General features: G+C 41.6%; 64 protein-coding genes and 3 tRNA genes (2 of these 67 running past the window's edge). 31 read left to right on the top strand and 36 right to left on the bottom strand.

All coding sequences use genetic code 11. The features are described from left to right. The 4 genes from petA to zapE form a co-directional block, all read right to left on the bottom strand. Positions 1–97 carry the 5' portion of a ubiquinol-cytochrome c reductase iron-sulfur subunit gene (gene petA, locus AAEU28_RS17405; protein WP_421965246.1) on the bottom strand. It extends 491 nt beyond the left edge of the window, so 97 of the gene's 588 nt are visible here — the first part of the coding sequence; its start codon is at positions 95–97; its stop codon lies off the left edge, out of view. A gap of 499 nt (positions 98–596) precedes the next feature. Next, complete coding sequence (gene rpsI, locus AAEU28_RS17400) at positions 597–986, bottom strand: 30S ribosomal protein S9 (protein WP_404393018.1); 390 nt, start codon at positions 984–986, stop codon at positions 597–599. An 11-nt stretch (positions 987–997) separates the two neighbouring features. Next, complete coding sequence (gene rplM / locus AAEU28_RS17395; RefSeq protein ID WP_421965245.1) at positions 998–1,426, bottom strand: 50S ribosomal protein L13; 429 nt, start codon at positions 1,424–1,426, stop codon at positions 998–1,000. Positions 1,427–1,729: 303 nt separating this feature from the next. Beyond that, positions 1,730–2,818 carry a cell division protein ZapE gene (gene zapE, locus AAEU28_RS17390; RefSeq protein WP_421965314.1) on the bottom strand — a complete coding sequence of 363 codons (1,089 nt, stop codon included), beginning with the start codon at positions 2,816–2,818 and terminating at the stop codon, positions 1,730–1,732. Between the two features lie 154 nt (positions 2,819–2,972). On the opposite strand from zapE, the gene AAEU28_RS17385 reads away from it, so the two are divergent. From AAEU28_RS17385 to AAEU28_RS17375, 3 genes are all read left to right on the top strand, one after another. Further along, positions 2,973–3,431, top strand: a complete 459-nt coding sequence (locus AAEU28_RS17385; RefSeq protein WP_421965244.1) for a YhcB family protein — start codon at positions 2,973–2,975, stop codon at positions 3,429–3,431. Between the two features lie 162 nt (positions 3,432–3,593). Continuing rightward, positions 3,594–4,946 carry a Do family serine endopeptidase gene (locus AAEU28_RS17380; RefSeq protein WP_421965243.1) on the top strand — a complete coding sequence of 451 codons (1,353 nt, stop codon included), beginning with the start codon at positions 3,594–3,596 and terminating at the stop codon, positions 4,944–4,946. Positions 4,947–5,080: 134 nt separating this feature from the next. After that, entirely contained in the window at positions 5,081–6,166 is a 1,086-nt protein-coding gene (locus tag AAEU28_RS17375; RefSeq protein WP_421965242.1) for a trypsin-like peptidase domain-containing protein, read from the top strand. Positions 6,167–6,263: 97 nt separating this feature from the next. Here AAEU28_RS17375 and murA read toward each other — a convergent pair whose 3' ends face one another. Genes murA through AAEU28_RS17340 form a run of 7 tightly spaced genes read right to left on the bottom strand, consistent with a single transcriptional unit; the run spans position 6,264 to position 10,903 of the window. After that, the gene (murA, locus tag AAEU28_RS17370; protein ID WP_421965241.1) at positions 6,264–7,523 is read right to left on the bottom strand and encodes a UDP-N-acetylglucosamine 1-carboxyvinyltransferase; all 1,260 of its coding nucleotides are present in this window, start codon (positions 7,521–7,523) and stop codon (positions 6,264–6,266) included. A gap of 10 nt (positions 7,524–7,533) precedes the next feature. Then, a complete protein-coding gene (gene ibaG, locus AAEU28_RS17365; protein ID WP_058028609.1) occupies positions 7,534–7,791 on the bottom strand; it encodes a BolA family iron metabolism protein IbaG in 258 nt (85 codons plus the stop codon). 5 nt (positions 7,792–7,796) lie between these two features. Further along, positions 7,797–8,096, bottom strand: a complete 300-nt coding sequence (locus AAEU28_RS17360; RefSeq protein ID WP_138481540.1) for an STAS domain-containing protein — start codon at positions 8,094–8,096, stop codon at positions 7,797–7,799. Further along, positions 8,083–8,757, bottom strand: a complete 675-nt coding sequence (locus AAEU28_RS17355; RefSeq protein ID WP_421965240.1) for an MlaC/ttg2D family ABC transporter substrate-binding protein — start codon at positions 8,755–8,757, stop codon at positions 8,083–8,085. The genes AAEU28_RS17360 and AAEU28_RS17355 overlap by 14 nt, the downstream gene beginning before the upstream one ends. A 2-nt stretch (positions 8,758–8,759) precedes the next feature. After that, a complete protein-coding gene (gene mlaD, locus AAEU28_RS17350) occupies positions 8,760–9,305 on the bottom strand; it encodes an outer membrane lipid asymmetry maintenance protein MlaD (RefSeq protein WP_138481544.1) in 546 nt (181 codons plus the stop codon). A gap of 15 nt (positions 9,306–9,320) precedes the next feature. Further along, positions 9,321–10,100: a lipid asymmetry maintenance ABC transporter permease subunit MlaE gene (mlaE, locus tag AAEU28_RS17345; protein ID WP_130255578.1), complete on the bottom strand. Its 780-nt coding sequence runs from the start codon at positions 10,098–10,100 to the stop codon at positions 9,321–9,323. After that, on the bottom strand, positions 10,097–10,903 hold the full coding sequence (locus AAEU28_RS17340; RefSeq protein WP_421965239.1) for an ATP-binding cassette domain-containing protein: 807 nt from the start codon (positions 10,901–10,903) through the stop codon (positions 10,097–10,099). Before AAEU28_RS17340 ends, mlaE begins: the two co-directional genes overlap by 4 nt. Positions 10,904–11,128: 225 nt before the next feature. Here AAEU28_RS17340 and AAEU28_RS17335 point away from each other — a divergent pair, with 225 nt between their 5' ends. From AAEU28_RS17335 to mgtE, 12 genes are all read left to right on the top strand, one after another. Continuing rightward, positions 11,129–12,088: a calcium/sodium antiporter gene (locus AAEU28_RS17335; RefSeq protein WP_138481546.1), complete on the top strand. Its 960-nt coding sequence runs from the start codon at positions 11,129–11,131 to the stop codon at positions 12,086–12,088. Between the two features lie 14 nt (positions 12,089–12,102). Next, positions 12,103–13,074 (top strand): KpsF/GutQ family sugar-phosphate isomerase, encoded by a 972-nt coding sequence (locus tag AAEU28_RS17330; protein ID WP_421965238.1) that lies wholly within the window; start codon positions 12,103–12,105, stop codon positions 13,072–13,074. Further along, on the top strand, positions 13,075–13,626 hold the full coding sequence (gene kdsC, locus AAEU28_RS17325) for a 3-deoxy-manno-octulosonate-8-phosphatase KdsC (protein ID WP_421965237.1): 552 nt from the start codon (positions 13,075–13,077) through the stop codon (positions 13,624–13,626). After that, the gene (gene lptC, locus AAEU28_RS17320; RefSeq protein WP_421965236.1) at positions 13,623–14,177 is read left to right on the top strand and encodes an LPS export ABC transporter periplasmic protein LptC; all 555 of its coding nucleotides are present in this window, start codon (positions 13,623–13,625) and stop codon (positions 14,175–14,177) included. The genes kdsC and lptC overlap by 4 nt, the downstream gene beginning before the upstream one ends. Further along, the gene (gene lptA, locus AAEU28_RS17315) at positions 14,167–14,691 is read left to right on the top strand and encodes a lipopolysaccharide transport periplasmic protein LptA (protein WP_421965235.1); all 525 of its coding nucleotides are present in this window, start codon (positions 14,167–14,169) and stop codon (positions 14,689–14,691) included. The genes lptC and lptA overlap by 11 nt, the downstream gene beginning before the upstream one ends. A 2-nt stretch (positions 14,692–14,693) precedes the next feature. Next, positions 14,694–15,419, top strand: a complete 726-nt coding sequence (gene lptB / locus AAEU28_RS17310; RefSeq protein ID WP_421965234.1) for an LPS export ABC transporter ATP-binding protein — start codon at positions 14,694–14,696, stop codon at positions 15,417–15,419. A 47-nt stretch (positions 15,420–15,466) separates the two neighbouring features. Further along, positions 15,467–16,987, top strand: a complete 1,521-nt coding sequence (locus AAEU28_RS17305) for an RNA polymerase factor sigma-54 (protein ID WP_421965233.1) — start codon at positions 15,467–15,469, stop codon at positions 16,985–16,987. Between the two features lie 28 nt (positions 16,988–17,015). After that, positions 17,016–17,303 (top strand): ribosome hibernation promoting factor, encoded by a 288-nt coding sequence (gene hpf / locus AAEU28_RS17300; protein WP_130255587.1) that lies wholly within the window; start codon positions 17,016–17,018, stop codon positions 17,301–17,303. 2 nt (positions 17,304–17,305) lie between these two features. Then, positions 17,306–17,758: a PTS IIA-like nitrogen regulatory protein PtsN gene (gene ptsN / locus AAEU28_RS17295; RefSeq protein ID WP_421965232.1), complete on the top strand. Its 453-nt coding sequence runs from the start codon at positions 17,306–17,308 to the stop codon at positions 17,756–17,758. 17 nt (positions 17,759–17,775) lie between these two features. After that, positions 17,776–18,624, top strand: a complete 849-nt coding sequence (gene rapZ / locus AAEU28_RS17290) for an RNase adapter RapZ (RefSeq protein WP_058028594.1) — start codon at positions 17,776–17,778, stop codon at positions 18,622–18,624. A gap of 3 nt (positions 18,625–18,627) precedes the next feature. Next, the gene (locus AAEU28_RS17285; protein WP_421965231.1) at positions 18,628–18,903 is read left to right on the top strand and encodes an HPr family phosphocarrier protein; all 276 of its coding nucleotides are present in this window, start codon (positions 18,628–18,630) and stop codon (positions 18,901–18,903) included. A 118-nt stretch (positions 18,904–19,021) separates the two neighbouring features. Continuing rightward, positions 19,022–20,380: a magnesium transporter gene (gene mgtE / locus AAEU28_RS17280; RefSeq protein ID WP_421965230.1), complete on the top strand. Its 1,359-nt coding sequence runs from the start codon at positions 19,022–19,024 to the stop codon at positions 20,378–20,380. Positions 20,381–20,445: 65 nt separating this feature from the next. Here the strand turns inward: mgtE and pmbA are convergent, their stop codons facing one another. Further along, complete coding sequence (gene pmbA / locus AAEU28_RS17275) at positions 20,446–21,795, bottom strand: metalloprotease PmbA (protein ID WP_421965229.1); 1,350 nt, start codon at positions 21,793–21,795, stop codon at positions 20,446–20,448. Between the two features lie 130 nt (positions 21,796–21,925). Here pmbA and yjgA point away from each other — a divergent pair, with 130 nt between their 5' ends. The 3 genes from yjgA to AAEU28_RS17260 all read left to right on the top strand — a co-directional run bounded on the left by yjgA (position 21,926) and on the right by AAEU28_RS17260 (position 24,379). Continuing rightward, positions 21,926–22,447, top strand: coding sequence for a ribosome biogenesis factor YjgA (gene yjgA, locus AAEU28_RS17270; RefSeq protein ID WP_349284762.1), 522 nt, complete (start codon positions 21,926–21,928; stop codon positions 22,445–22,447). 330 nt (positions 22,448–22,777) lie between these two features. Continuing rightward, positions 22,778–22,854 (top strand) — tRNA-Ile (locus AAEU28_RS17265). A gap of 244 nt (positions 22,855–23,098) precedes the next feature. Further along, positions 23,099–24,379, top strand: a complete 1,281-nt coding sequence (locus AAEU28_RS17260; RefSeq protein ID WP_421965228.1) for a hypothetical protein — start codon at positions 23,099–23,101, stop codon at positions 24,377–24,379. Between the two features lie 6 nt (positions 24,380–24,385). Here AAEU28_RS17260 and AAEU28_RS17255 read toward each other — a convergent pair whose 3' ends face one another. Beyond that, positions 24,386–26,116, bottom strand: coding sequence for a site-specific integrase (locus tag AAEU28_RS17255; RefSeq protein WP_421965227.1), 1,731 nt, complete (start codon positions 26,114–26,116; stop codon positions 24,386–24,388). A 344-nt stretch (positions 26,117–26,460) separates the two neighbouring features. Between AAEU28_RS17255 and AAEU28_RS17250 the strand changes: the two genes are divergently transcribed. Next, positions 26,461–26,853 carry a hypothetical protein gene (locus tag AAEU28_RS17250; protein ID WP_421965226.1) on the top strand — a complete coding sequence of 131 codons (393 nt, stop codon included), beginning with the start codon at positions 26,461–26,463 and terminating at the stop codon, positions 26,851–26,853. A gap of 235 nt (positions 26,854–27,088) precedes the next feature. Here the strand turns inward: AAEU28_RS17250 and AAEU28_RS17245 are convergent, their stop codons facing one another. Continuing rightward, the gene (locus tag AAEU28_RS17245) at positions 27,089–27,856 is read right to left on the bottom strand and encodes a hypothetical protein (protein ID WP_421965225.1); all 768 of its coding nucleotides are present in this window, start codon (positions 27,854–27,856) and stop codon (positions 27,089–27,091) included. 606 nt (positions 27,857–28,462) lie between these two features. Between AAEU28_RS17245 and AAEU28_RS17240 the strand changes: the two genes are divergently transcribed. Both AAEU28_RS17240 and AAEU28_RS17235 read left to right on the top strand, forming a co-directional pair. Continuing rightward, positions 28,463–28,894, top strand: a complete 432-nt coding sequence (locus AAEU28_RS17240; protein ID WP_421965224.1) for an AAA family ATPase — start codon at positions 28,463–28,465, stop codon at positions 28,892–28,894. 141 nt (positions 28,895–29,035) lie between these two features. Then, positions 29,036–29,275 (top strand): hypothetical protein, encoded by a 240-nt coding sequence (locus AAEU28_RS17235; RefSeq protein ID WP_421965223.1) that lies wholly within the window; start codon positions 29,036–29,038, stop codon positions 29,273–29,275. Between the two features lie 27 nt (positions 29,276–29,302). On the opposite strand, the gene AAEU28_RS17230 is transcribed toward AAEU28_RS17235, so the two are convergent. Together AAEU28_RS17230 and AAEU28_RS17225 are read right to left on the bottom strand one after the other, a co-directional pair. Next, positions 29,303–33,883 (bottom strand): choice-of-anchor U domain-containing protein, encoded by a 4,581-nt coding sequence (locus tag AAEU28_RS17230; protein WP_421965222.1) that lies wholly within the window; start codon positions 33,881–33,883, stop codon positions 29,303–29,305. A 99-nt stretch (positions 33,884–33,982) separates the two neighbouring features. Beyond that, positions 33,983–35,179, bottom strand: a complete 1,197-nt coding sequence (locus AAEU28_RS17225; RefSeq protein ID WP_421965221.1) for a tyrosine-type recombinase/integrase — start codon at positions 35,177–35,179, stop codon at positions 33,983–33,985. 319 nt (positions 35,180–35,498) lie between these two features. Here AAEU28_RS17225 and AAEU28_RS17220 point away from each other — a divergent pair, with 319 nt between their 5' ends. The 5 genes from AAEU28_RS17220 (at position 35,499) to AAEU28_RS17200 (ending at position 38,242) form a co-directional block, all read left to right on the top strand. After that, on the top strand, positions 35,499–36,170 hold the full coding sequence (locus AAEU28_RS17220; RefSeq protein WP_421965220.1) for an OmpA family protein: 672 nt from the start codon (positions 35,499–35,501) through the stop codon (positions 36,168–36,170). A gap of 164 nt (positions 36,171–36,334) precedes the next feature. Next, positions 36,335–36,706: a rhodanese-like domain-containing protein gene (locus AAEU28_RS17215; RefSeq protein WP_421965219.1), complete on the top strand. Its 372-nt coding sequence runs from the start codon at positions 36,335–36,337 to the stop codon at positions 36,704–36,706. A gap of 139 nt (positions 36,707–36,845) precedes the next feature. Continuing rightward, entirely contained in the window at positions 36,846–37,280 is a 435-nt protein-coding gene (locus tag AAEU28_RS17210; RefSeq protein ID WP_058028574.1) for a transcriptional repressor, read from the top strand. A 69-nt stretch (positions 37,281–37,349) separates the two neighbouring features. Next, a complete protein-coding gene (locus AAEU28_RS17205; protein ID WP_138481578.1) occupies positions 37,350–37,817 on the top strand; it encodes a chemotaxis protein CheX in 468 nt (155 codons plus the stop codon). Further along, positions 37,814–38,242 carry a secondary thiamine-phosphate synthase enzyme YjbQ gene (locus AAEU28_RS17200; protein ID WP_421965218.1) on the top strand — a complete coding sequence of 143 codons (429 nt, stop codon included), beginning with the start codon at positions 37,814–37,816 and terminating at the stop codon, positions 38,240–38,242. The genes AAEU28_RS17205 and AAEU28_RS17200 overlap by 4 nt, the downstream gene beginning before the upstream one ends. A 34-nt stretch (positions 38,243–38,276) precedes the next feature. Here the strand turns inward: AAEU28_RS17200 and alr are convergent, their stop codons facing one another. From alr to orn, 17 genes are all read right to left on the bottom strand, one after another. Further along, positions 38,277–39,365 (bottom strand): alanine racemase, encoded by a 1,089-nt coding sequence (alr, locus tag AAEU28_RS17195; protein WP_421965217.1) that lies wholly within the window; start codon positions 39,363–39,365, stop codon positions 38,277–38,279. A gap of 45 nt (positions 39,366–39,410) precedes the next feature. Then, positions 39,411–40,790: a replicative DNA helicase gene (dnaB, locus tag AAEU28_RS17190; RefSeq protein ID WP_421965216.1), complete on the bottom strand. Its 1,380-nt coding sequence runs from the start codon at positions 40,788–40,790 to the stop codon at positions 39,411–39,413. 147 nt (positions 40,791–40,937) lie between these two features. Further along, positions 40,938–41,876 carry a DUF4097 family beta strand repeat-containing protein gene (locus AAEU28_RS17185; RefSeq protein ID WP_421965215.1) on the bottom strand — a complete coding sequence of 313 codons (939 nt, stop codon included), beginning with the start codon at positions 41,874–41,876 and terminating at the stop codon, positions 40,938–40,940. Positions 41,877–41,886: 10 nt separating this feature from the next. Further along, a complete protein-coding gene (locus AAEU28_RS17180) occupies positions 41,887–42,363 on the bottom strand; it encodes a hypothetical protein (protein WP_421965214.1) in 477 nt (158 codons plus the stop codon). Next, positions 42,356–42,919 (bottom strand): RNA polymerase sigma factor, encoded by a 564-nt coding sequence (locus AAEU28_RS17175; RefSeq protein WP_421965213.1) that lies wholly within the window; start codon positions 42,917–42,919, stop codon positions 42,356–42,358. Before AAEU28_RS17175 ends, AAEU28_RS17180 begins: the two co-directional genes overlap by 8 nt. Positions 42,920–43,093: 174 nt before the next feature. Next, the gene (locus AAEU28_RS17170) at positions 43,094–44,926 is read right to left on the bottom strand and encodes a DUF7305 domain-containing protein (RefSeq protein WP_421965212.1); all 1,833 of its coding nucleotides are present in this window, start codon (positions 44,924–44,926) and stop codon (positions 43,094–43,096) included. Next, complete coding sequence (locus AAEU28_RS17165; protein ID WP_421965211.1) at positions 44,923–45,459, bottom strand: PilW family protein; 537 nt, start codon at positions 45,457–45,459, stop codon at positions 44,923–44,925. Before AAEU28_RS17165 ends, AAEU28_RS17170 begins: the two co-directional genes overlap by 4 nt. After that, positions 45,443–45,868, bottom strand: a complete 426-nt coding sequence (locus AAEU28_RS17160; RefSeq protein ID WP_421965210.1) for a type IV pilus modification PilV family protein — start codon at positions 45,866–45,868, stop codon at positions 45,443–45,445. Before AAEU28_RS17160 ends, AAEU28_RS17165 begins: the two co-directional genes overlap by 17 nt. Beyond that, complete coding sequence (locus tag AAEU28_RS17155; RefSeq protein WP_421965209.1) at positions 45,859–46,323, bottom strand: GspH/FimT family pseudopilin; 465 nt, start codon at positions 46,321–46,323, stop codon at positions 45,859–45,861. The genes AAEU28_RS17160 and AAEU28_RS17155 overlap by 10 nt, the downstream gene beginning before the upstream one ends. After that, positions 46,307–46,732, bottom strand: coding sequence for a type IV pilin protein (locus tag AAEU28_RS17150; protein ID WP_421965208.1), 426 nt, complete (start codon positions 46,730–46,732; stop codon positions 46,307–46,309). Before AAEU28_RS17150 ends, AAEU28_RS17155 begins: the two co-directional genes overlap by 17 nt. 266 nt (positions 46,733–46,998) lie before the next feature. Then, positions 46,999–47,451, bottom strand: a complete 453-nt coding sequence (rplI, locus tag AAEU28_RS17145; RefSeq protein WP_138481601.1) for a 50S ribosomal protein L9 — start codon at positions 47,449–47,451, stop codon at positions 46,999–47,001. Positions 47,452–47,487: 36 nt separating this feature from the next. Further along, entirely contained in the window at positions 47,488–47,715 is a 228-nt protein-coding gene (rpsR, locus tag AAEU28_RS17140) for a 30S ribosomal protein S18 (RefSeq protein WP_010386263.1), read from the bottom strand. A gap of 11 nt (positions 47,716–47,726) precedes the next feature. Continuing rightward, positions 47,727–48,050: a primosomal replication protein N gene (priB, locus tag AAEU28_RS17135; protein ID WP_421965207.1), complete on the bottom strand. Its 324-nt coding sequence runs from the start codon at positions 48,048–48,050 to the stop codon at positions 47,727–47,729. A 29-nt stretch (positions 48,051–48,079) separates the two neighbouring features. After that, the gene (rpsF, locus tag AAEU28_RS17130) at positions 48,080–48,421 is read right to left on the bottom strand and encodes a 30S ribosomal protein S6 (protein WP_058028561.1); all 342 of its coding nucleotides are present in this window, start codon (positions 48,419–48,421) and stop codon (positions 48,080–48,082) included. Positions 48,422–48,611: 190 nt separating this feature from the next. Beyond that, positions 48,612–48,687: transfer RNA gene (locus AAEU28_RS17125), tRNA-Gly, on the bottom strand. 256 nt (positions 48,688–48,943) lie between these two features. Next, positions 48,944–49,019, bottom strand: a tRNA-Gly gene (locus AAEU28_RS17120). Positions 49,020–49,288: 269 nt separating this feature from the next. Next, positions 49,289–49,834, bottom strand: a complete 546-nt coding sequence (gene orn, locus AAEU28_RS17115; protein ID WP_421965206.1) for an oligoribonuclease — start codon at positions 49,832–49,834, stop codon at positions 49,289–49,291. 202 nt (positions 49,835–50,036) lie between these two features. Here orn and rsgA point away from each other — a divergent pair, with 202 nt between their 5' ends. Both rsgA and asd read left to right on the top strand, forming a co-directional pair. Then, entirely contained in the window at positions 50,037–51,095 is a 1,059-nt protein-coding gene (gene rsgA / locus AAEU28_RS17110; RefSeq protein ID WP_421965205.1) for a small ribosomal subunit biogenesis GTPase RsgA, read from the top strand. A gap of 60 nt (positions 51,096–51,155) precedes the next feature. Beyond that, positions 51,156–52,013, top strand: coding sequence for an archaetidylserine decarboxylase (gene asd / locus AAEU28_RS17105; protein ID WP_421965204.1), 858 nt, complete (start codon positions 51,156–51,158; stop codon positions 52,011–52,013). A 297-nt stretch (positions 52,014–52,310) separates the two neighbouring features. Here asd and rpmG read toward each other — a convergent pair whose 3' ends face one another. The 3 genes from rpmG to radC all read right to left on the bottom strand — a co-directional run bounded on the left by rpmG (position 52,311) and on the right by radC (position 53,661). Continuing rightward, positions 52,311–52,466, bottom strand: a complete 156-nt coding sequence (rpmG, locus tag AAEU28_RS17100; RefSeq protein ID WP_005493124.1) for a 50S ribosomal protein L33 — start codon at positions 52,464–52,466, stop codon at positions 52,311–52,313. An 11-nt stretch (positions 52,467–52,477) separates the two neighbouring features. Next, positions 52,478–52,714: a 50S ribosomal protein L28 gene (gene rpmB / locus AAEU28_RS17095; RefSeq protein WP_058028557.1), complete on the bottom strand. Its 237-nt coding sequence runs from the start codon at positions 52,712–52,714 to the stop codon at positions 52,478–52,480. A 272-nt stretch (positions 52,715–52,986) separates the two neighbouring features. Continuing rightward, on the bottom strand, positions 52,987–53,661 hold the full coding sequence (radC, locus tag AAEU28_RS17090) for a RadC family protein (RefSeq protein WP_421965203.1): 675 nt from the start codon (positions 53,659–53,661) through the stop codon (positions 52,987–52,989). 132 nt (positions 53,662–53,793) lie between these two features. Here radC and coaBC point away from each other — a divergent pair, with 132 nt between their 5' ends. The 3 genes from coaBC to AAEU28_RS17075 form a co-directional block, all read left to right on the top strand. Further along, complete coding sequence (gene coaBC, locus AAEU28_RS17085) at positions 53,794–54,981, top strand: bifunctional phosphopantothenoylcysteine decarboxylase/phosphopantothenate--cysteine ligase CoaBC (protein WP_421965202.1); 1,188 nt, start codon at positions 53,794–53,796, stop codon at positions 54,979–54,981. Positions 54,982–55,187: 206 nt separating this feature from the next. Beyond that, positions 55,188–55,778, top strand: a complete 591-nt coding sequence (gene slmA / locus AAEU28_RS17080) for a nucleoid occlusion factor SlmA (RefSeq protein WP_058028554.1) — start codon at positions 55,188–55,190, stop codon at positions 55,776–55,778. A 155-nt stretch (positions 55,779–55,933) separates the two neighbouring features. Beyond that, positions 55,934–56,304, top strand: partial view of a prolyl oligopeptidase family serine peptidase gene (locus AAEU28_RS17075; protein ID WP_421965201.1) — the beginning only. 2,386 nt of this gene lie beyond the right edge of the window; only the first 371 of its 2,757 coding nucleotides appear in the window; it begins with the start codon at positions 55,934–55,936; its stop codon lies off the right edge, out of view.

Below are 56,304 nucleotides of genomic sequence, written 5' to 3'. Positions count from 1 at the left end.
AAGGAACAGCAGCTCCAGCCGCACCAACACCACCTACAACAGAGGTAGCTATGGTCAAAAAGCGACGTCGGCTGTTGTCTACAGGCGCATTGCTCATCCACTTATCTCCACTATGATCCTCAACACTTGCTATATTGAGAACATCAGTTACAGCAGGTTAAATTAAGAAACTACAAAATAGACGCGATCATAAATAATTACCTTGATGAAAACAAGGTTATTACCCGTATCAAGACTAATAAAGCATGGATTTTACTACCCATTTTAGTCGTAGTCTCGAAAGCTAGTTAGTTATGATAACGTTTTTATAACCACAATATACTGACCAAGATCAACCCCATCTATGAGGAGACGAGGGTACCCAAAAGGGCATCAAACCTTACTCACTTTACTTGCCCCGCAATTGTAGCAAAAAAAAGCGCTGATTTATCGTCAGATCTTCACTAATTACAATAAATATTGAAAATATTAGGTAAACAATAAGTCGAACACAGATTGTTTGACGTGGGTTGGGAGCGGAAATGAAAAATATTTGGACTTTTAAAACAAAAAACCCAGCATAAGCTGGGTTTTTGAATTCTTGTAAACGTAAAAAATTAACGCTTCGAGAATTGAGTGTTCTTACGTGCTTTCTTAAGACCCACTTTCTTACGCTCAACTTTACGAGCGTCGCGAGTAACAAAGCCAGCTTTACGTAGAGAAGGACGTAATGACTCGTCAAACTCCATAAGCGCACGAGTGATACCGTGACGGATAGCACCAGCTTGACCAGTTGAACCACCACCTTGAACAGTGATGTAAAGGTCAAACTTTTCAGTCATTTCAACTAGCTCTAGAGGCTGACGAACAACCATGCGAGAAGTTTCACGACCGAAGTATTCTTCGATAGAACGTTGATTAATTACGATGTTGCCAGTACCTGGGCGTAAGAATACGCGAGCACTTGAACTTTTACGACGACCTGTACCGTAGTATTGATTTGCCATGAGTTAGCTCCTTAAATGTCCAGTACTTGAGGCTGTTGAGCTACGTGAGCGTGCTCAGAACCTGCGTATACTTTTAGTTTACGGTACATTTCACGACCTAGAGGGCCTTTTGGTAACATACCTTTAACTGCTTTTTCGATAATCATTTCAGGCTTTTTAGCTTGAAGCTTTTCGAAGTTAATAGACTTTAAGCCACCTGGGAAGCCAGTGTGAGCGTAGTACATTTTGTCCTGAGTCTTGTTACCAGTAACAGTAACTTTTTCAGCGTTGATTACGATGATGTAATCACCAGTGTCAACATGAGGTGTGTACTCAGCTTTATGCTTACCGCGTAGGCGACGAGCGATTTCAGTAGCGATGCGACCTAAAGTTTTACCTTCAGCGTCAACTACGTACCAGTCACGTTTTACAGTTTCTGGTTTAGCAACAAACGTTTTCATTAAATAAAATCCAATGTTTCAAATTAAAACCACAGGTAACAAGAAGTTACCGCTTTACTATGAGTGCTTGAACCCCTTCGAGTTTAAGACTTTAATGCCGCTCAAATCGGTGGCTAAGCCGACGAGGGCTATAGAACGCAACGTGGCAGGCCGCGGATTATAGCAACACAGAAGAGGCTTTTCCAGTGTGCGACTGTTTTTTCTACAAAAAAAATAGTCGCAATGATTTGAGCGAGAATTTGTATCAATCAGCGGAAATTAATAGCGCATTTTAATGCAAAGTGACTGCTGATTAGTATTAACTTAGGCGAGATGTTCTCTTGCGAGGTATTCGTGCGACTGCATCTCTTGCAAACGGCTGATACAGCGCCTAAATTCAAAATTAAGTGTGCCATCGGTATATAGTTCTGTGATCGGCGCTGCGGCTGAGATAATAAGCGTTACATTACGCTCATAGAATTCATCAACTAAAGCGATAAAACGTCTAGCGGCATCATCATTCTGCTGCCCCATCTGTTTTACGTTAGAAAGGATCACAGTGTTGTATATACGACTGATCTCCATATAGTCTACTTGCGAACGCGCCGTTTCACAAATTTGTGTGAAATCGAACATCACAATACTATCGGCAACTTTTCGGGTGTTGATCAAACGCCCTTCGATTTCGATGGCTTCATCAAGTTTACCCGGTTCAGGTGACAGCTTATCGAAATACTCAAACAGGTTTTTATCTGCTTGTGCATCAAGCGGGCTGTGGAAAATCTCGGCCTGCTCTAACGTTCTCAAGCGATAATCAATGCCAGAATCGACGTTGACGACTTCGGTGTTTTCTTTCACTAGGGCGATGGCTGGTAAGAAACGAGCACGCTGCAAACCATTTCTATATAACTCATCAGGAACAATATTAGAGGTAGCGACTAAAATAATATCACGAGCAAACAACGCCTGCATCAAGCCACCCAGCAACATGGCATCGGTAATATCTTGTACAAAAAACTCATCAAAACAAATAATGTCGGTTTCTTTTTTGAAAATATCGGCCACAGTCTCAAGTGGATCTTTGACTTCTTTTAGCTTTTTAAGCTCATCGTGAACACGGTGCATGAAACGGTGGAAGTGCACTCGCATTTTTCTATCTGTCGGTAAAGCCTCATAAAAAGTATCAACCAAATAGGTTTTACCGCGTCCTACACCGCCCCAAAAATAAAGGCCGGTAATTTTTTGCTTTGGCTGTCGATTAAATAAGCGAGAAAAGAATCCTTGGGGCTGCTCAGGTTGATTCACGATATCATCGTACAAACGCTGCAAATGCTTTACTGCGTTTTCTTGTGCCGCATCATATTGAAAGTCATCTCGTTGTAGGTCTTGTTGATATTTTTCCCAAGGTGTCATCATTTTTCACAAACTAAGCGTTTTTATTTGAGGCATATATTAACACGCATCAAAACTCCGCGTATATTTAGCTGATAGTTTGAATTACATTTTTTATTACGTAGCCGAATAATTGCCTACACTTATAGAGCGCGTATTTTTAAGGAGACTCTCTATGACAACATTTGCTTGGTTAGGATTAATTGTGGTAGTTGCTATTGCTGCATTTTTCTTAGGTTCAATGATCACCAAGAAACAACTTAAGCACGACGATTTAGAGCAACAAGTACAATCTGCAAAGCACGAACTAGAGCAATATCGCCAGGAAGTGGCCGACCACCTTGCAAGCACTAAGAAGTTAATGACTAAAATGCAAGACAGTTACTCTCAGCTTTTGAGCCATGTAGAAGAAACAGACAAAGCATTACTTACAGTTAAACCAGCTATGCCTGATGAGCCTTTCTTCTCAAAAGAAACCACAGAGCAACTACAAGCTTCGCTACAAAGCCGCCCAGAGCGCCGTCGCGAAGCGAAAAACGGTACATTGTCAGCGCAACCTAGCGATTATGCCGAAGGTGAAACGGGTATTTTCTCTGGTGAAAGCTCAGAAGTTGAGCAATCAAAAGCCTCTTGATGAACTTTTTTTAGCCCCCATAGTCAGTAAGTACAGTTACCAAAAATGACGAACCGGTAAGTAAGCCGAAAATTTACTTACCTATCATCAATGATATATGCCCGCTTTTTTTAATGATTAATAGAAAATGGGCGTTATTACTTTTCGGAGTACTTATTGACTATGAAACTAAAACTATCGTTATTATCTGCTGCTATTTTTTCAACTGCCCTTTTCCTTTCTCCTACAGCAGTTGAAGCCAAACTCCCTGTCGCGGTCGATGGCCAGTCTTTACCTACCCTTGCGCCAATGCTAGAACGCGTTACACCTGGGGTTGTGAGTATTCGTGTATCAGGCGCAAAAGAGGTTCGCCGTCGTGTCGACCCTTTTGACTACTTCTTTGGTAACCCTCAACCTCGTAACCAAAAGCGCCCTTTTAGTGGGTTAGGTTCTGGTGTCATTATTGATGCCAATGAAGGGTACGTAGTAACAAACAGCCATGTTATCGACGAAGCCGACAAAATTATCGTTACTTTGAAAGATGGACGAGAATTTGATGCCAAACTGGTTGGTCGCGATAAAGAATCTGATATCGCATTGCTAGAAATCGACGCGGACAACCTCACAGAGGTGAAACTGGCTAATTCTGACAAACTACGAGTCGGAGACTTCTCAGTTGCCATTGGAAACCCGTTCGGCCTGAGCCACACTGTAACATCAGGTATTGTCAGTGCGCTGGGCCGAAGCGGCCTGAATATCGAAGGCTATGAAGACTTCATTCAAACCGACGCGGCTATTAACCAAGGTAACTCAGGTGGCGCTTTGGTAAACTTAAACGGTGAGCTTATCGGCATTAATACTGCCATTCTTGGCGCTTCGGGCGGTAATGTTGGTATCGGTTTTGCCATCCCTTCTAATATGATGAAGAACCTCGTTGATCAAATTATCGAATTTGGTCAAGTACGCCGAGGCTCTTTAGGTATTATTGGCCGTACACTAGATGCTGGCCTAGCCAAAGCGCAAGATTTAGAAGTTCAGCAAGGTGCCTTTGTTATGCAAGTCGTAAAAGACTCCGCAGCAAGCGAGGCCGGTATTAAAGCCAACGACGTTATCGTGAGCTTAAACGATGATGACATACAAAGCTTCGAAGAGCTTAGAGGCAAAATCGCCACTATAGGTGAAGGTAGAACTATTGAGCTAGGTGTATTCCGCGATGGTAGAAAACGTACCATTGAAGTGACACTTAAAGGCCAAGGCGAGCTGCAAGCTCAAGCAGATAAAGTACACCCAATGCTACGCGGTGCTGTGCTTGAGAGTGGCGAACGTAACGGTAACCAAGGTGTCATTGTCTCTAGCATAGAAGAGCGCTCACCAGCTGCGCGAGTTGGCCTTGAAGAAGGTGATGTGATCATGCAAGTAAACCGTCAACGCGTTAAGAACATTCGCGATATGAGCAACTTAATCGAAGACATTCAAGGTAACATCGTATTGGGTATTAAGCGCGGGCGAGACTCTGTGTTTATTCTAATTCAATAACTTGTTTTAAATTTTAGCTAATAAAATGCAGCGTCTTATTGTCGCTGCATTTTTATTTGTGCCATCATTACTATTCTGCTTTCAGTAAGATAAAATAACTGGTTGTTGTGTAATGAATAAAAATGAGCGATGGCGTGCTAAAACTTTTTAAATTTATTCTTCCCCCTCTGTTTGTCGGCCTTGGGATCGCATTTTTAGTGATTTGGTTCTCACCCAATCTAAAGGGCGCTGTTTTGCCAAAGCTCGCCATGCCAAGCCATTACACCAGCAACCATATGAGCTTTGCCGACTCAGTCGCGAAAGCCTCACCTGCCGTGGTAACGATTTTTTCTGAAAGTATTTCATCCGTGCCTCGATACCAAAGACGTAACACCACACAAGAACTCGGGTCTGGTGTGATTATGTCGAGCGATGGCTATATTCTGACAAACTACCATGTGGTTAATGACGCTGACCAAATCATGGTCATCTTGACTGACGGTAGACGCTTCTATGATGTACAAGTTATCGGTTTTGATACCATCACCGATCTCGCTTTACTAAAAATCCCAGGCCAGCACCTACCCGTTATCCCAACCGATGATGAGTTTATTCCCCGCGTTGGCGATGTGGTTTTGGCGATTGGTAACCCGCTTAATTTAGGTCAAACCATTACCCAAGGCGTGATCAGTGCCACAGGTAAGCAAACACTCACTGATAGTCAATATAACAATTTGCTGCAAATGGATGCTGCTGTGAATGTGGGCAATTCAGGGGGAGCTTTAGTTAACTCAAACGGTATTCTCGTTGGCATTACCTCTGCACAATTTAGAACGCGTCTGAATATAGACATACAAGGGATCTCTTTCGCTGTACCTTATCAGTTAGCTAAGCAAGTCATGCAACGACTCATCGCGGATGGCCGAGTAGTTCGCGGCTACTTAGGCTTTAGAGGCACAGCCGTTGATAGCTCAGGAAATGAAGTAACCGACTTATATACTCCGATTGTTGGCTTGTTGATCAGTGAGCTGGATCCATTAGGCCCTGCGTGGCAAGCGGGTATGCAAGATAGAGATATTATTGTTAAAGTTGCAGGTCAATCGATTTCTAACCCACAAAAAACATTACAGTTCATTGGTAATACTAAGCCAGGCACTGAACTTGAGTTTGAGGTGCTCAGAAATGGTGAACATCGAACTATTACTTTGACTGTTGCTGAGCTAGAAATTAACACCAATTAATTCATATAACTCACTCTGCGCGCTCAAGCCATAACATATACAAAAAAGCGACCTTGCTAACTAGGTCGCTTTTTAAATTCATAATAGATAAGCTGAATTAGTTGTGACGACGTTTAATATTCGCCCCCAACTTACTTAACTTATCTTCGATGCGTTGATAGCCTCTATCAACATGATAGATGCGATCAACCACAGTCTCGCCTTGTGCAACAATACCCGTCAAAATTAAGCTCGCTGACGCACGTAAATCAGTCGCCATGACTTGTGCGCCCGATAACTTTTCAGTATCGCCACAAATCGCTGTATTACCTTCTAAACGAATATTGGCACCCATACGCTGTAATTCAGGCACGTGCATAAAACGATTCTCAAAAATCGTTTCTGTGATTGTTGCACTGCCATTTGCTACCACATTCATCGCCGTAAACTGCGCCTGCATATCGGTCGGAAAGCCGGGGTGAGGCATGGTTTTAATGTTCACAGCCTTTAACTCGCGCTGACGCATATCGATGTAGATACTGTCTTGTTGCACTTCAACTAAGGCATTAGCGTCTCGCAGCTTTTCAAGCACTGGCTCTAAACTGTGGTAATCTGTGTTCTTACATAACACCTCACCTTTCGCCATTGCTGCAGCCACCAAGAAAGTACCTGTTTCAATACGGTCTGGTAAGATTTTATGCTCGCACCCAGATAGCTGCTCAACCCCTTCTATCTCAATGCGATGCGTACCTGCACCTGAAATTTTTGCCCCCATTGCCACTAGGCACTCAGCAAGGTTTACAATTTCTGGTTCGCGTGCAGCATTTTCTAATACCGTTTTACCATCAGCAAGCGTTGCCGCCATCAGTAAGTTTTCGGTCGCACCTACACTCACGGTTTCCATGTAGATGTCAGCCCCCTGCAACCGACCCGAAGACGTCGCATTGATATAGCCGTTTTCTACATTAATGGTTGCGCCCATTTTCTCAAGGCCGCGAATGTGTAAATCGACTGGGCGAGCGCCAATGGCACAACCACCCGGCAGAGAAACTTGAGCTTGACCAAAGCGGGCTAATAAAGGCCCCAATGCCAATACAGATGCACGCATCTGCTTTACAAGTTCATATGGCGCTAGCACTTTATCAACGGTACTTCCGTCGACTTCAAGATTATCACCATGCCATTTAACTTCTGCGCCAAGCGTCTTTAGAAGCGCTTCAGTTGTGCCTATGTCACGAAGTTGAGGTACATTCGAGAAAATACTCTTGCCATTACCAAGTAAGGCTGCAAAAAGAATTGGAAGGGCGGCATTTTTAGCGCCCGAAATTGTGACTTCACCAGCTAGGGTGGTGCCACCTTGGATAACAAACTGATCCATTGTGGCTCCGTTATTGAGGAAGGATGAATTTACGTTCTCTCTGCCACTCTGTTGGCGTGAAGGCTTTAATGCTTAAAGCGTGAATGGTGCCGTCTTTGATCACATCCATCAAAGGCCCGTAAACTAGCTGTTGCTTCTTAACTCGACTCGCCCCGTCAAAACATTCACCAACTGCAATCACCTCATAGTGACTACCATTGGCTTTAACTATGACTTCTTCTAGTGACAATGCTTCTTGTAATACCGCTTCGACTTGGTTTGTTTCCATTAGATTCACTCAAATAAGTTAGATACCTGACCTAACTCCATCAATTTATGCAGTTGCTCAGGTATATTTTTCAGCTCAAGGCGCTTACCTTGGCGTTGCAAAAGACCTAAAGAGTGAATTAACCAAGCTAAGCCCGCCGTGTCAACCCTAGAAACCTCAGAAAGGTCAAAATATAGGACTGACTGCGTACTTTGTAGCTGTTGGTTAAGAAGGCGTTCATCTATTAAGCTATTTCGGGTTAATTCTCCCTTAATCGCTACCACACCTTCTTGTTGTGGTGAAAACTGCAAATTAGTTGCCATCATCACCTCTGAATTGAACTGGTAAACGGCTCTTTTTATCTAGAAGGTCGATAACATGTTCGATACCTTGTTGACGAAGCACACCATGCAATTCAGTTTGTTTCGCATCAAGCAATGAAATACCCTCTGCCATCATGTCATATGCACGCCACTCATTGTCTTTCCCTTTGCGTACCTTGAAGTCAATCTTGATATCAGGTTTACCAGGCTCAACAATGCGAGTTTTTACAACTGCAACATCATCGCCATCAAAACTGCGGGCTTCTCCAAACTCCACCTTTTGGTTTTTATACTGGGTAAATACGCCAGCATAAGTTGCCACTAAGTAGCGCTGGAATACATCAATGAATGTTTTAATATGCTCAACAGCCTGCTTTTTCTCAGCGGGATCTGTCATGGTCCGTACTTTTTGAATATAGCTACCAAGCACACGATAAGCCGCATACTTGTAATCTACATATGGCATAAGCTCTTGTTCAACAATAACGCGCAAGTGCTCTTTGTCAGTCGAGATAATGCCTTGATCTTTAGCTACACGTTTAAATGTGTTGTCAGCAACCTGCTCAACCATTTTATACGGATCGGTTAAATCCACCTGTGGTGCGGCGAGCACCTGAGCAGACATCACTAAACCTGCAGCAACCATTAAAAACTTCTTAAACATGATTATTCTCCACCTTGGTTAAACAGGAATTGACCAATTAGCTCTTCAAGTACCAATGCCGATTTAGTATCAGTCAGCATGTCACCATTTTTAAGCGCGACACTTTCAACACCGAATAGGTCATCTAATTCAGAACCAGCATTACTTGTTACTTCATTTCCTAAACAGCTTTGCTTCGCTGATTCAGCAGCGATAACTGGAGAAAGGCCAAGGTACTGCTCACCTAAAATACCTGATGTTAAAATAGAGACCGAGGTTGTATCAGAAAACTGACACTCGTAGCTCGCATCAATACTCATATTCACAACTGGTAAAAACTCTTGTGGGTGAATGTAAATACTTTCAACGCGACCGATCACGACACCGCCCACTTTAATCGGCGCACGTGTTTTTAAAGAACCAATATTTTCAAATTTAGCGCTCAGCGTGTATGTATCACCATTACCACTGATCCCTGAGTTTGCGACTTTAAGCGCTAAAATAGCAAACGCTGCCACGCCCAGTGCGACAAATAAGCCAACTAAAATTTCTATTTTCCGTGTATTCATAATTTCTCAAAACCCTTAACTTGAAAACATCACCGCTGTTAATAAAAAGTCGAAACCTAAAACGGCCAGCGACGAATGAACAACTGTTTCTGTGGTCGCTTTACTGATCCCTTCCGATGTAGGAACACAGTCGTATCCTTTGTAAAGCGCAATCCATGTCACGATCAGTGCAAAAACGAAGCTCTTGATCATGCCATTTAAAATATCTTGCTGGAACGACACCTGAGACTGCATGATTGACCAGAAACTGCCTGAATCGACACCTAACCAATCAACGCCTACCAAGTGCGCACCAATAATTGCAACGGCTGAAAATATCAGTGCCAACAGTGGCATACTGATAAAGCCCGCCCAAAAACGCGGCGCTACGACCCTTTTAAGTGGGTCAATTGCCATCATTTCTAGGCTTGATAACTGCTCGGTTGCTTTCATCAAACCAATTTCGGCGGTTAATGCACTGCCCGCTCGACCGGCAAATAATAATGCAGTTACAACCGGACCCAACTCTCGCAATAGACTCAGTGCAACCAATGGACCTAAACTGTCTTCAGCGCCGTACCCCACCAAAACGGTATAACCTTGTAAAGCCAGTACCATACCGATGAATAAGCCCGAAACCATGATAATCAATAATGATTGATGACCTACCATGTAAAGCTGCTTAATTAACAGCGGCGTGCCTTTTTTAAAATTAGGCATGCTGAGTAGGGCGCCCAATAACATACGTGTTGCACGCCCTAATGAGGCAAAACGGCTCAGTGTTTTATGGCCTAGTGCTTGTAAAAAATCCATTATTGCTGGGCTCCTAGTAACAATTCATCTTCGTAAGGGGCAGCTTTAAAGTGGAAAGGCACTGGACCGTCTGATAACCCTTTTAAGAATTGCTGCACCAGTGGCGAACTATGTTGCAACATCTGTTCTGGCGTACCCGTGCCAATCACGCCTTGCTCAGCAATAATCACCACATGATCAGCAATACTCAGTACTTCTGTTACATCATGCGTTACGATTAAAGAAGACAAACCTAACACTTGATTAAGCGACTTGATCAGGCGTACTAACACGCCCATTGAAATTGGGTCTTGTCCAGCAAACGGTTCATCGTACATGATGAGCTCAGGATCTAAGGCTATTGAGCGTGCTAGTGCTGCACGCCTTGCCATACCACCAGATAATTCTGACGGCATTAAATCTCTGGCACCACGAAGGCCAACAGCTTGAAGCTTCATAAGTACAACAAGGCGAATTAGCTCTTCACTTAACTGCGTATGTTCTCTAAGAGGAAAAGCGATATTGTCGAATACTGACATATCAGTGAAAAGCGCGCCGCTTTGAAAAAGCATGCTCATTTTCGTACGGGCTTCGTAAAGCTCAGCACGGGTCATACCCGGTACACTTTGCCCTTCAAATGTAATATCGCCATTATCTGGCTTTAATTGACCGCCAATAAGGCGCAACATAGTGGTTTTACCAATACCACTCGGGCCCATAATTGCGGTTATCTTCCCCTTTGGTACCGAGAAACTCATGTTCTTATAGATGGTCCTATCACCTCTGGAGAAAGTTACATCCTTGATTTCGATAATTGATTGCGACAAGTCGCGCTCCACATTCTGGTTCACCAATTTGCATATCATACTTTTTTTTGGTTTTAGTGTGAAAAGAGAATTCGTAAAATTTTGTAAGCGATAGATACAGCTCTGCTTTAGTAATAGCTCACTTCTATGAATAAAGCTTTTTACCTAGCGTTTTGTTTATACTTTTTTTTATGCTTTTGATACTATTTGCCGCAATTTTGTTTTCGTTGTTGGCATATTCTTTTTATGATTTTATCTTTCATCATTTTGATACTTGGTTTTGCCGCGTTAGTTTGGAGTGCGGACCGATTTGTCTTTGGCGCGGCAGCATTGGCAAGAAATTTCGGTGTACCGACATTAATCGTAGGTTTAACTATAGTAGCAATGGGCTCATCGGCTCCGGAAATGATGGTTGCAGCGCAAGCTGCTTTTGCAGATAAAACAGATACCGCAGTGGGTAATGCGGTGGGCTCGAACATCGCCAATATATTACTGGTATTAGGTATTACCGCACTATTGCGCCCACTTTCTGTTGGCTCTGGTATCTTAAAACGCGAAATGCCATTACTTGTAATTGTGTCTTTAGGTGCTTGGTTCATCGTCAGTGACAATCACTTTAGTCGCACTGAAGGCCTTGTTTTATTTGCTGGCTTTATCACTTTTCTCGCAACCTTACTCATTTTAACCAAACGCTCAGGCAACCAAGACGATGATCCTTTAGTTGCTGAAGCATGTGATGAAGTACCAAATGATGTACCAACCAACAAAGCTATTTTATGGTTAGTCGTGGGTATGATCATGCTTCCTATTAGCTCAGGTTACCTTATTGATGCTGCCGTTGATATTGCCAAATATTTTGGTATGAGTGACTTATTAATCGGCCTGACAATCATTGCGGTTGGTACCAGTCTTCCTGAACTCGCAGCCTGTATTGCTGGCGTACTTAAAAACGAAGACGACCTAGCAATGGGTAACATCATTGGCTCAAATATTTTTAATATTCTCGCAGTGCTTTCTATAGCGGGGATCTTAAACCCAGCAGATATCGATGCAAACATCGCACAACGCGACATTTACATTATGCTAGGCGCGACGTTCATCTTAATCGCGATGAGCCTAAGCCTCAAAGGCACTCGCCGCATCAACCGCGTTGAAGGGGGCCTACTTCTTGCCGCGTTCATCGGGTACATGTATTACATTATTTAGTTGTTGGAGTGCACATGACTGCTGAACAATTTACTAAAACAGCTTTAAATGTCATCGATATTGAAAAACAAGCCATCGATGAAATTGCAAAATATATTGATGCAAGCTTTGTTGAAGCATGCCAAGCTGTTTTTGACTGTCAGGGCAGAACCATCGTCATTGGTATGGGTAAATCTGGACACATAGGTAACAAAATAGCTGCAACGCTGGCCAGTACAGGCACTCCCGCTTTTTTTGTTCACCCAGGTGAAGCAAGCCATGGTGACCTGGGTATGATCACCAAAGACGATGTGGTTTTATTGATCTCAAACTCAGGAGAGACCAGCGAAGTCGTTAATATTATTCCTGTTATAAAGCGCATTGGTGCAAAAACCATTGCCATGACTGGCAACCCTAATTCTTCAATGGCTAACCTTTCTGATATTCATTTATGTATCGCGGTCTCGAAAGAAGCCTGCCCATTGGGATTAGCACCAACAGCGAGTACGACGGCCACACTGGTCATGGGTGATGCACTTGCCGTTGCTCTACTAGAAGCACGTGGCTTTACTGCCGATGATTTTGCACTTTCCCACCCTGGCGGTTCACTCGGTCGACGTTTATTGCTGACCTTAGATGACATCATGCATCAAGGTGAGCAAATGCCAATCATTGAAACAGGCAAACTTATTAAAGATGCGTTATTCGAAATCTCGAGCAAAGGCTTAGGCATGACTGCGATCGTCGATGAGCAAGGAATTTTGGCCGGCATTTTTACCGACGGTGACTTACGTCGTATTATTGAACAAAAACTCGATTTGCACAGTGCAAAAATTGATGATGCAATGACAGTCAAATGTACAACAGCAAATGCTGATATGCTCGCAGCTGAGGCGTTAAACATCATGGAAAACAAACGCATTAATGGTTTAATTGTGGTTGATGAAACTAATCGCCCAATTGGCGCTCTGAACATGCAAGACTTATTAAAAGCAGGAGTCATTTAAATGCAATTTGCCGACTTATATCAGCCAATCAGCGAAGATGTAGTGTCTAGAGCGAAGCAAATTAAGTTGCTTATTTGTGATATTGACGGCGTATTCTCTGACGGCCGTATTTACCTTGGCAATAATGGCGAAGAATTAAAGGCCTTCAACACCAAAGATGGCTTTGGCATAAAAGCACTTATCAATGCTGGAGTTGAAGTTGCCGTGATCACCGGTCGCCATTCACAGATTGTTCAGCAACGTATGACTAGCTTAACAGTAAAGCATATTTACCAAGGGCAAGAAGACAAGTTGCAAGCCTACGAAGCGCTAAAAGCTAACCTGAACCTGACAGATGTCGAGATTGCTTATATTGGTGACGATGGTCCCGATTTGCCTGTCATGGAGCAAGTAGGCTTTGCAGTGGCCGTAAATGATGCTCACCCTATCATTCGCAACCTTTCACACTACACGACTTTACTGCCCGGTGGATTTGGCGCTGTAAGAGAATTAACTGACTTACTCATGCTGTGCCAGGGTCATACACTCGGCACATCAGGAACAAGCGCATGACGGTCAACCGCGTCATATTATTAATTATTTTTGCACTGACCATGTATTGGATATGGTCACCGTATTTTGATCAGCCTAAAAAGCAAAGTGCCAGCGAAGAAGAGAGCATCGCCACCCCAGATTATGTTGCTACAGATCTAAAGCAAACCAAATATTCTGAAGCCGGCATACGAAATTACCTAGTTGAAGCGAATAAAATGGAGCTCTATCAGCAACTCGGGTTTAGCCATTTTACCTCGCCGACATTCACCCTGTTTAATGGCCCACAAAATTGGCAACTTTCGGCCAATGAAGCCACTTTATATGAAAATAATATGCTGATTTTAGAGGGAGATGTTAAAGCCCTAAATCTAACTGAAGGTGCTATGATAAGCCAAATCAGCGCAGACCATATTCAAGTAGATATTATTCAGCGCAGCATGCGCTCAGATCTACCCGTAGAAATTGTGGGCCCTCATTTAAATATAAAAGGGCAAGGCCTCAATGCCGACCTCAATACTGAAATTATTGAGCTCATTAACCATACGCGAACCATTTATTATGACCAATAAACTACTTCTTTCACTGCTACTACTCGGCTTTTCTAACTTTGCTTTGGCTGAAACAGCACCTATGTCACAAGTATCAATTAAAGCAGGTAAGCAGCAAGCACAATTAAAGACAAACATTGGTATCTTTGAAGAAAATGTTGAAATCATTCATGGCAACCGTGAAATTTATGCAGACAGATTGGAAGTACATCAGCGTGAAGAGCTCGGTGAGAACAAGCAGCTTTTAGTCGCAACAGGCAAACCAGCTCGCTTTATCGAAAAGCAGCCTGATGGCTCAGTATTAAGTGCCAGCGCAGAAGAAGTCAGGTATGACGTTGCAAATCGACTGCTTACCATCAAAGGCAAAGCAGAAATCAATCAAGCAGGTCAAGTTATCAAGGCTGAAGCAATTATTTATGACATCGAGAAGCAACTGATCAGTGCCGAGCAAAATGAACAAAACAAACAACGTGTACACACGATTTTAGTGCCAGAGAAAAAGGCATCAAAGTCTAACCCTGAACAAGGTCAATGAGCATGAGTGTGTTAACTGCCACAGCCTTAGCAAAAAGCTATAAAGGCCGCCAAGTCGTAAAAAATGTCAGTTTGAGTGTGGAAGCTGGGAGCATTGTTGGTCTTCTCGGTCCAAATGGCGCAGGTAAAACCACCAGTTTTTACATGATCGTTGGTCTTGTGCCTAGCGATAAAGGTAAAGTCACCATAGATGATAAAGATATCACTTTGCTACCTATGCACAGTAGAGCACGCATGGGCATTGGTTATCTGCCTCAAGAGTCTTCCATCTTCAGAAAGTTAACTGTTTATCAAAACTTAATGGCAATTTTAGAGACGCGCAAAGACCTCAATAAAGTACAAAGAGAGCAAACTTTAGACGACTTACTGGATGAGTTTAATATTCAACATATTCGGGACAGTCAGGGCATGGCTTTATCAGGTGGTGAGCGTCGCCGAGTTGAAATTGCTCGCGCTTTAGCCGCAAACCCTAAATTTATTCTTTTAGATGAGCCTTTTGCTGGCGTTGATCCGATTTCGGTGTTAGATATAAAGAAAATTGTTGAGCATTTAAAAAACCGCGGCATTGGTGTTCTCATTACAGATCATAACGTAAGAGAAACCCTTGATGTTTGTGAGAAAGCTTATATTGTTTCACATGGTGAATTAATCGCGTCAGGTACGCCTGAATCAGTTTTAGCTGATCAAACCGTGAGAGACGTCTACCTAGGTGAACAATTCCGTCTATAGTTAAAGCAAGACATAATCCAAATAACAAAAAGGATTGTTAGAAATACATGAGGCAATCGCTACAGCTGCGCATGGGGCAGCAACTAACCATGACACCACAATTGCAACAAGCAATTCGCTTGCTGCAATTGAGCACACTAGATCTACAGCAAGAGATCCAAGAAGCGCTGGATAGCAACCCTTTACTCGAAGTAGATGAATCGGAATTAGAGCCAAATACTGATGGCAATGATTCAGACAAAGCGACCAAAGACACTGATGCTAGCGAGCAACTCTCTAATTCTGCTGATGATGGTCACGGTGATGAACCGACCAGCGATTACGAACTCGATAGCGATGCCGCACTGAGTAAAGACACGGTCAGTGACGATCTCGCTATGGATGTGACATGGGACGAGTACATGAGTGCAGCACCGAGCACCAGTAGCGGCCCAATGCCTGAAGACGAAACTGTTTATCAGGGTGAGACCACTGAAACATTACACGAATATTTAATGTGGCAATTAGAACTCACGCCATTCAGTCCAACCGATAAAGCCATTGCCGTTGCCATTGTTGAAGCCGTTGATGATGCAGGCTTACTTACTGTTAGTACCGAAGAACTCCTAGAAAGTATTAATGAAGGCAATGACGAAGAGTTAATTGAACTCGATGAAGTAGAAGCTGTATTAAAGCGTATTCAACTCTTTGACCCTGTTGGTATTGCAGCTCGCTCATTACAAGAATGCTTATGCATTCAACTCAATCAGTTTGATGCAGACACGCCTTTTATAGCTGAAACAAAAATGGTGTTAAGCGAGCATATTGATCTATTGGCCAGCCGTGATTACCGCACCATCATGAAAAAGACCAAGCTCAAAGAGCCTGAGTTAAAAGAAGTGATGACTCTCATTCACAGCCTTAACCCTAAACCTGCCGCCAGCATTATTCGTGAAGAATCTGAGTATGTTATTCCTGATGTGTCGGTGAAAAAAGTAAAAGGTCGCTGGGTTGTTGAGCTAAACCCTGAATGTATGCCTAAAATTAGGGTTAATGATCATTATGCGGCAATGTCACGCTCAGTAAAATCAAGCACTGACAGCCAATTCATTCGCTCTCACCTACAAGAAGCAAAATGGTTTATTAAGAGCTTAGAAAGCCGTAATGACACTTTAATGAAAGTTACCAATTGCATTGTGCAACAACAACAGGCATTCTTTGAACATGGACCTGAGGCAATGAAGCCTATGGTTTTGAATGATGTTGCTGAGATGGTCGAGATGCACGAGTCTACCATTTCTCGTGTCACCACTCAGAAGTACATGCATACACCCCGTGGCATTTTTGAGTTGAAGTACTTCTTCTCAAGCCACGTAAGCACTGAAAACGGAGGTGAATGCTCATCGACTGCGATTAGAGCATTGATCAAAAAGCTAATTGCTGCAGAAAATACCGCTAAGCCATTGAGCGACAGCAAAATTGCAGATATATTGGCAGAACAGGGAATCAAAGTGGCACGTCGTACAATTGCAAAATACCGCGAGTCACTCTCTATTCCACCGTCAAATCAGCGTAAGAGCTTGATTTAAGACGTAAACCAAGAGAAGGAAAATGCTTATGCAACTAAATTTAACTGGTCGTCACGTAGAAATTACAGATTCATTAAGAGACTATGTAAACACGAAGTTTGCAAAGCTAGAAAGGCATTTTGATCACATTAATAACGTTCACGTGATCTTAGATGTTGAGAAGCTGGTACAAAAAGCCGAAGCTACCGTTCATTTAAATGGCGGTGAAATTTTCGCTTCAGATGAACACTCTGATATGTACGCAGCCATTGATAAACTCGTTGATAAACTCGATCGCCAAGTTATCAAACACAAAGAGAAATTAACTCGACACTAACCATGAAACTTAGCTCGATTATCAACAAGGACTGCAGTAAAGCTGCGGTCCTTTTTAATAGCAAAAAACGTGCGCTTGAGTACATCAGTGAATTAGCGAGCCAACACCTTCCAGAACATAACGCCCACGAAATATTAGATGCATTCCTAACGCGAGAAAAGTTAGGCAGTACAGGCATAGGCAAAGGTATTGCTATTCCTCATGGCCGCCTAGCAGGCATTGATACTATTTTTGCTATTTTAGTGACCAATCAAAGCGGTATTGATTTTGACGCAATAGACAACCGACCTGTCGATATTCTCTTGGCAATGCTTGTACCTGAAGGTAATAATGCAGAACATCTAAAGACCTTAGCTGCAATTGCTGATAAACTAAACAACAAAGAGTTTTGTAAGCAGCTTCGTCATGCAAAAGACGATGACGCACTCTATCAACTTATTGCACTTCAAGATTAATTAACAGAGAGGAATCCATGGAACTGATCATCATTAGTGGTCGCTCAGGGTCGGGCAAGTCCGTTGCCTTAAGGGTATTGGAAGACCTTGGTTATTATTGTGTTGATAATATTCCAGTAAATCTCCTACCATCTTTGGTCAGAAGTGTTTCTGATAACTATGACAAGATAGCCGTCAGTATCGACGTTCGTAACCTGCCAAAAGAGCAACAAGAATTTAATGATATTCTTGAATACTTACCAGGCTTTGCAAATCCCACGCTGTTCTATTTAGACAGTGATGACCAAGCACTGATCAAACGCTTTTCAGAAACGCGCCGATTACATCCGCTTTCTTTAAATAACCTGCCGCTTGATTTAGCAATTAAAGAAGAAAAGAAGTTACTCGATGTATTAATCACACGAGCTGATGTTTTGCTCGATACGACAGATTTAAGTGTGCATCAGCTAGCAGAAACCATTCGAGAGCAGATCCTTGGCAAAAAAGATAAGCAACTTATTATTACTTTCTTATCTTTTGGTTTTAAACATGGTATCCCTAAGCAAGCCGATTATGTATTTGATGCGCGCTTTTTACCAAACCCGCATTGGGAACCAGAACTAAAACCGCTTACTGGGTTAGATCAACCAGTTAAAGATTATTTAGCAAGCCACAGCATAGTGCAGAAGTTTACGTGGCAGATCCAAACCTTTGTCCAGACTTGGTTGCCTCACCTAGAGCGCAATAATCGCAGCTATTTAACCATTGCAATTGGTTGTACTGGCGGACAACACCGCTCTGTTTACCTTGCACAAACTATTGGTGAAAGCTTTGCTAAAACTCATAACAATGTGCAAATACGTCACCGCGAACAAGACGCAGACTAGAACATGGTCAAGGTAGAAGATACTTTTCTAATCCAAAATAAGTGTGGTCTGCATGCACGTGCAGCCACAGTGCTTGCGCAATTAGCCCAACAATTTGATGCGCAGATCACCCTTTATCAAGATGACAAGGAAGCGCCTGGTGACAGTGTACTCGCTTTGCTCATGCTTGAAAGCAGTCATGGCAAGCAGCTTCGAGTTTGCTGTGAAGGCCCAGATGCCGAGCCCGCACTATCCGCCATTGGCGAATTAATTGCACAAAAATTTCATGAAGATGAGTAACCAAGCACTTGGTAACTCTGCAAAAATTACGTTAAACTTAAGGCACTCTTTTTAGGCGCTCACAGTAACTGCCTAAACCTTTATTCTCGGTGCACACCACCTAATAAATGGATTGCCTATGCCAGAAGCCTTAGAACAAGACTATACGTTGCAACAATTACAACAAGTAACGCACGCAATAAACAATGGTCAGTTTGTTCAGGTTAGGCGTATTCTGGCTGAAACTCCCCCCTGCGACACCGCATTACTCCTTGAATCTTCTCCGCACAAAGTGCGTACTCAGCTATGGCAATTAGTTGACCCTGATATTCAAGGTGATGTACTCGAAGAGCTATCTGAAGACGTTCGTATTGGCATTATCAACCAAATGGATCCAGAACTCATTGCAGCCGCAACTGAGGATATGGATGACGATGACTTAGGTGAAGTTCTAAGAAGCTTACCTGAAGACGTCTACCAAGACGTTGTCGGCGCAATGGACGCTCAAGATAGAGCAAGGGCAACCCAGGCGCTTTCTTATCAAGAACGCTCTGCAGGTGCACTAATGAGCACCGATACAGTCACCATTAGGCCTGATGTGACGCTCGACGTGGTATTACGTTATTTACGTCTGCGAGGAGAGTTACCCGATGGTACCGATGATTTATATGTCGTCGATAAAGAAAATCAGTTTATCGGAGCGCTGCCTGTCGCAACCCTTTTAACGAACTCACCCGATAAAGTGGTTGCAGAACTCATGGATGATGAGAAAGAGACCATCCCCGTTTCTATGGATGAAAGTGACGTGGCGCAACTATTCGAACGTCATAACTGGATTTCAGCAGCGGTTGTTGATGATAACTTGCAACTGCTTGGTCGTATCACCATCGATGACATCGTAGACGTTATTCGTGAAGATGCCGAACACAGCATGTTAAGCATGGCGGGTCTAGATGACGAAGAAGATACCTTCGCACCGGTTTTGAAAAGTAGCCAGCGACGATCTATCTGGCTTGGCATTAACCTTCTAACGGCTTTGCTTGCCGCCTTTGTCGCCAGCTTTTTCGAAAGTACCCTAGATATACTGCCTATTTTAGCGGTGCTTAATGGCATTGTACCGAGTATGGGTGGGGTGGCTGGCAGCCAAACCCTAACACTCGTTATTCGTGGTATTGCCCTTGGCCATATCAACAACACCAACCAGAAGTTCTTGCTTGGTAAAGAGCTTGCCATCGGAGCATTAAACGGTGTGCTTTGGTCTATTCTAATCGCCGGTGTTGTTGCCATATGGCAATGGGATTTCGTACTCGGTGGCGTGATCGCCTTTGCTATGTTCATGAACTTACTTGCAGCCGGCATTGCCGGTGCCAGTATCCCAATTATCTTAAAGCGTATGAACATAGATCCTGCCCTTGCGGGCAGTGTGGTACTCACCACAGTCACAGATATTGTTGGTATCTTTGCTTTCTTAGGGACAGCGACCTGGTTCTTAGTTTAGCCCACTTCAGACACAAAAAAGCCCGCTCAGTTTCGCGGGCTTTTACTTTAATAAAAGCTAATAGGCTATTCGCCAGCAACCTGCATTGACTCAATTAATATCGAGCCCGTTTGCACACTGCCACGCGCTTCAATATCTCCACCAATGGCCTGTATTTCCATAAACATATCTTTTAGATTGCCCGCAATGGTGATCTCACTTACTGGATATTGGATCTCGCCCTGCTCAACCCAAAAACCTGCTGCGCCTCGAGAGTAATCTCCCGTTACTGTATTCACACCTTGCCCCATTAGCTCAGTGACTAATAAGCCAGTCCCCATTTCTTTAAGAACAGCCTTTAGATCATCGTGCGTCTGCTGTACTAACCAATTATGAATACCGCCAGCATGGCCTGTGGCTGTCATACCCATTTTTCTTGCTGCGTAACTTGCAAGTAAATAGGTTTGCAACTCGCCACCATGAATGATTTCACGATCCAGCGTTTTTACCCCTTCACTATCAAATGGGCTAGACGCTAACCCTTTCAATAAATGTGGGCGCTCTGACACATTTACTCTGCCATTAAAAATTTGCTTTCCCAAAGAATCTAGCAAGAAACTCGACTTACGATATAACGCTCCACCACCAATTGCTGAAACCAAATGCCCAAACAAACTATTCGCAACATCCGCTCGAAACACCACAGGTGTCTTCATGGTGGCAATTTTTCTACTATTCAAACGAGCAATGGTTGACTCAGCCGCTTCAAGACCGACAGACTCTGCAGATTTTAAACCTGATTGCTCACGACTGAGGGTATAAGCATGATCGCGCTGCATTTGCTCGCCATCTTGACCAATCACCATGGTACTTAAACTGTGACGTGTTCTCGGGAAGCCCGCTAAAAAACCGTGGGTATTACCATAAACTCGTAAGCCTTCATGACTAGAGAAACTCGCACCATCTGAGTTAACAATACGCTCATCAAACTCTAATGCTGCTTTTTCAGCTTCAATACACATATCAACACCCTGCTCTGGTGTTACCTCCCAAGGGTGATACAAGTCTAAATCTGGCGGAGACATCTCAAGCAGCGCTTTATCAGCCACCCCATTACAAGGGTCGTCCGAAGTAAACTTCGCAATATCAATGGCTTTTTCAACCACAGAGCGAAGCGCTTTAGGGCTCAGGTCAGCGGTTGATGCAGAGCCTTTATGATTACCCACATAAACACTGATCCCCAAGCCGCCATCTTGGTTAAACTCAATGGTCTCTACCTCACCCATGCGCGTACTCACAGACAAGCCTGAAGTGCTCGACATTGCGGCTTCTGCTGCTGTTGCACCAAGTTTTGTTGCGTGGGACAACGCCTCTGATACGGCCTGTTTGACTTCATCTATTTGAGTAAAAATCGCACTTTGCTGCTCAGATTTCATAGTTATGCTCTCTAAAAACACCTTTAATATCTAAATGCTAACACACATATTCGACTTCGCCTTATCAAGGCACAGCATTTATGACGTATAATTGTTATAATCCGCAAAATTTTTATAGAAACTCCGCACCATGGCTAAGAAAAAGAAACCCGTTATTGAAGAAGAAATTATTTACGTTTCAAAAAGCGAGCTAAAACGTGACGCACAGCAGTACCAACAACTAGCTATCGATTTAGCAGCTATGAGTAAAAAGCAGCGTGATAAGTTACCGCTAAGCGATGACCTTATAGAAGCCATGGTTGTTGCTGACAAGATCAGAGCGAAATCTGAAGCGTATCGCCGCCACATTAACTACATCAGTAAAACACTCCGCCTTACAGACAATGTCGCCGACATTGAGGCTGCTATTGAGTTAATGCTGAACAAAAACAATCAAGCCGATGTTTTACTTAACAAGATTGAATCAACCAGAACTGAGTTAATCAATAATGGTGACAGCTTAATTAACGAGCTTTTAGAACAGTATCCGTCGCTGGAAAGACAAAAACTTCGCCAATTAGTTCGCCAAGCAGCGAAAGAAGCCAAAGCCGAAAAGCCAGCAAAAGGCCACAAAGATCTATTTCAGTATCTTAAAGAAGTCATGATGCCTTAATCTCTGAGTGTGCTTGCTGCGGTTGAACAGTTAGCCGCAGTTTCTCCCCTCTTTAAAAAATGATTCTTTATTAAGCAATTGAACAAGATAAGTAGATTTTTTCGACTTTAAGTGGTGACAAGCCCTATAAAAATTTTTATACTGCCTGCGCTTTTTACGATTCCATTCGATTTCAAGCACCTCTAAATGGCCCTATAGCTCAGTTGGGTTTTCTTTTGAAAAAAGAAAACGTCGAGGAAGCGAAGGGATATTAGCGAAGCGACCCTAAGCGTTGATTCCGAGACCGGAAAACAGCTTCAGGACGAAATACAAAAAGCAAAAACTTCAAATGGCCCTATAGCTCAGTTGGTTAGAGCACACGACTCATAATCGTTAGGTCCCTGGTTCGAGTCCAGGTGGGGCCACCATTTACTCCCAAAGAAAACATCAAAATCAACAACTTAAACTAAATCAGTACGTTTCTGTTCCACTTTTGTTCCACCTTTAAGTTTATTTGTTCCACCTTTTTTGTCAATTACTCGCAACTACACACTTTTCATCTATCGCACCAAAGAAAGTACATGAAGAACATTTTTAGTCTCATACTGGTCACACCTCATTCTATTGTTTAAAATATCTTATTGATTCTATTAATATAAGTAAGGAAAGAAATTGAAGTACATAATAATAATAATATTTAGTATTTTTTTATCTGCCTGTTCAAGTACAGGGAAAACATCTCTAAGTGAAACTAGTAATGTGAATAAACAAGAGCTATTCCAATACGACGGTAAAGAATATACGTATGATCTCAAAGGTAGATTGCAGAAAGTAAATGGCAAGTATCGCTTTACCAGCTATACCTTAGTTAGACACTCACCTGACTATAATGGTATTTGGGTAAACCTTCTCACAAAAGCCCCACTGCAAGAATATGATAGTTATAAGTGTGTCACTTCAGAAACCAGAGCGCGGAACTCTTCTAAATTATCTCTTTGCCCTAATGACTACGAGGAATATTTCTGGAAATCATCTTTTGATTTTGCTGAAATTTCATATCTAGTTGAATTCGATTCTGAAAATTATATGAAAGCATTTACCGAAGCATTTTCACACGAATTCAGGTCAATAGATGATGTTCATAGATTATTAGAAAAAATAAGTGAAGAAAGAACTAATCTAAACACTAGGCGCAAAAGCTTGATTTCGTCACTAGATAAACTAAAAAATATATCACCTAACGGTTATCAATTAACAGTTGAAGTACCTAATTTTCCTGAAAATGAAGGAAAACGTACCGTAAAACATCATTCCGAGTTACATGAAAGACACGCTTTAATGAGTCAGCAGCTAAGTGATACCGAGAAGTCATTAAATTCTGAACCAGACAAAATGAGAGCCTTTGTCTATCAACAGCAACTTAATGATTTTGACAGAGTAAACTCTTCAAAAACTGCTGCATTTTTTGTAAATAAATACAAAAACAAACGTTTCTCTGATAGTAAGATAGTTGAGAAAGCCCAGAAGATTTATAAGAAATTGCTTAATGAAGAGTTTGAACGTGACTATAAAAACTTAACTTCAATTAGCTCATATGAAAGGTTTGCTTCTAAATACAGCAATAACAGAAGCTCTCTAAAGAATCTGGCTTGGTTAGAAGCTGCTGAAAACAAGATCATAGAACATAACAAGCAACAAGAAGAGCTAAGACTAGCTTCTCTAGCCAAAGAGAAAGCTAAGTTTATATCGCAAGTAAATACCTTTAGAGAAAAAATGAATGAAGGTGACTTTTCTCATTGTGGTTTAATAGTAGAGAGAAAAAACAAAGTAGCGAAAGTACAAACAATGGAGGGGGCAATATTCATTAGAATTGACCAGCTTTACCCAAAAGGCTTAGCACAGTGTCATTTCTATAATGGTGTATATCAGCCACCAGTTGGCTTACCTCTTTAGAATGAGTTAAACGGTATCTGTAATAGCTTCACCGTTATTAAATTTAGGCTTCCTCTCATGCCCTTTTTCTGCGGCTAGTTTATTTCTAGCCGTATTTGCTTTCTTATACTTCTTAACAGCATTGGTTGAGAGGTGACCCAGAACAGCTGCTAATGTGTATTCATCAAACTCTTGTAAGCGTCCCAATAGCGTTTCTCTGAAATCATGCAAACGATATTGATAGAGCATTTTGCCATCACTTCCTTCTGTGCAAAAACCAAGCTCTTCTAGCATTTCATACCAGTAACCGTCAAAGTTTGCTCTATGGCCTGTTTTAGACTGCTTTGACGGGAATATGTAGTCTGCGTGTAGCTCCCTAGCTTTAAATTGCTCTTTACGTTTGGCGACCAAACTTACTACATCTTTGGGCAAATGAATGGTGACTTCTTTGCCTTGCTTTGGTTTAACCCTTACAAAGTCATTAGCAAAGTCATTAGCAAAGTCATTAGCAAAGTCAAAATCACTAAATCGCAATGACATAACTTGACCATCTCTGAAATGCCCTGTTGATTGTAAATTCATAAAGAATACAAAATCAGCACAAACGTGATCATCCAGATAATCGAACATCTGCTTTATATGCTCATCAGATATTTCAACATGTCGCTCACGATCAATTCTTCTAGCTAAAACAAATGGTCGAGCATCAGCTGCTGAAATTAATTTTTCACTGAATGCAAAATTAAATGCCGCTTTCACTCTGGAAATAATCTTATCGTGTACACCATTTGTCGCTCTGAACGTTTTCAAGTAGGCATTGAATCTAGCAACTGTGAATGAACAGAACTGCTCACTCATCAGGTTGATCACTTCTTTACGATTACTTGGCAACGAGACTTCAATATTGTGCAACAAATGATTCTTAATTAATGCATCGATAACTTTGTGTTCGCTAGAGCCTTCACCATGATTTTCAAATACATTGAAGGTAAGGTGATTGCGAATGACATCACCAACCGTTTTAAGTTCTTGACTGTAGAGTTTATATTCTTCGGAGGTTGGTCTTCGCTCTAATAGGGAAAGCACGTACTCATAACGCTCAATTTTACGCTCTAGTACCGATGATTGAATATCATCTAAATTCGTCCACTGGTGAAGTACGCATCGAGTCTTTTTAGTCTTCACGACAAGTTTGCGACCAAACCTTGAACCCTCCAGTTTCAATCCCGTGAAACTGGTATTTTCAATTGCTAAAGTGGTTCGCTTATTGTGGGCCGCAAATAACTGGCTTGTATGTTCAAAGTGACAAACTTCATCGATTGTAAGTGGCTTTTTGAAATTCGGCTTTTCATCACTCTTCGCTACACTTAGTTGCTGGGCTTCATTTACAAGGGGTGGTTGAACAACCTCCGTTTTAGTGGGTGTAGCTAAAGGTTCACGCCTATTATCTTTTTTCAGGGCACTGCTATCATGAAAAGATATTATTTGGGTCTGCATTTCTCGTGGTGACGATGTATTGCCTTTAGCTTCTCCCCACAACATAAGCTTATCAATCGGTGGAAACAACCACCCTCCTGATCGCAGAGGGATTGCATTGATATGGCCGTCTTCAGCCAATCCCAGCGCGTCGCTTTCAGAAATACCAAGTAAGTACGCTATATCTTGTAATTTGCTAGCCAATTGGCTTGAGCGCACAGCAAAATCGACCATACCATTAGGCATAGTGCTTTGCTTAGGGCTTGCGCTCAATACTTGCATTCAATAAAGCTCGTTCGTTGTTGAATACAAAAATGTTAAAAGAAAACACGTTTCCAAACCGCAATAAACACGATTTTTTTAGCCTAATCTGTTTTTTTTCTGAAGCTGAACTCAATTAAAATTGCATCACCGACGCTAATTAGGCACTAGATAACTGGTATCGCGATTAAAAATATACACCAGCTCTTTCTAGATAATGGACGCCACGGAAGCTGAGATCCGAAGATCGATCAAATTAACATTGGGTGTGAACGTGACACCTGCAAAACTAGGAATAACAGATATGAGATAGTTACCCAACTATGAGGCTATATACCTTTAGGTCAAAAAATGAGGTATTAAACATGGCTTCACACATCGAGTTTTATAAAAGCTACAGCAGAGAATCTAGATCGCCTTGGCGTGATAAAGCTAGATATTGCTTATTGTTTCTGCCTGAGTCGAAGCATGGTATTTATTTGCATGTAGGTGAATCGGGGTTTAATGGCTTGTCTGTTAGTAGAGATTTGCAAGAACAGCTACCAAAGCATTTGCAGCAGCAATATATCAACTTGGATCATATTGACGTGGTAATGCACGTATTTGAAAAAAAATTAGCCAAATACTGCCAAACTGAGATTGATCAGCAAGAATTTAAAAAAGCATTTTTGGTAAGCCCAATCGTCTTTTTCTCGGAGACAGCACAAGCTCAAAGGAAACGGTCATATGATGACTATTTAGCTAGTTTTAAAAACTAGCAGCACCGCCCTGAGATGGGCGGTTTTATTTTGCCCACTGTGTACTTACTTAATAATGTACAGGTTAAATCTTTGCGGCCATTGCAGGCTGCGGCTCATTCAGGTTTGGATGACTTATTAACGTAGAGTATGCAAACCTCTACAACTTAGAGACTTCACAAGCAGTATGCGTGTGACTTAACTCGCCTGAACATAAAAGCTCGTATGCGGAATAACGCATTCGAGCTTTTTCCTTTTAAAATACCCAAAATGATTCATACAATTCAGCAGTGATTTGACGGCTAAACACAAATTTCAAATGTGCTTCATAGAAAGATCTATCTAGGTTGTTATCGACATCTGCAAATAACTTATCATGAATGCGCTCGGCATCTCGAAGGTAACGCCTCTTATGGCTGAACATTAAAATCTTACTTACTTTCTGCTCTTCAACAATCGCACTGCGATAACGCCTTATAATGTCCAATCTATACGGTATTGTTTTTGAAGAACATTCGACCTCGATCCCCTGTAACTCACCACAATTGTAAACAATGGCGTCTAATCTACGCTTTTTACCTGTCCCATCCTTGCCTTGTTCAGCCTCATTGATGAAAAAGCGATAATTGCCTTCACAGCATCCTTTTGCAACTAAGTATTGAACCATCAAGTCATGCGTAAGGGTCTTGATAGGAAATGAAGACGGTTTGGTGTTGTATTTGAATTCAGCTTGATGAAACGACTCAATGGTACGCAGCCCTTCTGGTTTTAAAATAAAAACACGTTTGTCGCGGCAACTATAAACCGGAACTTCAGCAATCAGCTCTTCACGGACATACCGTCTAACCATACGGTTGATTACTGATTTGTCTAACCCCCAAAGTGCTTGCAACACCGCAGGTGATGTATACCCCCAACGCTGTATCCAATCCAATAGAGATAAAAGCTTCGCTTGATGCCTCGCTTTTGTTGACGTTGTGGTGATGTAACGAGCCAAAATACCTCGTTCGTAAACACTTATCATAGAAACTCCTTTTCTTTTAAATACTGTGCACACTATGAGAATTTTAACGATTTAAAGACAAAAAGATGATTTGCCAGTAGGCAAGCAAGAAGAGGCAATAAGCTTATTGCCACAAAGAGAAGAACGTTTTTAACTTCTTGTTTTCGTTGACTCGTCAACTGCAACTGCGAGTTTGCTTTCATCAAACACGTTAACACTAGGCGCATCTCTACTCGCATTCTGCGAGCGAAGTCACCCGCTTCCGAAGAACTTCGGAGACAATAAACGGAACCGTGTGACTCCGCTCGCCTACTCACTTGAGATGCGCTGAAAATCTTTCAGATTGCTACAGAACAAATTCAACTTCGTTAATTTATTCTTGCGCGATTCACTGCTTAACTTCGTTAAGTCTTTTTATTTCATTGGGCTTTGCCCAATGAGCTTCATTATCCATTCTGGCTATACTTACCTAAAAAGGCAGCCCCCTTAAAGGGGGGCTGCCTTTTTAGGTAAGTTGCAGCTAGGGAAATTCTCTTCACTTTGAGAATGTGCAGATAAACTCACACAATTTCGCCACAAGCAATCTTAGTTATTGGCTCAAACCTGTTATTAAATTAAGGAATAGAAATGAGCCAACTAGAATTAGATTTTAATGCCTTTGCAACTACCGACTTACTTTTAGATGAGCAAGTCGGGTTATGTATCAACAAATTACTATCAACAGATATACAACCTCCACAAGTGATCATACCGAACATCTTGATTGCTGGTGAAGCAACCATGTTAGCTGCTCTAGCAGGCGGCGCGAAAACCTATGTATCACAATTCGCAGCCGCATGTGTTGCAACTGGCAGTTCATTCTTAGGAATGCCCGCAGTACCGCCAGAGCCAGTGCTTTATGTTGACTCTGAACTAAGCCCCTATCAAATCCAACAGCGATTCAAACTCATATTTGGTTTCCTTGGTAAGCAACCTGAAAAAGGGTTTTTAAAAATTATCCATAAGCGCTCTTTTAAAAGTGGAATGCCCGATCTCACAAAGCCCAGCGGTTTTACGTAACTACAACCCGACATTAAAGCAGCGAAAGTCGTCATACTCGACAATCTGTCATCACTTTACCGTAGCGCTGAAGAGCTAATCCAGAACGATTGGAACTTTTATAACGACTGTCTAGATGAACTCCGAGAACAAAACAAAGCGGTGTTGGTACTGCATCATACAGACAAAGACTCTCGCAACTACCGAGGCCACTCAGAAATTGCTAGAGCTATTGATAACGTTCTTATTGCCGTGAAAGACAAAAAGGCAAGTAATGAACATAAAACGGTGGTGAATGTCAGAAAACCCAAAAGTCGTCATGGCGCTAATAATGAAGACTTATTGGCTTTTGAGTTTGGTTCAAAAACAGAAATGGACAAGTTCTTCTTTTTGAAAAGGTGAGACATCTCGCCTCACCATTTCTTTATATCAAAAATGTTTAAAACGTCTTCTATAAAGCCCTATAGCAACCATTAAGAATAACCAATGAGCCATACTGCCACCTCCGCCTAAATCACTTGTTGCCTCAGTGCTAGATGGCGTATTTGATGAGCTACTATCTTGTTTATTCATAACCTTAAACGTAACAACTTTGGTGACTGACTGGTTGCCATCTGAGACTATAAACTCAAGTGCATAGTCTTCATCAGAGTTAACCTCAGGAGCTAATACACTCAACTCACCATTTAAAGGCACATCGCCAAACGTAATAGTCTTTGAGCCTTTAAGCTGACTTAAGCTAATCTCTAACTCATCACCATCATTGTCTGAAGTAGCGATAATAAACTTAATATTTTGCCCTTCTTCAACACTGTTTACTTCCTGCCTCACCTCAAGCTTAGGTGCAGTGTTCTGAACTGGAACATCATTAACTTTTAATACAACTGAGCTAGTAACTTCAGAGTAACCATCGGACACTACTAGTTCGAGTTTTATATTTTCACTTCCAGTAACAATGCTCGGTGCAACAAAGCTAATAGTCATAGAAGTGTCACCTTCAAGCGAGATATTTTGCCCACTTATAACCTTCCATCTATAGGAAAGTTCATGGTTGTCAAAGTCACTCGCTTCTGCTGAAATCGTAACCTTTTGACTTTCATCGACCTCAAGAAACTCAATCAAAGCAATTTCTGGAGCAGAATTTAAAATCGCTAACACAGCTGGATCGACAATTTTACCATTAGCTTGACCATCATCATCGTTAAGTCCACCATCAACGATACTTAGCTTTATACAGTCATTTCCAGCAACAATTCCAACGTTCCAAGAACTAGAGTCAATCTCTGAACAACTATTATTAACGGATTTTGAAGTCGTAATACTACTTCCATCACTGGTATCAAATGCGACTAATTCCCCGCCTTCTTTTAGTTTTAAATAAACTTCATTACCTATAAGGGGTTTTGCTAAAGGTATAATTAGTTCTGCAACCGCGCCAATTTCAAGATCTAAAATTTCAAAGTCGATTATAGGTAGAGCATAGCCAATGGTAGCTTCAGCTTGTAATTGATAGCCAAGTGAATCTTCATATTCATCAATAGAGAGTGTTACATCTCTAGCTTCATTGAGCTTAACTTTCTGAGCCGTCTCACCTAAGGTAATGCGCAGTCCTTCAGAAACCTCTATTACCCTATCGCCAATTAACTGCTCATTAGGCTTTAAGCTCGAATCATCCAAATAATCAGCGATACCATCTCTATCCGAATCAGTAAAACCTTCTTGGCTATCTGCTATACCATCCCCATCTGAATCCTCACTCGACAATTCAGGTAGCTCGTTAACAACATTGAAATAGAAAGTATCTGAGCTTTTGAAGCTATCTTTAGTGTTCGATTCAATTAACTCTGAAGTTATCTTATGTACACCTACACCTAACCCAGAAACATCTAGCATCATAGGTTCATAAGATTCTAAGCTACCTTGGAATAGCTCTTTCTCATTCAAAGTAAGGCTTAACTTATGAGTATCATCTTTTTGTAAGTCGAACACATCTAATTCCAGATAAACACTTTCAGCATTCAGATGTATTAAGTTTATTACTTTACTATTTTGAGTCAGCATCGAAGTAATTACAGGAGCTGTATTACCCTTTACTGAAATAAGCATTTGCTTATTGTTATCACTCAATACAGCATTATCTTCATCTACATGAAGCAAGCGTAGAGAGTAATCTCCTTCAAACAATTCTGGTAATTGAATTTCCTCACTTATGTTGCCGTCTGTGATGCTAACTACATCACTAATGATGTTATTGCTTCCAGCTGAGTCAACTAATTCATAACTTATATTCACAGGGTATGTAATAGATTTACCTGATAGGTGAATTGTAACTTTTGATTCTCTTCCTTCTGAGATGACCTTTCTATCAGCAATCGATATTAGAGGGTTGATGCTTAATTCAAATGTTGCTTTTGCTACAACACCATTAGCATTACTCAATTCAAATACAACATTATGTATACCTGAAGTTCGTAAAGAGCCTTCTTCCACTTTTAAAAGTGAAATTCCAGTAATCCCTTTCGACTCCATTACACTCTCCAGAGCTTTCTGAATAAACGGCTCTATATTCGTCATAGAAGCGGTTGCATTTTCTGATATTTGAAGTCTACTTAGCTCGGTAATTACAGCTAATAATTCCTGCTCTTGTTCAACTTCATCATCAAGACCATTTCTATTTTTATCTTTTGCTTCAGATATGGGGTCAAATGGGAATGCATCTTTGTCATTTGATACACCATCACCATCAATATCGAGATCAGAATTATCTCCAATACCATCACCATCAAGGTCACTGGTTTCCGAGGCGTCTAGCGGAAATGCATCTTTTTCATCTTCAACACCATCGTTGTCGTCATCTCTATCCAGTAAGTCAGATATAAAATCTCCATCTGTATCAAGTGGGATTGAATTAGCATTAATAGTATCAGTACCATTCGCTCGTTCATCTTCATCACTGTAGCCATCATTATCATCATCAAGGTCTAATGTTAAACCTGAGTTTGCAATGCACTGTTCTTTACAGCTTGCTAGGAAGTCATCTGGCATGCCATCAGCATCTGTATCTACCGCTGCCGCTGCGTTGAATTGGAAAGCATCTGATGTATCTTCAATACCATCATTATCATCATCGCTATCCATTAAGTCTGAAATGAAGTCACCGTCAAAGTCTGCTGGCTTTGAACTTGTGTCTAAACTGTCAGTACCATTCACTCGCTCGTCTTCATCAGTATAACCATCATTATCATCATCAAGGTCTAATGTTAAACCTGAATTTGCAATGCACTGTTCGTTACAATGTTGGTTAAACTCATTTGGTAAGCCATCATTATCTGTATCAAGATAAGCTGCTGGATTCGTGGGGAAAGCATCAACTTCATCGATGAAACCATCATTGTCATCATCAATATCAATTGAATCGATTATTAAGTCATGGTCACTGTCAAAATCTTCAATCACTGAATCAAATTGACCTTGAAGGTTTAAAATAGCATTAGGTGGAGTTTTATCATGTAAATTAACAGAAAGGTTTCCTTCATTACCCTTTATATTTATTGCAAGGTCTCCACCCCCTGAATAGTATAAACTTTTGTTCTTTCGAAAAGCTAAAGCACCTCCAGGCGGTAAATGAACACTTAAACCATTCTGATAATATCCAACCGCAGCAAGATCAATTGGTGAGTATAAAGTATACTCTCCAACTTTTATTGAAGAAATAATATCAGTTCCAGCTACGTGCCCTTCATCTAAATACTCATCAGCAAAAGTTATCTGACCTTTTAGCTCTTCTCCCTCAAAGTCCAATTGCCTTACTTCAAATAAAGTGCCGCTCTGAGCAATGATTCTTCCACTAAAAGCATAGGCTTTTAATGGCTCTAAGATAACTAGTGGTATCGAGCCACTTTCTTCGTATATATCTAAAAAGCCATCGTTATTTATGTCATAGTCAAGTGTTAACCAAGTATTCTCCAAGCATTCAATATCACATGAATCGTGAAATACATCAGGCTTTCCGTCATTATCCTTATCTAAGGAAGCTTCTTTACTTCTAGGGAAAGCATCTTCCCCATCAATCACACCATCTTTATCTGTGTCTGGATTGAATAGATCAGTTCCATTGAAAATTTCATCAAAATCTGAGATACCATCTGAATCTAAATCTGTAATAAATGCATTACGAGCCTCAGGGTGAGGTGAATCTAGAAAAGGTGTGAACTCTATAAAACCTTTTAGTTCAAGCGTATCGTTTCTATCATGAATCATTTGCTCAATAATATCAGGAGCAGTTGTGCCCCAGAAATTGTTCGTGGCTATAACAGAGTCAGCATCGTACTTTAATTTTACTGCTACTCGGTCTGTTGAAATAAAGTTATTGAATTCAACAATAACTTTTGAATCATCATAATCCGCCCAAGATTGAATAGCATAACCTGTAGTATCATAAGGGTCGCCTGTTTGGTTGAAAAAGAAATTATTTCTAACATTTACTTCCACACCATTACTAACCCCAATGGAAATACCGCCAGTGTTAATGAAAGCATTGCCTTCAATCAGACTATTCGCAGTTGGATACCATAAATAAACATATTCGCTATTGGTTATAGTTGAGTTAGTTAATGTAAACTGGCCTGCGGCGTTACTAGTTGATGGAGAACTGTTATACAGCTTACTAGTAGTTATGTATGCATGGTCAATATTTAAATGACCATAGTTAGATTCAGATTCCTTTTTCACACCCAAATTTGAATCTCTAATAACTACAGGCTTAATTTCACTGCCTTCTATGTTCAAGTTTCCCCAAGAAAGTATTTTAGTATTAGATATTGTCACTCCGGCTTCAACAGTGAGAGTAACTCCTGAAGCTATTTGTACTTCACCTAAATTTGCATATGGGGAGTTTGCAACAGTCCAAGTAGTATCACTAGAAATTACAGTCACACTTGAAGCATTTGAAAAGAAAGATATTAAAAAGAACAAAAAGAAAAGGTTGTATTTTATAATTGATGCTATCAACTCAAATTCCCTTTTAACGCTGAAAGATAAAATAATAATAACAAAGTCAAAACCTTAAGAAAATACTTTGAGTAACTAGTCTTCACTGAAAACTTGACGTTAATCAAAATCAAGTTTCACAAAAGCACCATCTATCGCACTCCTCACCTGATCCACATTAGTATGGGCATAGATAATCGTATGCTTCAGCGATGTATGGCACAGTGCTTTTGATACTACACTAATGTCAGCCCCACTTTGTATTTGCCAAGTTGCAAAAGTGCGTCTTAGGTCATGTGGGCGAGGCCGAATATTAGGGTTTTCATGATATAAACCCGCTCGTGTTATCGCTTCTTTCCAAACCTTGTCACCACCTGTTATATAACCATATTTAGACTTGTTACGAGCAGGAAAAACAAATAGCCCTTCACCACAACGAACCTGTCTAGTGCTCAATATATCTAGTACAGCTTGATGAAGTGGAATTTCATAATGTTGGCGAGTTTTAGTCAGCGTCGCAGGGATGAGCCAAATTGCAGATGAGAGGTTTAAGTCAGTCCACTTCATAGACTTTACATTCGAAAGCCTTGCACCTGTGAATAAAGCAACACGATATATATCGGCTACATCTTGATCGGCAACTGTTTTTAATGCATCTAATAAACGTCCAGCCTCTTCATAGGTAAGGTAGCGATTGCGAGCGACACCCTGCATTTTCTTTATTCTGTCAAAGGGATTCGTTGATATACCAAGCTGCTCTTCATAGTCGATTACATAGTTAAAAGCGGCCTTTAGTACACTTACTACTTTATTGTGAGCACTGTACCCTTTAGCTTCTGTTTCTTTAAGAAAAGTCCGAGCAAACTTTTTAGATACTTCGGAGATGAAGCAACCCCCTATTTGACTTTTCACATGAGTGTTATATGCGACTTCCAAAGCATGAGTTCGACCTGCTACGGTTTTTCGATAATCTAACTCGTGCAACTTATACAGTTCAAACACGTCATTTATAGTAACGTACTTACTTGGCGCATGTTGCTGTTGTACTTCAAACTCACCATTACTTTGCCTTAACTCGCGTAATGTTTTATCTGCAAGAACCTTTGCCATTGAGAGGGTTATTTGGCCTACTTCACCAAGCTTACGTTTAATATCTTTACCATGACACTTAGCTCTGAAATAATAGCTCTTTCTGCCCGATGGTCGTACTTGCAACTTTAAATGTGAGTGATGACGGTCTGTGTAGATCTGAATGTGCTTTTTAACAGGTAAATTACTAACTAATTGGTCTGTGAATGATCTTGTTAATTCAGGCATGTTTCACCTTTGTTCCACTGGTTGAAGATTAAAAAAGGTGGAACAACGCGGCTCAAAGCCGCTAAAACGTGGGGTTAGGAAAGCCCGGAGACTCCTTAAATCATTGATCTATATTACTTTTTAGCTAAGGTGGGGCCACCATTTACTTCCGTGTTCATACTTCATTCAAATTCATCTTTTTATAATCATAGCTTTTTAAACTCATTACTCATATTACAATATACACGTTTTTAATGGCTTAAAGTCTAGTATCTAGGCACTAGCTCATTTCTAACTCTATGCGTTTATTTTAACCAAAACATCAAGTCGAGAAAATTACGTGAAAAAATTAGCAGTAGCACTCAGTGCATTAATTTTAGTTTCAGGTTGTCAAATGTCGCAGCGTCAAAATGCGACTACGGGTGAGGCCGAAACAAACTCAGCAACAAAAGGCGCCATTATTGGCGTAGTATCGGGTGCCATCGTAGGTTTAGCGACCGGTAAAGATGCTGATGATCGCAGAAAACGTGCGCTAATTGGTGCAACTACCGGTGGTGCGATCGGTGCAGGTGTTGGCTATTACTTTGATAAGCAAGAAGCTGCACTTCGCGAAGAGTTAATGAACTCTGGCGTTCAAGTTAAAAGAGTGGGTGAAGATAAACTCGTATTAATTATGCAAAACGGTATCGGCTTTGATTCTGGCTCAGACAAATTAAGCACTTCAATTTATCAGACACTAGATGGTGTTGCGAAAGTACTTGTTGAGTACCCTGATACGCAGCTATTAATCGAAGGTCATACTGACAGCTCAGGTAGCGAGTCTTTAAATAAAGCTCTCTCTGAAAAGCGTGCGAACTCAGTAAAGGCATACCTACAAAGCCAAAAGGTTGCTGCAAATCGTTTATTCACTGAAGGTCTGGGCGAGTCTCTACCTATTTGCGATAACAGCACCAAAGCTGGCCGCACTTGTAACAGACGTGTTGAAATCAGCATCTTCCCAGCGAAGAAGTAATTTCATTTCATACTTTAGCCCAGCTCTCACATAAGAACTGGGCTTTCTAATTTCCAATGTATTTCCCTTTAAGTCGCCTATTTTGCAAGATTTTCTTCTTGAATTTCTAAACCTTTTCTTCATTTTATATGTATGATTACTCAATATATGAATAGGAGATAACTATGCGCTTTTTTCTACTACTTTCAATACTGTTATGTAGTTTCGTTGCTTTAGGTAAAACTGAGCAAATATCTCAACAGGCACTGCTTATTAATCAAATGTCTGCAACACCACATCAAATTATCGATGTCAGAAGCCCTGAAGAATTTGCAGCGGGACATGTAAAAGGAGCTATTAACATTCCTTTTAATAAGATCGAACAGCACCAAGATTTACTCAATTCACTAAAACAAAAAACGCTTGTTGTATATTGCCGTTCAGGTCGTAGAGCGGGGATCTTTGAACGTACGCTGTCTAAAGATGGATTTAACCTTTTACACTTAAGCGGTGATATGAATGCTTGGCAGGCTGAGAGTTTGCCCACTGTGAAATAACACTTTAAGTTTTTATTTGCCCTCTTGTCACCACTTCAAGATGATTAAACATGCTGAGATATCGGAATAAATCATCACGAAAACAAGACTATTTTAAAGAATGTGATAGTATTGTTTGGCAGTGTAAGGATTTTAAAGTATGAATGTTGAACAATTAGTCGATAAAGCAAAACAAGTCTGTGATAACCGTGGCGCACGTTTTACGGCGATCCGTGAGAAAGTCTTCCGTCTACTTGCTGCTAAGCAAGGCGGCGTGGGTGCCTATGATCTTTTAGAAGAATTAAAAGTCTCTGAGCCTGGTGCTAAGCCAGCAACGATTTATCGCGCTTTAGACTTTTTATCTGAGCTTGGTTTTATCCATAAAATTGAAAGCACCAATGCATTTATGCTGTGTCATCATTTCGACCATATTCATCCTGTACAGTTGCTGATCTGTGATGATTGTGGGCATGTTGACGAGCTTCATTCAAGTTTAATTTCGCATGAACTGAATAACTTAGCGTCTGAGCGAGGCTTTCAGGTAAGTAACCAAACAATAGAAGCACATGGCAAGTGTGAAAAGTGTAAAGACTAAGTGCAGTTATGCAATTAAACCACTACACTTAACCTAGAACTGAATAATTAAGAATCAAGGGAACAGCACATGAAAGTAGAGTTCATAAACCCTTTTTTATCATCATTAATAAATGTCTTAGCAACCATGGCTCAAACAGAGCTGACACCTGGTAAACCAAAAATCAAAAAAGGTGAAGTTGCGCAAGGTGATGTTTCGGGCTTGATCGGCATGGTAGGCCCACAGACTAAGGGTTCTTTTTCTATTACCTTTGATGAGCAACTAGCACTAACAATCATGGAGCGCATGCTTGGCGAGCGCCCAGATGCAATTAATGAAGAAGTGACAGATATGGTGGGCGAAATCACTAATATGGTCACTGGCGGTGCAAAAAATTTACTCGGTGAAAAAGGCTATGACTTTGATATGGCAACACCGATTGTTGTGTCGGGTCCTGGTCATACTATTACGCATAAGTGTGAAGGCGCTAAAATTATTATGCCATTTACTTCAGCTGACGGTAATGCCAATATCGAGGTGAGCTTCGATAAGCTATGAGTTGGCAGCAAGCTAAATTCACCCTAGCTGCGAAGTCTCGCGGCTTTCACCTAATTACCGATGATATTCTCAAACAACTTCCTGAGATCCATAACTATCAAGTTGGCCTTTTGCATTTATTCTTGCAGCACACGTCTGCCAGTTTAACCATCAATGAAAATGCCGATCCGACCGTGCGTATGGACATGGAAAGCCACTTTAATCATTTTGTGCCTGAACGTCAGCCCTATTATAAGCATGACTATGAAGGTGACGACGATATGCCTGCACACATTAAATCAAGCACGCTTGGCTGCCAGATCACCATTCCAATTAGTCATGGGCGACTCATGCTGGGGACGTGGCAAGGTGTGTATTTAGGTGAACATAGAGATTATGCAGGCGGCAGAAGTATTATTGCCACCTTGTCTGGCGAACTTTATTGATTTCACATCAAAAAATAAGCGGCACATTGGTCGCTTATTTTTTATCCTTTATGTATTGGTAACTCACTCTCGGTGTGACATTACACAACAGTTCGTAAGGAATAGTGCTAGCACACTGTGCCACTTCTTCTACTGGTAAGTTTTCACCCCACATTTCAACTTCGTCACCGACCTGAACTGAGTCATTTTCTGCGCCAATATCTACCGTGATCATATCCATCGACACACTGCCGACAATGCCATATCGTTTGCCATTAATAACAACGGGTGTGCCTTCTTGCGCATGACGAGGATAACCATCACCGTAGCCCATGGCAACTACAGCTAGTTGTGTAGCTGTTTGACTCTGCCAACGACCACCATAGCCTACTCGCTCTCCTGCTGGAATAGCACGCTTTGCTATCACACGAGTTTTTAAAGACATCACCGCTGATAAACCATGCTCTGAGCCGACTGAGTCAAGCATAGGTGAAACGCCATATAGCATGAGTCCAGGTCTTATCCAGTCACCATGACTATCTGGCCAAGCAATTATGCCCGCAGAATTGGCTAAACAAGTTTGTTCGACTTTGTTGCCAACTAATTTGGAAAAATGTTGGATCTGAGAAAGCGTTTTTTCGTTATTAGTATCGTCAGCACAGGGGAAGTGCGTCATTAAACGTACGTCATCCTTAGCATTTTGAGTGGCTTTAAGGCGAGTATAAAATTGCTCTAGCTGTTCAGGCTCGATCCCTAAACGATGCATGCCGGTATCTATTTTAAGCCAAGTGGCAATCGGTGCATCTAAATTTGCCTGCTCTAGTGCAGTTAATTGATGCTCGTCATGAATGATGGTTTCGAAGTTATTCGCCAGTAAAATAGGTAAATCACTCGCTTCAAAGAAACCTTCTAATAAGACAATGGGTTTGGTAAGGCCACCAGCTCGAAGTGCCAAGGCTTCATCGATTCTGGCCACAGCAAATGCATCTGCCCCCTGCAAATGCTGTGCAATCGTCACCAAGCCATGCCCATATGCATTGGCTTTTAATACTGCCATCACTTTGCTATTTGGGGCAATTTTTTTAATGCGTGCGAGGTTTTGTTCCAGCGCGGTTAAGTTAATTTCTGCGGTTGCTAATCTCATACAGCCTCTCGTGTGCGACCTGCAAAAGTATTAAGCTGCTAGTGCTTAATACTCATCATCAAATGCAGGGCCTGCGTAATTGTCAAACCGAGAGAATTGCCCCTGGAAGGTTAACCTAACCTTACCAATTGGACCATTACGCTGTTTACCTATGATTATTTCTGCCACGCCTTTATCTGGGCTGTCTTCGTTATACACTTCATCACGATAGATGAACATGATTAAGTCGGCATCCTGCTCGATTGAACCCGATTCACGTAAGTCAGAGTTTACTGGGCGTTTGTCGGCACGTTGCTCTAGGGTACGGTTAAGCTGAGACAGCGCGATAACCGGGCATTGTAACTCCTTTGCTAGCGCTTTTAATGAACGAGAAATTTCGGCAATTTCAAGGGTACGATTATCTGACAAGCTTGGTACACGCATTAACTGCAAATAGTCGACCATGATCATGCTGATACCGCCGTGGTCACGAGCAATACGGCGTGCACGAGAGCGCACATCGGTTGGTGTTAGACCTGATGCATCATCAATATACATCTTGCCTTTTTCCATCAATAGACCCATGGTTGACGATAAACGCGCCCAATCTTCGTCATCTAACTGACCTGTACGTACCTTAGTCTGGTTAATTCGGCCTAAGGAAGCCAGCATCCTCATCATGATCTGTTCTGAGGGCATCTCTAGTGAGTAAATCAGTACAGGCTTGTCTTGCGTCATTGCGGCATGCTCAGCCAAGTTCATCGCAAAGGTGGTTTTACCCATTGAAGGACGCGCCGCTACAATGATTAAATCTGACGGCTGTAAACCAGCTGTCATTTGGTCTAAGTCGTTATAGCCAGAACTCACCCCTGTTACACCATCCTGCGGTGACTGATAAAGCTCTTCAATCTTATCGACTGTTTTTTCTAAGATTGAGTGAATACTTTGTGGGCCTTCAGTGCTCTTTGAGCGCTGCTCTGCAATTTTAAATACTTTACTTTCAGCTAAATCGAGTAATTCATGGCTATCACGCCCTTCAGGATTAAAGCCCGCTTCGGCAATTTCATTCGCAACCGTAATCATCTCACGAACAACCGCACGCTCACGTACAATCGAGGCATAAGCATCGATGTTAGCAGCACTTGGCGTGTTTTTAGCAATTTCAGCTAAGTAGGCAAAACCACCCACCGCACTCAGTTGATTATTCTTTTCTAGGCTTTCAGAAATAGTGATTAAGTCGATGGGTTGACTTTGCTCAACCAGCTTTTCCATCGCTTCAAAAATTAATTTATGCGTGCGAGTGTAAAAGTCTTGCGATACAACCAACTCAGCAACACGGTCAAACGCCTGATTATCAAGCATTAAACCACCAAGCACTGACTGCTCGGCTTCGATGGAATGAGGAGGAACTTTGAGGGTATCGACTTGATGATCTGGTTTAGCCATGGCACTACACAATCTGAAAGAATTAAGAGGAGTATTTTAGCCCCTAGCGAAGCAACTTAAAAGCGTAAAGCGACTTTCTCTAATTAAGGTAACACTAAAATTAGAAAAGGCCTCACTAGGAGGCCTTTTCTCACTGAGTATATTCGCTTAGTTTTTCTTTAATTCAATACGACCACTGACCGTATCAATTTCAACATCTGCATCACCGCCATTGAGAATAAACTCTAATTCACGTGACGGGCCATACTTGGCTTTCTTTACTTTATCGCTACTCAATTCATTGATAATACGACCACCAGAGTGTGCATCAATATCAAAGCGAGCTGACACGTCGCTCGGGAAATACAAGCGAACATCACCACTTACAGTATCCATATTAATACGTGCATTTGACTGAAGGGCTTTAACTTGCACCTTAATCTCGCCGTTCACTGTATTTAGACGCAAGTCCCTTAAAGAGGCCACTTTGAAGTCTACTTCACCGTTAACGTTTTCAAGACGAATATCTGTTGCTTCGGTGTCACTTTCAATATCACCATTCACGGCATTGAAGCGCAACTCACCTTTAGAGTTCATATCATTGATGTCACCGTTAACCGTTTCAAAGCGTAAGTCACCCGATAACTTGTTTGCGTCTACATTGCCATTCACCGTTTCTAGGCTTACTTTGCCTTCTAGCTGCGTCGCTTTGATGTCACCGTTAACCGTTTTAATACGTGCACCAGCTAATAATTCAGTCGCAGAGATATTCACATTTATGCCTTCAAAGCTCAACTCACTGTTTTTTGGCATGTAAATGGTCAGTTTAGAGCCATCGCCTTTGTTCCAACCTTTATAACGCTTTGGCATTTCAACAATAAACTCGGTGACAGAGCCATTGTTCTCAAGTTTATAACCTTTAGCAATATCATCGAGTGAGCCCGTAACCTTAAATTCTGACTTGTCCCAAGATTTAATGTCTACTTCACCGCGTTGGTTTTCAATTACAATCTTGCCATTGGCGGGGACTGAGATTTGCTTATCGATGGCTTCACCGGCAAAACAAGCAATTGGGAAAAATAGCAGTCCTGTTAATAGTTTTTTCATCTTTCTTCTCCTAAATTTGTTGCCAACTTGGTGCATGTACACGGTTGATTAAATCTAATTGCTGCTGATAAACCTGCGCGAGCATTTTCAGCAGCGCGGCATTTTCTGGGTCGTTTTGTAAGGCAAGCTTCACAGCTTGCTCGGCCTGCTCTAGTTCATCAAGTTGTTGCTGCCAGTCATTTGTTAAAGCTGGCTGTGCTTCGTACTGTACGAGTAATGCTTGTTTTTGCTGTTCGAATAGTGCACTTAAATCTCTCATCGTATTTTGTTCGGGACGCATTACACTCACATTCCATGCTAATAAGCCCGCAATAAAACACGCTGCAATCCCGGTTACTTTGGGCCAATACTGTTTATCATTGACACTGCTTTTAGCTGGTTCAGCAATTGCTCGCTCAATACCAGGCCATAAGTCGCGACTAGGCGCTACTTCACTTGGTTTTGCTAGCTCTTCTTTTAAGAAGTCGTCAAAGTTGACTTTACTCATGCTCGTACCACTCTTGTAATAATTGTCTTGCGCGATGATATTGCGACTTACTTGAGCCTACAGCCATGCCCAACATATTGCCTATTTCTTCATGGCGATAGCCTTCAACTGCATGAAGTACAAACACCAAGCGCGCACGCTCAGGCAAACGCAAAATTAGCTTGTCTAGCCCGTTTAACCCATTACACATGGCTAGGCTTTGTTCATCCATGCCGCTTTGTTCAAAGCTCACAACTTTTTGCAGCCAGTTTTTATGTTTGCGTAAATAACTAATGGCAATATTGCTCGTTACACTATGCAACCAAGTAGAAAACTTTGACTGCCCCTGAAACTGAGAAATTTTATGCCACAACTGTACGAATACTTCTTGCGTGACATCTTCTGCATGCTGTTGATCTGCTAGCAGCCTCAAACATAACGCAAATACAGGTTTTTCATGCTGACGGTAAAGCTGGGCAAACGCAGCCTGATCACCTTGTTGTACTCTGTATACTAGGTCATCTGTTTGCTCGTCTTTATTCGTATTCGAAAATGCCTGTTTGGCATCGATTAACATGACGTTATTCCTTTATCGGGTTTTTACCCAGTTTGGCGTTTTGCTTCATTGTTATTATCTAAGACGCCACCTTGGCTTAAAAAGGTTTAAAAGAAATTTAAAAATTTTGAAGAGACAGCATTACAAAGCAAAAATGGTTTTGCAATGAAATGCTATTAGTTGCATATTGTGCTGTTAGTCATCCGTGTTGTTATTATCAGTGTTAGAGGTCTCTCCTTCGTCTTCTTCTAGATCAGGCAAAGGTTTGGCCGGCTCAAAGAACCAGCCTTTAAAAATAAGCTGAGGTTTCTCATTGCTACCGCCGCCTGAACCAAAATTCACATCTTTCAGAGCCGAATCAAAATGCACACCACTGCCACCAGAAGAGTTGATAATTGAACCTCTAACAGTGCCATAAAGTTGTCCACTTCCTGAGAGCCTAACTTGTGTTAAAGGTGCATAGATTGTCGCATACATATCTGACGCACCTTTCACTTCAAAGCCATCACTACCAGAATATGACGAGAAAAAATTCAAACTAGGGATACCGCTTGTAGTTATGCCTTCTTTTTCTGTGATCACTTGTCCGCTGGCCCCTAAAATTACTTTTCCCGTGGTAAATACTGTTAAGCTACTGCCGTTTTTAATCGTTAATTTAGCATCACCATCAAGGATAAAGTTACCATCGACCAGAAAAATAACATCGCCGCCAGCAATGGTCATTTTACCATCGCTATACAACTTGAAATTCTTCATGCTAAACACACGCTCTTCGGTGGTTCCAGAAATGCCATGTTGCTGGCTTAAATTATCAAACAAGTAGATTTGTGCCGCTTGAGAGTTTAAATCAAACGCTTTTTGTCTACCATTATCAGTAAATAGAAGGCGACCTGTAGATGGTGTAAATTGATAAATCTGAGTCGCCCCCACTTCAAAATCACGCTTTTGCGCTTCCCCTTGCGCCATCACTTCAGGCATGTTTTTAGGTAAATCGAATGGATCACACTCTTTATTTGGGCGAGCAGGATCATAGTCTGGCGAACTTGGGTCATATACCTCGACCGGTTCAACTTCTGGATTCTTTTTAAAGTAAGCATTGGAGTAAGAAACATTATACGCAACAGTGCCATCAGAAAACTCGACACTATCTTGTACGTGTTCACTAGAAGGGAAACTCCCAGTCCCGCCATACATAATGTCGTAAGGGTCGTTTTTAGGATTGTTAATTTTACTTCCCCACTCCATCTTCGCATTACCGTTTGCTCTCACTACCCCATCAATTTCTCCACCGCGATGAATATAAAAACCGTTTGAGAAAACGTTCCCCTTAACTCGTACACCACTACCCCAAGAGATATCTACCCCTGTATTTGAGTGCACATTGCCTATTACTGGTGATGACCCTTTCAGATAAACGATACCCGAGGCTTTAACATCACCTTTTATCGGTGAATGGCCGTCAATTGTAACGCTTGAGTCACCAATCACAGTATTGACATGACCTGAAGAGTCTCGGTTAGTTTCAGAGTATGGGCCTTTACTAGAGTCATAACTATCAACGACACCGCTGCCTGATAAATTAACGCCTTTACATCCAGTAACAGCATGTTGAAAGGGTGATTTAACGTCTCCTGGTTTTAACTCAAAACGGGCAACAAGTTGTTGATTCGCATCACCATAATAGCGCTGACCTAGACTCGTAATTTCAAGTAACCCATCAGCATTTTTACTTAAGCGTGCTTTATAAACCGTGTCATCGCCTATATCACCGTTTCCGGCGTGTAAACCATGCTGATTGACTAAGTCATCGACGGTAAAGCTGCTGTTATCTGATACAGCCTTTTGCAACTTTTTTGCCGCAGTAAAAATACCTTTTTCAGCGAGTAAACGTGCATTCATATCTTTTTGAAAGTTGCCCGTTAAACGCTCTTGGATCACAGTTTCTTTAAGTGCACCAAACACCACGACACTGGCCATCGTGCTCATTAACATGACTTTGATTAACGTGAACCCTGACTGCTGCTTCATACGCTTTCCTTAAATGCTTCGAGCAGAATTAATTGCGTGGTGGCAATATCTATTTGCAGCCCTACTCCAAAGTAACTTGGCATATTTAGCGGTTTGACCGTCACACTGACTAGATGATTATTATATGCAAAGTTAATCGCTTCTATGCCCTTGAGCAGTTGTACCGCGCCGTTACCATCACCAATGTCACAGGTTAAAAAACCATTTTCAAGTGCATAAGTTTCCGTGTAATCCACAACTGGGGTCGTGCCTTGGCAAGATAATACATTGGCTAGTTGCTGAAATTGAATCGTCAAAGGGGCTGCGCTAATTATAGGCTCACTGTTCGTTTGCTTAACACTACGCGTAAATACTTGGCTGGTATAACGGATCACCTCTTGTGCATCCGAGAGCTCTTGGGTCATTCTTACTGTGCTTTTTATCGCCGAATAAGACATGGCAACGCCTGCCAGTAGAAACAAGCCGACCGCCATCGCCACCAACATCTCAAGTAATGTATATCCTGATTGTCTCGCTTTATGGGTTACACACATTCGGTACCTCTACGAAACTTGCATTTAATGTGACCTGATTAAGCAGCTGCTTTTGAGCCTCCTCTGGCACACGTAAATCTTGCCATGCCACAGTGATGGGCATCTCATCACTATAAGCCCCTGGTAATGTTAAAGCGTACCTAAATGATAGACTGTCGGGTGGCTGTAACGACTCTCTAAATGCTTGCTCTGTAAACTTTGATGGTGAGTTATGCTGTATTTCACAAAGCTCAGGCCACATGCGCTCGATCGCATTCTGCGCCTGCACAAGAGAGACGGTATAATCAAAGCTATTATTGGCAAACTGCAGTGACTTCAGCTGTGTTACACCCAAACCAATCAGCGCTATGCTCGCAATAAACATAGACACCAATACTTCTAGCAATGAAAAACCAGCATTTACGCGCAATTTTCTTCTGCCTTACCTAACCAACTTTGTCCACTACGCAAAATACATAAACGATAATCGTCGGTATTTGTATCGTTATCAGAGATTAAAATATTGCTTTGTAAATTTAATTCACCCGTTGAACGTATCATACGATCGACCAGCTCTGCATTGACTGTTGGGTAATTGGAGTCGAACTGCCGTAACGTCTCCCTGCCACCTGCGACTTCAATTTCTACTAACCAAGAAGTGTCTTGTTTAGTAAGAATAACTGTTTGGGCTCGCTTTACCGCTTCACTTCTAGCGTAACGATATACAGCGTTTAATTGATTGGCTGTTTTAGTCAGGCGTTCTTGTTTTATAAACTGAGCAAATGACGGAGCGGCTAGCATGGCTAAAATACTCACTAAACCAAGCGTGATTAATAACTCAATCATAGTAAAGCCGCGTGACTTTTGCTTATTTCCAGCAGTCATTGCCATTCCCACTTGCTGTTGTTTGTCCTGCTTGGTTGATAGACAAGTCACCGCATCTGTCAGTCGCTTGTACACTACCCGCTTTTGGTCTAGCACTTAACACGAACCCTAAGCTTCTGAAATTTGCAGCACCAGCAGGCTTGTTCGTGTGTCGATAAGTGAAATCATAAAATACTGAATTTGGTAAATCGTTAAATTGATCACTATCTGGGTAACCACCATTTCTTGAATAAATTCGCTCTAAAATTGCCGCAGTTTGCAACATGGCTTGTTGTGCATCTGAACGATGCCCATCTTGGATATACCTTTGATAAGACGGATACGCCAGTGTCGTTGTAATCGCAACAATTGCAACCACAATTAACAGCTCAATCAGCGTAAAACCTTTTGTATTTACTCTAGAATTCATACTCTACCCACAATAAAACAGCGCTGTCATTTTTAACACAAAGCTAACAAGAAACAAAATCTAAACTTGTTCTTAGCTATGACAAAATATGCAGTCAAAATACCACATTATATATGTATATGAAAAAGGAACGGATTACATGTGATTACACTGTATACCGTTAACTCAGATCCGTGAGATGTTTATATGAAGAGAGAGTGTGATAGTTTTTATTTTTTATATAAAAACCGCGTGCCAAAACACGCGGTTTATAACTTAATCAGAGATTAAGCTTCAGCAATAACGATTACTTTGATAGTAGCAGTTACGTCTGAGTGTACAGAGATTGCAACGTCAAATTCGCCAGTCTCACGGATAGTACCTAGAGGTAGACGAACTTCTGATTTAGCAACTTCAACACCAACAGCTGAGATAGCGTCAGCGATGTCACGTGTACCGATAGAACCGAATAGCTTACCTTCGTCACCAGCTTTAGATACTAGAGTAACTTCAGCTAATGCTTCTAGCTTCTCAGCGCGTGCTTGAGCAGCTGTTAGTTCTTCAGCAATCTTCGCTTCTAATTCAGCGCGACGAGCTTCGAAAGTTTCGATGTTAGCTTTAGTCGCTGGAACTGCTTTACCTTTAGGGAATAAGAAGTTACGAGCGAAGCCAGATTTAACTGCAACTTGGTCACCTAAGTTACCAAGGTTTGCGATCTTGTCTAGTAGAATAACTTGCATGTTTCTACACCTTTTAAAAACGAGTTAATCCGCTGCTTACTTATGTAAGTCAGTGTATGGAAGAAGGGCTAGGTAGCGAGCACGCTTGATAGCAGTTGCTAGCTGGCGCTGGTATTTAGCGCTAGTACCTGTGATACGGCTAGGTACGATTTTGCCACTTTCAGTTACATAGTTTTTAAGAGTAGCTAGATCTTTGTAATCGATTTGTTGTACGCCTTCCGCTTTGAAACGGCAGAACTTACGACGTCTGAAATAACGTGCCATGAGTAATTTCCTCAATTAATTCTTTCAATATGTTGTGCATGTAAAACAAGTTGACTTAAACCATTTCGGTTTTCGTGACGATTTAAAAAACCGCGTACTTGTATTGCCTGCCCAACGTATAAATGCTGTGTTTGATTCTGTAATTGTGCACCGCTTGCAACCACACTTAGACGAACATAACTATTTCTATTTAGTTCGGCTTCGACTTGCATTGATTTGTGCTCAAGTACAAACGTGCAATGTGGAATACCAGCTGGGCTTTGACTAAATTTGGGTGTTTTACAAACCGTACCCGAGAGCACATATTGGTTTGTATACAGATCTGGCTGTGCCACCTATTTAATCAATCCAGATTCAATAACGATTAAGCAGAAGCTGCTTCTTTTTTCTCTTCTTTAACAAGAGGAGACGCTTCAGTTACAGCGTTTTTAGTACGCATAACTAGGTTACGTAGCACTGCATCGTTGTAGCGGAAAGAAGTTTCAAGCTCGTTGATTACTTCAGTTGGTGCTTCAACGTTCATTAGAACATAGTGTGCTTTGTGAAGCTTTTCGATTGGGTAAGCCAGTTGACGACGACCCCAGTCTTCTAGACGGTGAATTTGACCACCAGCTTCAGTGATAGAACCAGTATAACGCTCGATCATACCAGGTACTTGCTCACTTTGATCTGGGTGAACCATGAATACGATTTCGTAATGACGCATGGATATTCCTTACGGTTAATATAGCCTTGTCCCGTTTCGGCCAGTCGGGGGAAGGCAAGGAACTAAATGTGATAGCCGAAATGAGCGCGTATTCTACGTTGAGTTGGGAATTTTAGCAATGAAAAAAGCAAGAAAAGACTAATTATTAATCAGGTTATAAGTGAGTAAAGATATATTTGAAGAAGAAGATTGGAGCGGCACACGAGGTTCGAACTCGTGACCTCGACCTTGGCAAGGTCGCGCTCTACCAGCTGAGCTAGTGCCGCATTCCATATTTAGCTCTTGATTTGTTTGTAATATCGCAAAGGTCGCGTCTATTACCCGAAGCAGCTGAGCTAGTGCCGCATTCCATATTTAGCTCTTGATTTGTTTGTAATATCGCAAAGGTCGCGTCTATTACCCGAAGCAGCTGAGCTAGTGCCGCATTCCATAGATAACCCGTGATTTTTAGCAGCTGAGTTAGTACTGCATATATAACTAGTCTGAAACTAATTAACTTGTATAAAAACAAGATTTAGAAGTTGGAGCGGCACACGAGGTTCGAACTCGTGACCTCGACCTTGGCAAGGTCGCGCTCTACCAGCTGAGCTAGTGCCGCATTCCATAGTTAGCTCTATATTGTTAGTAACATCGCAAAGGTCGCGTTTATTACCTGGAGCAGCTGAGCTAGTGCCGCATTCCATAGTTAGCTCTATATTGTTAGTAACATCGCAAAGGTCGCGTTTATTACCTGGAGCAGCTGAGCTAGTGCCGCATCACAATATTTAGCAATATAATTGCTGCGCTTTAAAACAAGAAACCCCGCAGAGTTACTCTCTTAAGCGGGGCAGGATTCTACAATAATGCAGGTGCTTTGCAAGCAGTTTTTTAAAGATTAAAGAACTTTTCTTTGTAAATCTTTAATTCCATTATTGAATCTTTTATGTCGTCTAGGGCCAAGTGTGAGCTTTTCTTTTTCACTTGACCTAGTAACTCAGGCTTCCAACGACGTGCAAGTTCTTTCACTGTACTCACATCTAGGTTGCGATAGTGAAAGTAAGCCTCAAGTTCAGGCATATACTTATTTAAAAAGCGGCGGTCCTGACCAATCGAATTACCACACATAGGCGAACTACCTGGTGGTACCCACTCTTTTAAAAACTCTAAAGTTTGTGCAATGGCATCGTCTTCAGTGAACTTACTGGCCTTACAGCGTGCTGTCAAACCTGAACGACCGTGTTGATTGGTACACCATTCGTCCATGTTATCTAACAAGTCATCACTTTGATGAATAGCAATAACAGGGCCTTCAGCTAATACATTTAAATCGCCGTCAGTAATAACCGTAGCAATTTCTAAGATTTTATCTGTTTTAGGCTCTAAGCCCGTCATTTCAAGATCTAGCCAGATCAAATTTGATTCATTAAAAGACATAAACTACCTTAGCGGTACTTCCTTTAGATCCAATGCAATTAGATATATCATATTAGCTTCACTTGTTTACCTAAAGCTTTTTTTTTAAAAGCGCTTAATTAAATTGAGTTATAGCCCATTTAAGCCATGCTCACAAAGTAAACAGGGTGATTTTAGGCAATTTTATTAATTGCAATTTTGATCAGTGACAAGCTAAGTAACTATGGCAAAACAAAAGAAACTCAGTAAAGGCCAATCCCGTCGGATCAGTGCCAACCATCAAAAACGCTTGCGTAAAGCTAAACAGCAGCATGGCGAGCAACAAGATACCCAGTGGCAAACCGACAATTTAGGTCCAACTGAAAATGCAGTGGTGATCAGCCGTTTCGGCCAACATGCCGATATAGAAACGTCTGATGGCGAAGTTTTGCGCTGTAACATTCGCAGAACCGTTGGCGGCTTAGTATGTGGTGATGAAGTATTCTTTCGTCGTGCAAAGGTCAGCGATGGCGACTTAGCTGGGGTTATCGAAGCCATTGAAGAGCGCCGTTCGCAACTTACCCGACCTGACTTTTATGATGGCGTTAAAGTCGTTGCAGCAAACATTGACCAAATTTTAATGGTGTCTGCAATTTTACCTGAATTCACCCCACAGATTATCGACCGATATTTAGTGGCTTGTGAAGATATGGGTATCGAGCCCATTTTAGTGCTCAATAAAATCGACTTGATTGATGACGAAGGTCTAGAGTTCATTAACGAGATTTTAGATATCTATCGTGAATTAGATTATAAAGTTCACCTTGTCAGTACTAAAACCGGCGAAGGTATTGACGCGCTGAAGCAAGTATTAGTGGGTAAAAATAACATCTTTGTAGGCCAATCTGGGGTTGGTAAATCAACACTGGTTAATACCGTATTGCCTGATGCGGATATTCTTACCAAAGAAGTCTCTGAAAATAGCGGTCTAGGTCAGCACACCACGACTGTGTCACGATTACATCACTTACCTAGCGGCGGAAACCTGATTGATTCACCGGGGATCCGTGAGTTTGGTTTATGGCACTTAGATGTTGAACGCGTAACTTGGTGCTTTAAAGAGTTTCGTGAGTATATAGGCGGCTGCCGTTTTAGAGATTGTAAGCACCTCAATGACCCTGGATGCATTCTGGTCGAAGCGGTTGATGAGGGAAAAATTACAGAACTACGTTTTGACAGCTACCACCGTATTCTAGAATCAATGGCTGATGGCCGCGCGGGTGCTCGTGCGCCAAGAGTTTAAAAAATTTACAGTTTATATGTTAGTATCTGCGCTAATTATTTTTAGGAATTTATAGTCCCCATGGATAAATTTAAAATTGCCATGCAATACGCCATGCCTAAGCATGGGATCTCTCGCCTAGTTGGTAAGTTAGCTGCTGCTGAAGCAGGCTCCGTGACAACTTCTTTAATTAAGGCATTTATCAAGCAGTATAAGATTGATATGAGCGAGGCACTTTACGAAGATCCTGCGCACTATAAAACCTTTAATGAGTTCTTTACTCGCCCATTAAAACCAGGCATTCGCCCGTTAACAGAAGACGAAAGCATCATTACTCACCCTGTAGATGGCGCTATCAGCCAGTTAGGCGATATTGTTGATGGTCAACTTATTCAGGCTAAAGGTCATAACTACAGCGTACAAGACTTACACGGTGGTGATAAAGACGATGCAGACCCGTTTATGGGCGGTAAGTTTGCCTGTATTTATTTGGCACCAAAAGACTATCACCGTATCCATATGCCAATTGACGGCACATTGCGTAAGATGATTTACGTACCGGGCGATTTATTCTCGGTAAATCCACTTACAGCGAAAAATGTGCCTAACTTGTTTGCGCGTAACGAGCGTGTCGTGGCTATTTTCGACACCAAAGTGGGCCCACTGGCGATGACTTTAGTCGGTGCAACCATTGTAGCAAGCATCGAAACGATTTGGTCAGGTACAGTTACACCACCTGCAGGTCGCGACGTCATGACATGGAATTACCCTGTTGAAGGCGACAAAGCGATCCATTTAAAGAAAGGTGATGAAATGGGCCGCTTTAAGCTAGGCTCAACAGTCATTTTAGCTTGGGGTAAAGATCAAGCTGACTTCTTAGATAGTGAGCAACCTGAAACGGTAACTCGTATGGGCACACCATTCGCGACAATTAAATAATACTAATTAAACTTTAGCTAATTAGTATTATACCAATACTCAATCATTTTGAGGGACTAAAACTGACGCTAGCTTCGTTAAAAATTTTTTATTTAGAACAACTAAACAGCAAAAATTTTGCCTAGCTATCGAACCGTTTTCCTTGCCTCAAAATAGCTCGCTTAATTAAGAGTATTGGTATGAATAGAAAAGCCATCATACTTTGTATTGATGGCTTTTTTTAAATCTAGAAACTCGCTTTATTTAAAAACAAAAAACCCAGCCGAGGCTGGGTTTTTGAATTCTTTAAAACTAAAATTACTTGATTTTAGCTTCTTTGAAAATCACGTGCTTACGTACTTTAGGATCGTACTTTTTGATTTCCATTTTTTCAGGCATGTTACGCTTGTTCTTGTCGGTAGTGTAGAAATAACCAGTACCAGCAGTTGAAACTAAACGGATCTTATCACGCATGATTCAGCTCCTTAAACTTTTTCGCCGCGAGCACGGATATCTACTAATACCGCGTCGATGCCTTTTTTATCGATAATACGCATACCTTTAGTAGTAGTACGTAAAGTAACAAAACGTTTTTCGCTTTCAACCCAGAAACGGTGCGTTTGTAGGTTAGGTAGGAAGCGACGCTTAGTAGCGTTGCGCGCGTGTGAACGGTGGTTACCTACCACTGGGCGCTTACCTGTAACTTGACAGACTTTAGACATGTCTATATATCTCCAATAACTTCGCTCGAGCTTAATTTTCCCTTGGGCCTTAACTGTTTGCCCTGGGGTAAATCAGAGGGCGCTCTTTATACAGCATTAGCAGGCAAAGATCAAGGATCTAGTCCTATCAATCAGCTCATATGTAAATTTGATAGCGGCCAATTATAATGATCGAATCGTGCTTAGGAAAGTAAAAACTGCATTTAAATTAAACTAATTTGCAATATTTTGAGCAAAGCTGCGTTTTTTAACGTTTTCTTTCTGTAAATCACTTAAATCAAGCCTCGCTGTGCAAAAGATATGCAGCGATTCCCTGCGACAATAAGGTGATCTAATACGTGAATGTCCACTAAAGCGAGGGCTTTTTGCAATTTTTGGGTAATTAACTTATCTGCTTCGCTCGGCTCAGCAATACCACTAGGGTGATTATGCGCAAAAATTAATGACGCCGCATTATGCTTCAATGCCGCTTTTACCACTTCTCTAGGATAAACACTCGCCGCGTTTATGGTGCCATTAAATAAAATCTCGTCATGAATAAGTTGATTCTGGTTATCTAAATACAGCGCCATAAACACTTCGTGCTCTAACCCTTTTAATTGCAAACACAGGTAGTCATTAACTGCATCAGGTGACGTAAATACCGTGTCACGTAAGCATGCTTCACGCATGTAACGTTTGCTTAACTCAAGCACCGCTTGTAATTGTACATATTTAGCCTCCCCCAAACCCTTCAAAGCAGAAAACTCTTTTAGACTGGCATTAAATAAGTTTTGTAATGACCTACTTTGCGTTAGTAGTGATTCTGCCAATTCAATGGCATTCATGCCGGCGATACCAGTTCTTAAAAATATTGCCAAAAGCTCTGCATCACTTAGTGAGTGCGGGCCTTTTTTCAGTAACTTTTCTCTCGGTAGGGTGTGTTTTGGTAATGCACTCAATTGCATAGTTTGTCCTTAATTCCTTTGTTCCTAGGCTCTAAAGTGTAGTCGAAGGCATATAAAAGACAAAAGCAGGTTACCCCTCAGTCACTTCTCTATGATAGAGTTTAGGCAAGTTTTTACTGGATTTAACAAGCTATGAAACAGGCAAAAAATATTGTTTTGGGGATCAGTGGCGGTATTGCTGCTTATAAATGTGCAGAATTAGTTCGACGATTAAAAGAGCGCAACTGCAATGTCAAAGTGGTTATGACCGATTCTGCCAAGCATTTTATTACTCCACTGACTATGCAAGCAGTATCTGGAGAACCTGTTTCTGATTCTTTACTCGACCCGAGTGCTGAAGCGGCCATGGGCCATATTGAGTTTGCCAAATGGGCTGACTTAATTCTTGTCGCTCCTGCAAGTTCAAACATTATCGCAAAAATGGCAGCAGGTATTGCCGACGATTTACTCACCACATTATTACTTGCTACACCGGCAAAAATCGCTATTGCACCCGCAATGAATCAACAAATGTATGCCCACGCAGCAACGCAAGCCAACTTAAAAACCCTTGCTGATCGTGGCGTGGATATTTGGGGTCCGGGTAAAGGCGAACAAGCATGTGGCGATGTGGGTGCGGGTCGAATGCTAGAGCCAATGGAACTCGTTGAGCTTTGTACGCGCGATGACATTGACCCCTTACTGGTAGGTAAAACTATTGCGATTACTGCAGGCCCAACCCGTGAAGCCCTCGACCCAGTGCGTTATATTAGCAACCACAGCTCAGGAAAAATGGGTTATGCCATTGCTGAAGCGGCCCTTAAATTAGGCGCAAAAGTGACACTTATTTCAGGCCCTGTGACTTTAACGCCACCAGCAGAGGCTAAAGTCATCAAAGTCAGTAGCGCATTAGAGATGCGAGATGCCGCGCTTGAGCATGCGCAAAACTCAGATATTTTTATCGGTTGTGCTGCGGTTGCTGACTACCGTGCAGCCAATGTGGCAGAGCAAAAAATCAAAAAGCAAGGCGATGAGATCACCCTCACTATGGTGAAGAACCCTGACATCATTGCCGAAGTTGCCGCCCTTCAAAACAATCGTCCTTATACGGTAGGTTTTGCGGCTGAAACACAAGATGTTGAAAAATATGCCAAAGGCAAATTAGAAAAGAAAAACCTCAATATGATCTGCGCCAATGATGTCTCTCAAGAAGGACTTGGCTTTAACTCAGATCACAATGCGTTAACATTGTTCTGGCATGATGATCAGCGTAATTTAGGGGTTAATAGTAAAGCTGAGCTAGCAACGTCTCTACTAGAGGCACTTGCCGAAAAGCTATAAAAACCCTTAAAACAAAGGCTTACAAAGGTGTATTTTTTTCAGTACAAAACATGAATGAAAGTCACTTTAAAACACTAGCACCAAGCTGAATAAACCATTAACATAACCCCAACAAAGTGTGAGCTTGTTGGGGTTTACACAGCGAAATGCATCGCATTAAGCACACAATAAATAGAACATAATAACGATAAATTAAAGGACCATTCATGCCAGCGACTAAGCGCAGTAATCGCAAAGAGCAAATACTACAATCTCTCGCACAAATGCTTGAAACCAGCCCTGGTCAACGTATCACAACTGCAAAATTAGCAGCTGAAGTGGGCGTATCTGAAGCGGCGTTGTACCGCCACTTCCCAAGCAAAGCACGCATGTTTGAAGGTTTAATTGAATTCATTGAAGACACTCTACTTTCTCGTATCAACATCATTTTAGATAACGAGAAAGAAACGCAGGGTCGTGTTTATAACATCTTGCTCCTTATTCTTGCATTCGCAGAGAAAAACCCTGGGATCACACGTATTTTAACGGGTGATGCACTACAAGGTGAACAAGAGCGTTTGCGTGAGCGCATTCAAGGCCTGTTTGAGAAATTAGAAACCCAATTCAAACAAGTTCTTCGTGAACGTAAACTTCGAGAAGGTAAAGCCTTTACTACCGACGAAGCGGCATTGGCTAACTTCTTCTTGGCCTATATTGAAGGTAAGATGAATCAGTTTGTGCGCAGTGACTTTAAAACGCGTCCAAGCAGCCAATTCGAAGCACAGTGGCAAGAATTACAAAAAATCTGGTTAGCTTAATCGCCAGTTAAATTCTAAAAAGCGACGGACGTCGCTTTTTTTGTGCCCAAAAATCACTATTTCATCTTTCATACTGTCATTTAACCGCATCGCCCTTTTGTCTTTGCCTGCTGCATGATAAAAAAAACCTTTATAAGCAAAATTAGGTTTGCACCATGAAGGCGTTCCACTCTCTTATCGCAGCCAGTGTGCTGTGCAGCTTGCCTGTTGCGGCGAAATCAAATCTTGAATTTAAGGATGTATTTGATTTTCGTTATGCACAAGGCCAGCAACTTTCTGAAAACGGCCAATTTCTGATTTTTTCTGCAAAGCCTTATCGCGGCAACAGCGAAGGCTTAGTCTACGATTTACAGACTAACAAGGTCATTGCGCGTGTTCCGCAAGGTACTAAGCCACAGATCAACAAGGCTGCAAACTGGGTGGCATTCACCCAAGTGCCTACCCTATTAGAAAAAGAAACCACCAAGAAAAAAGATAAGAAGAAATTAAAAAATCATCTCATTTTGATTGATACCAACACACATAA

Origin of the sequence: Pseudoalteromonas sp. SS15 (assembly GCF_049257195.1) — a bacterium.
In the GTDB taxonomy this organism is placed as follows: Bacteria; Pseudomonadota; Gammaproteobacteria; order Enterobacterales; family Alteromonadaceae; genus Pseudoalteromonas.
The sequence above is the reverse complement of the archived record's forward strand: the minus strand, read 5'-3'. Positions and strand labels throughout refer to the sequence as shown.

Coding starts and splice junctions, on each gene's coding strand:
- asd (WP_421965204.1), top strand. CDS start 51,156: ATGGATAAATTTAAAATTGCCATGCAATACGCCATGCCTAAGCATGGG.
- rplM (WP_421965245.1), bottom strand. CDS start 1,426: ATGAAAACGTTTGTTGCTAAACCAGAAACTGTAAAACGTGACTGGTAC.
- AAEU28_RS17360 (WP_138481540.1), bottom strand. CDS start 8,096: ATGATGGCAACTAATTTGCAGTTTTCACCACAACAAGAAGGTGTGGTA.
- AAEU28_RS17205 (WP_138481578.1), top strand. CDS start 37,350: ATGAAAGTAGAGTTCATAAACCCTTTTTTATCATCATTAATAAATGTC.
- AAEU28_RS17150 (WP_421965208.1), bottom strand. CDS start 46,732: ATGAATTCTAGAGTAAATACAAAAGGTTTTACGCTGATTGAGCTGTTA.
- AAEU28_RS17175 (WP_421965213.1), bottom strand. CDS start 42,919: ATGTTAATCGATGCCAAACAGGCATTTTCGAATACGAATAAAGACGAG.
- AAEU28_RS17170 (WP_421965212.1), bottom strand. CDS start 44,926: ATGAAGCAGCAGTCAGGGTTCACGTTAATCAAAGTCATGTTAATGAGC.
- hpf (WP_130255587.1), top strand. CDS start 17,016: ATGCAACTAAATTTAACTGGTCGTCACGTAGAAATTACAGATTCATTA.
- rpsR (WP_010386263.1), bottom strand. CDS start 47,715: ATGGCACGTTATTTCAGACGTCGTAAGTTCTGCCGTTTCAAAGCGGAA.
- radC (WP_421965203.1), bottom strand. CDS start 53,661: ATGCAATTGAGTGCATTACCAAAACACACCCTACCGAGAGAAAAGTTA.
- pmbA (WP_421965229.1), bottom strand. CDS start 21,795: ATGAAATCTGAGCAGCAAAGTGCGATTTTTACTCAAATAGATGAAGTC.
- AAEU28_RS17185 (WP_421965215.1), bottom strand. CDS start 41,876: ATGAAAAAACTATTAACAGGACTGCTATTTTTCCCAATTGCTTGTTTT.
- AAEU28_RS17285 (WP_421965231.1), top strand. CDS start 18,628: ATGGTCAAGGTAGAAGATACTTTTCTAATCCAAAATAAGTGTGGTCTG.
- alr (WP_421965217.1), bottom strand. CDS start 39,365: ATGAGATTAGCAACCGCAGAAATTAACTTAACCGCGCTGGAACAAAAC.
- AAEU28_RS17355 (WP_421965240.1), bottom strand. CDS start 8,757: ATGTTTAAGAAGTTTTTAATGGTTGCTGCAGGTTTAGTGATGTCTGCT.
- AAEU28_RS17215 (WP_421965219.1), top strand. CDS start 36,335: ATGCGCTTTTTTCTACTACTTTCAATACTGTTATGTAGTTTCGTTGCT.
- rsgA (WP_421965205.1), top strand. CDS start 50,037: ATGGCAAAACAAAAGAAACTCAGTAAAGGCCAATCCCGTCGGATCAGT.
- slmA (WP_058028554.1), top strand. CDS start 55,188: ATGCCAGCGACTAAGCGCAGTAATCGCAAAGAGCAAATACTACAATCT.
- zapE (WP_421965314.1), bottom strand. CDS start 2,818: ATGACACCTTGGGAAAAATATCAACAAGACCTACAACGAGATGACTTT.
- AAEU28_RS17335 (WP_138481546.1), top strand. CDS start 11,129: ATGATTTTATCTTTCATCATTTTGATACTTGGTTTTGCCGCGTTAGTT.
- AAEU28_RS17180 (WP_421965214.1), bottom strand. CDS start 42,363: ATGAGTAAAGTCAACTTTGACGACTTCTTAAAAGAAGAGCTAGCAAAA.
- AAEU28_RS17240 (WP_421965224.1), top strand. CDS start 28,463: ATGAGCCAACTAGAATTAGATTTTAATGCCTTTGCAACTACCGACTTA.
- AAEU28_RS17210 (WP_058028574.1), top strand. CDS start 36,846: ATGAATGTTGAACAATTAGTCGATAAAGCAAAACAAGTCTGTGATAAC.
- kdsC (WP_421965237.1), top strand. CDS start 13,075: ATGCAATTTGCCGACTTATATCAGCCAATCAGCGAAGATGTAGTGTCT.
- mgtE (WP_421965230.1), top strand. CDS start 19,022: ATGCCAGAAGCCTTAGAACAAGACTATACGTTGCAACAATTACAACAA.
- orn (WP_421965206.1), bottom strand. CDS start 49,834: ATGTCTTTTAATGAATCAAATTTGATCTGGCTAGATCTTGAAATGACG.
- rpmG (WP_005493124.1), bottom strand. CDS start 52,466: ATGCGTGATAAGATCCGTTTAGTTTCAACTGCTGGTACTGGTTATTTC.
- coaBC (WP_421965202.1), top strand. CDS start 53,794: ATGAAACAGGCAAAAAATATTGTTTTGGGGATCAGTGGCGGTATTGCT.
- rapZ (WP_058028594.1), top strand. CDS start 17,776: ATGGAACTGATCATCATTAGTGGTCGCTCAGGGTCGGGCAAGTCCGTT.
- lptA (WP_421965235.1), top strand. CDS start 14,167: ATGACCAATAAACTACTTCTTTCACTGCTACTACTCGGCTTTTCTAAC.
- AAEU28_RS17165 (WP_421965211.1), bottom strand. CDS start 45,459: ATGTGTGTAACCCATAAAGCGAGACAATCAGGATATACATTACTTGAG.
- AAEU28_RS17225 (WP_421965221.1), bottom strand. CDS start 35,179: ATGCCTGAATTAACAAGATCATTCACAGACCAATTAGTTAGTAATTTA.
- lptC (WP_421965236.1), top strand. CDS start 13,623: ATGACGGTCAACCGCGTCATATTATTAATTATTTTTGCACTGACCATG.
- AAEU28_RS17200 (WP_421965218.1), top strand. CDS start 37,814: ATGAGTTGGCAGCAAGCTAAATTCACCCTAGCTGCGAAGTCTCGCGGC.
- AAEU28_RS17250 (WP_421965226.1), top strand. CDS start 26,461: ATGGCTTCACACATCGAGTTTTATAAAAGCTACAGCAGAGAATCTAGA.
- lptB (WP_421965234.1), top strand. CDS start 14,694: ATGAGTGTGTTAACTGCCACAGCCTTAGCAAAAAGCTATAAAGGCCGC.
- AAEU28_RS17155 (WP_421965209.1), bottom strand. CDS start 46,323: ATGACTGCTGGAAATAAGCAAAAGTCACGCGGCTTTACTATGATTGAG.
- AAEU28_RS17305 (WP_421965233.1), top strand. CDS start 15,467: ATGAGGCAATCGCTACAGCTGCGCATGGGGCAGCAACTAACCATGACA.
- ptsN (WP_421965232.1), top strand. CDS start 17,306: ATGAAACTTAGCTCGATTATCAACAAGGACTGCAGTAAAGCTGCGGTC.
- rpsF (WP_058028561.1), bottom strand. CDS start 48,421: ATGCGTCATTACGAAATCGTATTCATGGTTCACCCAGATCAAAGTGAG.
- rplI (WP_138481601.1), bottom strand. CDS start 47,451: ATGCAAGTTATTCTACTAGACAAGATCGCAAACCTTGGTAACTTAGGT.
- AAEU28_RS17255 (WP_421965227.1), bottom strand. CDS start 26,116: ATGCAAGTATTGAGCGCAAGCCCTAAGCAAAGCACTATGCCTAATGGT.
- ibaG (WP_058028609.1), bottom strand. CDS start 7,791: ATGGAAACAAACCAAGTCGAAGCGGTATTACAAGAAGCATTGTCACTA.
- dnaB (WP_421965216.1), bottom strand. CDS start 40,790: ATGGCTAAACCAGATCATCAAGTCGATACCCTCAAAGTTCCTCCTCAT.
- murA (WP_421965241.1), bottom strand. CDS start 7,523: ATGGATCAGTTTGTTATCCAAGGTGGCACCACCCTAGCTGGTGAAGTC.
- AAEU28_RS17385 (WP_421965244.1), top strand. CDS start 2,973: ATGACAACATTTGCTTGGTTAGGATTAATTGTGGTAGTTGCTATTGCT.
- AAEU28_RS17330 (WP_421965238.1), top strand. CDS start 12,103: ATGACTGCTGAACAATTTACTAAAACAGCTTTAAATGTCATCGATATT.
- rpmB (WP_058028557.1), bottom strand. CDS start 52,714: ATGTCTAAAGTCTGTCAAGTTACAGGTAAGCGCCCAGTGGTAGGTAAC.
- rpsI (WP_404393018.1), bottom strand. CDS start 986: ATGGCAAATCAATACTACGGTACAGGTCGTCGTAAAAGTTCAAGTGCT.
- AAEU28_RS17245 (WP_421965225.1), bottom strand. CDS start 27,856: ATGATAAGTGTTTACGAACGAGGTATTTTGGCTCGTTACATCACCACA.
- AAEU28_RS17380 (WP_421965243.1), top strand. CDS start 3,594: ATGAAACTAAAACTATCGTTATTATCTGCTGCTATTTTTTCAACTGCC.
- mlaD (WP_138481544.1), bottom strand. CDS start 9,305: ATGAATACACGGAAAATAGAAATTTTAGTTGGCTTATTTGTCGCACTG.
- yjgA (WP_349284762.1), top strand. CDS start 21,926: ATGGCTAAGAAAAAGAAACCCGTTATTGAAGAAGAAATTATTTACGTT.